The sequence below is a fragment of the Aureimonas mangrovi genome (genome assembly GCF_014058705.1).
GTDB lineage: Bacteria > Pseudomonadota > Alphaproteobacteria > Rhizobiales > Rhizobiaceae > Aureimonas > Aureimonas mangrovi.
Window position 1 is genome coordinate 2510422 of the sequence record NZ_CP059692.1, and the last position, 53066, is coordinate 2563487.

Sequence of the window (53066 nt, forward strand, 5' to 3'; positions counted from 1 at the left end):
CGTCAGGCGCTCGTCATTGGCCTCGCGGAAGCTCTCGAAGGCCTCCATGAACTCGCCGAAGGCGCCGGCGATCTCGCCGCTTTCGCTGCGCGTCTCGGCGCGGATCTCGGGGGCGGACTAGCTCTGTGCGTGCATGGTCACTCCTTTCAGGATCTGATTCAGGTTCGGGCGGTAAGGGTCTGGCCGGAAAGGCGGCGTGCGGCCGCCTTCAGGCTTTGAGTCAGGCTGGCCGCGAGGGCGCGCCCCCGCATTTCGGCAAGCCGCGCGAGGCTCTGCATCGGGAAGGTGACGATCGAGACCTCCCACAGATCCACCTCGTTCACCCGCCGCTCGCCGGTGCGCGGGTCTCGGCTGGCCCTGCGGGTGCGGAAGCCGATCGACAGCCCGTCGACGGCGCCCGCGCGGATCAGTTCGAAGACCTCGCGCCCGCGCTGGGTGGCGAGCGCCAGCCGGCCCTCGACGCGCAGGCCGCGCTCGTCCTCGAAAAGCCGCGTCCACACCCCGATCGGCTCGCGCGGATCGTGCTGCCACAGCATCCGCACGCCGCCCGCCCCACGCTCTGCGAGCGTTCGCGAGAACGCCCCGCGCAGCACGCGCTCGCCGGTCTGGTCGGGCCGGTCGAACAGGCTGGCATAGCCGCTGATGCGGCCCTCCCCGTTCTCCTCGGCAACGAATGGCATCCTCTCTCCCGAACGGGCGCGCCGCACGCTCGGCACGGAGGCCGCCCTCATTGGGCGCCTCCCGCCGGCCGGAACAGGCCGTCCGCGAAGCGCGTGAGAACCCCCAGCGCGCCCCAGGCGCACAGGCTCGCGGATGCCGAGCCGATCAGCGCCAGTTCGCCCGGCGAGAGCTTGGTGCCGATGCCAAAATGCTCGGCCAGCATCAGCCCGGCCGGGCCGCCGAAGACCATGCCGGTCACGGCGCCCGCCAGGAACCGGACGGCCGCCTCGCGGCGCCCGGACGGCAGGAGATAGGCGACCGAGATCGCCGAACCGGCGACGGCACCCGTCAGCTTCACGCCGAATAGCGCGAGCGGTGAAATGGGATCGGCGCTCATGTCGCCCTCCTCTCGACTGTGAAATCTCAGGCGCGCGGGCCGTAGCCGACGGCCTCGCGCTTTTCCTCGTCCGTGAGGAAGCCGGCCGCGCCGATGCGGGCCCAGAGCGCCTCGCGCTCGGCGGCCAGCCCTTCGATGCGGTCGGCGTCGAAGCCGAGCCGAAGCTCGCTCCCTTCGCCCGCATGCGCCGCCAGCCAGTCGCCGAGCGCCATCGTCAGGCGCCGCACTAGCGGCAGCACGGTCAGGCGGAACAGGGCGCGGTTGGCTTCCGCGTAGTTCGCGTAGGTGTTGTCGCCGGGGATGCCGAGCAGCATCGGCGGCACGCCGAAGGCGACCGCGATGTCGCGCGCCGCCTGGTTCTTGGCCTCGATGAAGTCCATGTCCTTGGGCGAAAGCGCCATCGCCTTCCAGTCCAGCCCGCCCTCCAGCAGCATGGGCCGCCCGGCGCGCGCCGCTCCCGAATAGCCGCTCTCCAACTCGGCCTTCAGCCGCTCGAAGCCGTCCTGCGAGAGATTGCCGCCGTCGCCCGGCTGGTAGACCAGCGCGCCGGAGGGCCGCGCCGAGTTCTCCAGAAGCGCCTGGTTCCAGCGCCCCGCCGCGTTGTGCAGGTCGAGCGCGGCTCGTGCCGCCGCCAGCGGCGCGAAGCCGTCCGTCTCGGCCAGAGGATGGAACAGGCGGATGTGCAGCACCGGCCCCGGTCGGCCGTCCTCGCCCTCGGCCGGCAGCCGTCTAACCCGCGTGCCGACGCGGTGCTCGTAGCCGAGCGGCCAGCCGTCCGCATCCTCGATCACGCGCAGCCGGTCGGGCCGCAGCGCATAGAGCGCGGCCGGCCCGCCCTCTCCCGGCGTCGCCTCCAGATAGGCGTTGCCGGAAAGCAGCAGGTGCCCGCACAGCGTCTCGATCAGCGCCGCGCCGTCTTCCATCGCGTTCGGCCGGCGCAGGCGGTCGAGGATCGGATGCGCCTCCACCTCCTGCGCGCCGCGATAGAGGAGCAGCGGCACGGCGGCCGCATTCTCGGCGATCAGCCGCACGGAACGGTAGACGACGGGGTTGGCCATGAAGCCGCTGCGCGCGAGCCCGCCATAGGTGCGCTCGCCGCCCGCCTCTCCCGGCACCTGCCCGGTGAAGACGAGCGTTCCACCCCCATAGCCGGCCGACCGCGTTTCGGCCGGCGCGGGCGCACGCGCGCCGACCAGGGCCTTGAGCCTTGCTCCGAGCCTCATCGTTCTCTCCGATCGATATCTTGTGTGGGATCAGGCCCCTAAAGCCCGCGCACGCGCGGTTCGGCCTGCGGCTGCATCAGCGCCGTCACGGCCCAGACCAGTGCGTCCAGCCGGTCGGGCGAGCGCCCGGCCGAAAGCCCGTCGGGGCCGAAATCGGCCATCTCGTCCTCCAGCGCCGCGAAGGCGCCGGCGTGCCGCACACGGCCCTGCTCGTAAAGCGCAGCCACGGGTTCGGCGCGCACCCACTTGCCCCGGCTGGCCCGCACCGCCCGCACCGGCACGTCCGGGCGCACGGCGCGGATCACGGCCTCCACCATGTCGCCGCCCTGGTTTACCTCGGCGACGATCCGGTCCGCCTCCAGCCGTTCGAAGGCCGCCACCGCCCGCGCCGCCCATTCGGGCGGGCGAGCCCCGCGCACGCTCGCATCCTCCAGCACGTAGACCGTGCCGTCCGCCGCGATCCCCGCCGCGACGATGCCGCAGGCGTCGGAGCGCTCGCCCGACGAGGCCGGCGGGTCGACGGCCACGACGATACGCCTCAGCGCGGGCGCCGCGCGCACCCGCAGCCGGTCGATCGCGGCGCGGTCGAACAGTGCGTCCTCGCGCGCCTCCAGCATTTCGCCGTCGAGTTCCTGCCGGCCGAGCCGCGTGCCCCCGTAGCGGGCCTGCATCGCGTCGAGGAACCCATCCGCGAGGTTTGCCGCGTTCTCGCGCGTCGTCATCCGCGTCACCGCCGTGCCCTCCTCCGCCATCAGGCGTTTGAGCAGCGGCACGGCGCGCGGCGTCGTCGTGAACAGCGCCCTCGGCCGCTCTCCCAGCCGCAGTGCCAGTTGCAGATTGTCGAAGCACGGCTCGGGGTGCTTCCACTTGGCCAGTTCGTCGCCCCAGGCGCAGTCGAACTGGTAGCCGCGCAGCGCCTCCGGGTCCTCGGAGGAGAAGATCTGCGCCACCGCGCCGTTGGAAAAGACCAGCCGGCGCCGCGTCGCCTCGAAGACGGGACGCCTTGCGAAGTCGAGCCCGCGCAAGCCGCTCTCGCCCTCGATCATCACCTCGCGGGCATCGCCCAGCGTTTCCGCCACCAGGGCGATCCGTCCGTGCGGGCGCGCCGCGAAGGGCGCCTCGCCCAGAGCCATCGCCCGCACCCACTCGGCGCCCGCCCGCGTCTTGCCGGAGCCGCGTCCGCCGATCATCAGCCACTGACGCCAGCCGCCCGGCGGCGGAAGCTGCTCGGCCCGCGCCATCACCGGCCAGCCCGGCATCGCCGCGCGCAGGATGGGCGCGGCCGCCGAGGCGATCTCCCGCTCGATCCCGCGCCAGAAGCCCGCCTCGTCCAGAAGCACGCTCAAGCCTCGGCATCCTTCGGTGCAAACAGACCTGCCCCGGCCTCGCGCCTTGCGTCGAGGGCGCGCAGGCGCGCCATCAGTTCGTCGCGCAGGCGGCCCGTCTCCGCTTCGTCCTCTCCTTCCGCCTCCCCCAGCGCCTCGAGGCGCCGCAGTTCCAGGAGCTTCTCCAGCGTCCGGGTGATCTGCGAGACCGCCTCCACCCGCGCCTTCACCTCGGCGGGCCGCGAATGCACGTCCTCGTCCGCATCGGCTCGCTCCACCTTGCGCGCCGCCTCCAGCGCGGTCAGCTCGGCCTTGAGGAGAACCGTCAGCCGATCGGCCAGAAAAACCTTCCTGCGACCCGGCATCGCCCCCTCCAGAAACAAAGAAGCGGCCGCCCTCCGAAGAGGGCCGCCGCCCGCCGGCCGCAGATTTCCGACCGTGCCTGAACCCTACACGGGCACCGTCACGGTGTCAATGACTATTTTCCTATTTTATGCTTTTGGTCTTATTCTTGTCCGTCGGATCCTCGCCGGGCCAGTCGGCCAGGTGGTCCTCGTAGTCCTCAGGCTCCAGCCCCACTTCGCTCACCGTGCGCCCGCGCACCGAAATCCCGGCCTCGTGCACCGTGTCACGGTCGCCCGAAACGAGATAGTGCCACCAGTAGAGGTCGCGTTCCTCGGCCACGAGGCGGTAGGCGCAGGTCTTCGGCAGCCAGGAGATCGCGCGCACCACGTCCGGCGTCAGCCGCACGCAGTCCGGCACGGTGGCCTGCCGGTTCTCGTAGTCCGAGCAGCGGCAGGCCTCGCCGTCGAGAAGCTGGCAGGCCACGTTCGTCCAGGCGATCTCGCCGGTGTCCCAGTCTTCCAGCTTGTTGAGGCAGCAGCGCCCGCAGCCGTCGCACAAGGCCTCCCACTCGCGCTCGTCCAGCTCTTCCAGCTGCTTCTCGCGCCAGAAGGCGCTGTTGCCGAAATCACGCATCGCCGGCCGGTCTCGCGCTCGTCGCGTCGTCAAGGTTGTCGTTCACGGTGAATTTCGCATCTAGTCGGTAAGAAGGGGCGTATATAGGTTTGGTTGCCGGGCGTGGCGCCTGGGAGCCGTCGCGCCTGCCCGTCAGGCGCACGAGAGATGGTGGCGTTGGCGTGGCGAAACTCCTTCCAGCACGAAACGAGCGTCGGCGCAGCCCCTCCCGCCTGATCGAAGTCGACGCGTGGCTGGATTCCACCCTCTGGCGGGCCGTCCACGCCTTCAGCGGCCTCTGGGAATCGATCACCATCTTTTCGCGGCGCTTTCGCGTTCGCGGCTTCAACCGTGCAGTGGTCGAGCTCTCCTGCGAGGCGCTGACGCTCGGCCTCGTCGGCCTTTTCGTGCTCGCGGCCCTCGCCCAGCCGGCCATGCGCTTCACGGCAGGCGGCCTGCCCGAGCAGACGGACTACTCCGTCACCTTCCTCGATCGCCACGGCAACGAGATCGGGCGGCGCGGCGTGCTCCGCTCGGACGCGGTGCCGATCGACGAGTTGCCGGACCAGTTCGTGAAGGCGGTTCTCGCCACCGAGGATCGGCGCTTCTTCGAACATTGGGGCATCGACTTCATCGGCCTCGGCCGCGCGCTCAGCCAGAACGCGCGAGCCGGCGGCGTCGTGCAGGGCGGCTCCACGCTCACCCAGCAGCTTGCCAAGAATCTGTACCTCACCAACGAGCGCTCGCTCGATCGCAAAATCAACGAGGCCTTCATCTCGCTCTGGCTGGAGTCCAACCTCACCAAGCGCCAGATCCTCGGCATGTATCTCGACCGCGCCTATATGGGCGGCGGCACCTTCGGCGCGGCGGCCGCGTCCGAGTTCTATTTCGGCAAGAACATCCGCGAGGTCACGCTGGCTGAATCCGCCATGCTGGCCGGGCTCTTCAAGGCGCCGGCCAACTACGCCCCGCACATCAACCTGCCGGCGGCGCGCGCCCGCGCCAACGTCGTCCTCAACGCGATGGTGGATTCCGGCTTCATGACGGAAGGCCAGGTCGTCGCGGCCCGGAGAAATCCCGCAACCGCGGTGGATCGCACCGGCATCGTCTCGCCGGACTATTTCCTCGACTTCGCCTTCGAAGAGGTGCAGCGCGTCACCGCAGCCATGCACCGGCGCAACTTCATCGCGCAGACGACGATCGACATGGGCCTGCAGCGCCTCGCCGATGAATCGATCGACTATCACCTTCGCCAGTTCGGCCGCACCTACGACGTGGAAGAAAGCGCGATGGTCGTCCTCGACGACGATGGCGGCGTTCGCGCGCTCGTCGGCGGACGGGATTACGGCCTCTCGCAGTTCAACCGCGCCACCCGCGCGCTGCGCCAGCCAGGCTCCTCCTTCAAGCCGTTCATCTACGCCGCCTACATGGAAGAAGGCCACGAGCCGAACGAGGTGGTGGTCGACGGCCCCGTCTCGGTCGCGGGCTGGTCCCCGCAGAACTACGGCCGCTCCTTCGCCGGCCGCGTCACCCTCGCCGACGCCCTCGCCCGCTCTATCAACACGATCCCGGTCAAGCTGTCCCAGGCCATCGGCATGGGCAAGGTCGTCGAGCTCGCGAAGGCGATGGGCGTCGAGACACCGTTGCGCGGTGACAAGACGATGGCGCTCGGCACCGGCGAGGTGACGGTCCTCGATCAAGCGACAGGCTATGCCGTCTTCCCGGCCGGCGGCATGGAATCCAACCGCCACTCCATCCTGACCCTGCAGGATACGGCGGGCGACATCATCTGGACGTCGGCGCGCGACATGCCCGCCCGCAAGCGGGTGCTGACGCAGGAAGCCGCCGATGCCATGAACCAGATGCTCGTGCGCATCCCGGAGGTCGGCACCGCCCGGCGCGCCGCCCTGTCGATGACGCGCGCCGCCGGCAAGACCGGCACCACCCAGAGCTACCGTGACGCCTGGTTCGTCGGCTACACGGGCAATTTCACCGCCGCCGTCTGGTACGGCAACGATTCCTATCGCCCCACCAACAACCTCACCGGTGGATCGCTGCCGGCGATGACGTGGCAGCGCTTCATGGAGGCCGCCCATCAGGGCATCGAGCTGCGCCCCATCCCTGGCATCGAGAACCCGCTGCCCGAACCGGGCTCGGTGCCGGTCGCCGCGGCGGACGGCGAGGACGCTCCGCGCATCACCCGCCCGCTTATCGTCAATGCCGATACGCAGCGCGTCCTGTCCGGCATCTCCGACCTCATGTCCGGCGCGCTCGCGGCCGAGCCCGAGGAGTTTGCCGCCGCGCGCGTTCCGGGCGCCGAACGCGCCGCCGCGCGCTGAGAGCCGTTCTTCGCATGCGTTTCCTGTTTCTCGCCGTCGTCGCGCTGGCCATCGCCATCGGCGGCGGCGCCTGGTCCGCCAGCGTCATGCTGGAGCGTTTCGAGGGGGCCGGCTCGCTGGACGTCGGGCCGTGGCAGGCCGATCGCCTCGCCGGCTCGCCAGCCGCCGATCCCTACTCCAAGGCGCGCCTTGCGCGGGACGGCAATCTGACGCTCGGACTTGCCGAGGGCATGGCTTTCCGCGCCGTAGTCGACAGCGAGCGCCGCGCGCTTCGTCGCGAATGCACCTATCGCATCGCCGGAACTCTGCCGCCCGCCCGCGTCTGGACGCTGTCCGCCTTCGACGGCGCGGGCCGCCCGATCCTCGAGCGTGATCGCCCCTCCTGGCTCACGTCGCAAAACCTCATGCGCGACGATGAGAACGAGGCTCCCGTCCTCGTCAGCGCCCGGCCGCAGCCCGGCAACTGGCTGGCCGTCTCGGGCACCGGTGGCTTCGTCCTCGCCCTCACCCTCTACGATACGCCGGCAAGCACCGCCGGCGGAGCGACGGACGTTTCCATGCCGTCGATCGAGCGCACGGGATGCGCCGTCGATGGGTAGGCTTCTCCTCGCACTCCTCGTCGGCCTCGTCGGCGCGCTGATCGTCCATATCGGCGTGATCTTCGCCATGCCTCAGGTCACGGAGAACAACGCCTGGGCGCGGCTTTCGCAGGCCATGCCGCCCTTCCGAGCGACCGTCGTTTACGCTGGCGGGCTGTCGGAAGCGCCCCTGACGCCGGGCGGCGAACGCTTTGCCTTCATGGACCCCGCTTTCATCGCCGCCGCCTGCCGCTTCACCATCGCGGACGGTCCGGTGCGGCTGAATGCCGAGGCACCGCGCACCTTCTGGTCCGCCTCGATTTACAGCCGGGCCGGCGACAATCTCTACAGCATCAACGAACGCGTCGCGCTCGACGGTGCCTTCGACCTAGTCGTCGGCACGCAGGCGCAGTTCGAGCAGGCCCGCATCGAAGGCGAGAGCGGCTACGAGGATGCGATCCCCGTCGTCGTCACCTCGAACGAACTCTATCTGACGCTGCGCACGCTGGTGGAGAGCGAGAGCCGAAGACCCTTCGCCGAAGCCTTCGCGCGCTCAGTCAGATGCGCGCCGCTCGATGCGTCGGCGGCCGGCAACCCCGCACGCGGCTGACGCCTCGCGCCCGTCTTCAAGGCCGAGGCGCCTCGCTGATCGGCTCGCGGCGGATGCAGGGCAGAATGTAGATTTCTGCGGTGCTCAGCGGAGCGCCGGTCTGGACGGGCGGGCGCCGAACGCCCTGTCGAGGCCAGTCGGCCAGTTTTTTCACCACTGCCATGGTCTTCCCCCTCATGTGCCGACGACGGGCGAAGCGCCCGTTTCTCGAATGCTTAACGAGGATGAAACAGCGACAAGGTTAACAGCTCGCTAACGATTTCGCTCTAATTTGGACGCGATGTCCTTTCGCCACGCGCGTGCCTGAAGTCGGAGCCCATGAAGGAAGCCGCACCGCGGATCTTTCGATCCCTCGAGACCCCGCAGGGCCAGGCCGGCTTCGACACGATCGTCGCCGCCGCCGTTTCGGCCTACGGGTCGCTTCGCTCGCCCACCGAGAGCCAGGCGCGCGATTTCGGCCGCCTCGTCGCGCCGCTCTGGCCTCGAATCTCGCCGGCCGCGCAGCGCTCGCTCTGCGCCTCCCTCTCCCACAGCCCCCATGTCCCGCGCGATCTCCTCGACCAGATCGTCGAGGCCGCCGTCGAGGTGACGGCGCCCTTCCTCGTTTCCAGCCCCGCGCTCGCGGCCCACGACGTCGCGCGCCTGGCCGCCCGCAAGGACGAGCGCATCGAGCGCATCCTCGCGCGCCGCCGCGAGCGCGCCGATCCGAGCGATGCGGACTGGGCCTCCTCCCTGCCCTTCGTGGATGCCCCCCCGCTCGCCCCCGACCTCTCTTCGCCCGAGCCCACGAGCCCGGCCGTCGAGGGCGAAGCGGCCGAACTCGTGCGCGCCACTCTGCGCCGCCTTGCCCGTGTCGGCACGCCGGTTCCCCGCCAGAGCGCGCCGCGCGACCCGGCCGATCTCGTGCGCGTCGCGCGCGAGGGTAACCTTGCTGCCTTCTACGATGCCCTGGGGGCCTGCCTCGGGCTTCTGCCTGAACGGATCGCGCCCATCGAAGTCGAGGACGACGGCCGGGCGCTCGCCCGCGCGCTGAAGGCTCTGCGCCTTCCGACGTCCGACGCGCTCGCGATCCTGATGCTGGTGAAGCCGTCCGTCGGCCTCGACGTGCCGGCCTTCGAGGCGATGACCGTCTATTACCGCTCGCTCGACGCGCAGCGCGCCTTGACGGAGATTGCGCATTCAGGGCCCGGTCCCGCGCCGGTCGCCTATCCGCGCCGCTCGCCGGAAGCTCCCGCCGATCAGTCGGATGGCGCCTCGCGCGAGACGTTCGGCCGTCGCTCCGGCGAAACTGGCCAGCCCGGCCGGCTGCGCGGGCCCTCGGCCTGATCTCAGTCCTCTTCGGCGAGGTCGAGATAGGCGGCGGGGTCCTCGACCTCCAGTTCCACCACCCAGAAGTCCGGGTCGAAGCGCGCCTCGCGCTCGAAGCGTGTGCGCATCGCCTCCTCGTCGCTCGCCGCCTCGAGCATGAAGCGGCGGCCGTCCTCGCCGGCCAGCGTCTGCACGGCCGGGCCGTAGAGGCGCAGCGAGCCGTCGCGCCCGCGCTGGACGACGAAGATCGCGCCCGCCGCCTCCGCGCCGCGCCGTTCCACGGCCGCAAAGCCGCCCTCGGCGAAGACGCGGCGCACGAGGCTCGAGACGAAGAACTCGCTGGTGACGCGCACCGCCGGGCCTACGGACGTTCGGTGATTTCGTTGAGGCGGCTGAGGAGCTGGGGCGTCGGCTCGCCGTTCACCTCCATGCCCTCCAGCTCCTGAAAGGTGCGGATCGCGGCGCGGGTGCGCTCGCCGAGGATGCCGTCCGCCTGGAGAGAGGCGACGGAAGCGGCCGAAAGCCCCGCCTGGATGCGCCGCACCAGCTCGCGCTCGGCGCCGCCGTCCGAGACCGAGCCGGTCGGCAGATCGTTCATCAGCTCGTCGAGGCTGGCATATTGCGTGCCTTCGGCCGGTGCCTCCTGCGCAGCGATCGCCGCGCGGATCTGCGTCAGGAGCAGCGTCGTCGCCATCCCGTCGACGGCCACGCCCCGCTCGGCCTGGAACGTGCGGATCGCGCGGTCCGTCGCCTGCCCCGGCCGCCCGTCGATCTCCGCCTGGTAGTGCCCGGTCTGGGCGAGAAGCGTCTGCACGTCGCGAACCAGCGGCACGGTCATGATGCGCGGATCGTTCGTCGGCTGCCAGGGCTGTGCCTGCGGTGTCGGGACGGGAGCCTGCACCACCCGCGCGGCCGCCCGGTCGATCGCACGCGTCGCGAGCATCGGCTGCGGGTGCCCGCCGGTCTGCGCGAACAAGGCGTTGCCGCCGACCGTCCCGCACAGCGCAAGGAACGCGGCCGAGCCGGCGAAGAAGAGCGGGCGCGCGGCGACCACCCGGCCGAGCGCGGCCAGCCCTGCACCCGCTCCGCGGGCGATCGCAGCCGGCACCGGGCTACGCCGAGCGGCGGCCGGTTTGGGCTTGCGGGAGGGGGACGGTTTTCTTGCGGGCATCTGTCAGACTTACGATCTTTTCCTTGAGATTGTGTTCGCCGATCGCGGCGTCGCAGTCGAGCGGAATGGTGACGCCCACGGTGGTGCCGACACCTGGCCGGCTCTCCACCCGCAGCGCGCCGCGATGAAGCTCGCAAAGCCCCTTCACCAGCGAGAGACCGAGGCCGGTGCCTGGCCGCTGGCTGGGCGCCACGCGCACGAAGGGTTGCGCGATGCGCGTCACGTCAGCGGCCGCGATGCCGATCCCGGTGTCCTCGATCTCGACGATCTGCGCGCCGCCCTCGCAGCGCGCCGAAAGCCGCACCGTTCCTTCGTCGGTGAACTTCACCGCATTGGACAGGAGGTTCAGGAGGATCTGGTGGAACGCGCGCCGGTCGGCGTGGAACTCGGCGTCCGTGCCGGGCTCCTGCACGATGAGGACGAGGCCCTTTCGCTCGGCTTCGGGGCGGACCATCGCGGCCGCCGCCTCCATCGCCTCGTGCAGCGCGAATCGCTCGGGCGTGATCTCGTAGCGGCCCGCCTCGATCTTGGAGATGTCGAGGAGGCCGTTGACGACGTCGAGGAGGTGCTGGCCCGAGCGCCCGATCAGCCCGACATATTCCTTCTGGCGCGCGCTCTCGAAGCCGCCGAAATATTCGTGTTCCAGAATGTCGGTGAAGCCGATGATGGCGTTCAGCGGCGTGCGCAGCTCGTGGCTGATCGACGCCAGGAAGCGGCTCTTGGCCTGCGAGGCCTCCTCGGCGCGCGTCAGCGTCACGGCAAGGCGCCGTGCCTGCGCGCGCTCCTCGCTGACGTCGCGCGCCACGCCGTAGACGCAGACCGGCTCGCCGTTCGCGTCGTGCGTGGCGGCAAGGCGCAGGAGAACCTGGCGTTCGCCGCCCTCTTCCTCGCCCTTCATCAGCCGGATCTCGGCTTCGGCGCTCGCCGCGCCACGCCGCAGGTCCGCGAAGGCGCCGAGATAGGCGACGCGGTCGAGAAGGTGGATGCGCTCGACGAGCGCCTTGTCCTGGACGGCGCCGAACAGCGGCGCGGCCTCGGCCGGCACCTCCGCCAGACGTCCGTCGAGATCGAATCGCAGGAGGGGGCCGTCGAGGAGCCGCGCGAGCGAGGCGCCAAGGCCCGCATCGCCGACCGACGCCGGCGCGGAGGGGCGCCGCCCCTTCAGTGCGCGCAGCGCGAGCGCGCCCGCCCCCAGAGCCGCCGCACCCAGCGCGCCGGCGCCGAGCCAGGCTGCCTGCCCGCCCTCCATCATCCCGAAGCCGCCCGCTGCGCCGAGCGCTGCGAGCGCGACGGAACTCACGAGCCGCAGCCGGCCCGTGGCGCAGACCGCGACCGCCGCCGCAAGGCTCAGCGCTGCCGCGGCCGAGGGAACGAGAACGGTGGAGATGTGCGCGCCGGAAACGCCCATCACGGCGGATGCCGCCATGAAGGAGAGGCCCGCGCCCGTCAGCGCCAGGATGGCGCGCGCGTGGCGCCGGCGCTCGTCCGGCCGGTCGATGTCGAGCGAGACGAAGCCTTCGAACAGGCCCACCAGCGGTTCGAGGCCGCCGATGGCTTCGCCTTTCCCGCTTCGTGTGCCTGATTCATGCATTCGAGAACGTCCGTCAGCCTGTCGCACGGCGCGGGATTCATTCCCTCGCCCGCCTTGTCCCGGATCGTGCCCTTAACCTTTTAAGGAAGGCATAAGTGGCCGTTAACCAGGGGATAAGGCCCGTGGCCCGGGTGTGGCGTCGCCCCGGTTTCCGGCGCTTTTGCTCAGGCCGGCATCGCGGCGTCCGGCGGCAATCGAATCTATGTTTAATGAAATCGTTCGCGTCTAGCCGACCCCTGCGCCACGGGCCATCCGCGCATCCTTCGTGCTCCGACGGCCGCCGATCGGCGCAATTTGAATCAATCTCGCGGGCTGCGCGATACGTCTTTTTTCGAGCCGTGCGCCAGATTGATTGTCAGCAACGAACATCCGTGCGGGCCGAACCCCGCCGCGAGAGGCCCGCAATGCGCTTCCTCATCAAGACCGCCTTCTGGCTGGCGCTGATCGCCTTCTTTCTTCCCTCCCCGCAATCGGGCGAGGGAGAGGCCGCGAGCGTCAATTATTTCGGCGCCTTCCTCGGCGCGCAGGAAGCGATCTCCGACATGACCGGCTTCTGCGAACGCTCGCCGGCCGCCTGCGCCGCCGGCCGGGACGTCGGCGCCTATGTCGCCTCGCGCGTCGGCGACGGCCTCGTCTATGCCTACTCGCTGGCTCGCGCCTCGGGTGTCGAGGTGGCGGAACCGGGGACGACCGAGGCTCCCGCGCTCGCGGTCCCGGCGCGCGATCCGATGGAGACCGCAGCCGTCGCCGCCGAGCGCGTGCGACAGGCCACCACCGGCCTCACCGTCGGCCAGACGATGCCCGCCCTGCCGCAGACGCCGGCCCCGGCGGCCGCCGGGACGGCCGCGACCGTCCCGTCCGTCACCATTGTGCCGACGCCCGCGCCGCGGGCCTGACGGGCCTCCCGCTCCGTCGCCCGCCGAGGGATTCGCGGTGCATGCCCGGTACTCAGAGGGTCTGACAGGCGCGGCGAAAGTCTCTATCTAGAGGGCGACGCCCGAACGAGACACCGAGCCGCACCCACATGCCGAACTTCCAGGACATAGCCGACAATTTCGAATTCCTTCCCGAGGAAAACGACAAGCTCGAATACATCATCGAACTCGGCAAGCTGCACGCTGCCCTCCCCGAGGAGCAGCGCACCGAGGCGAACGAGGTCCACGGTTGCCAGAGCCGGGTCTGGATCGCGAGCCGTCCCGATCCTTCGGACCCGAGCCGGCTCCTGTTCAGCGGCACGTCCGACTCCTTCATCGTGAGGGGTCTCGTCGCCCTTGCCATCCTGCTGTTCTCGGAGCGCACGGCGTCCGAAATCAAAGCTCTCGACGCCGAGACGATCTTCACCGACCTCGGTCTGCAAGCCTACCTGACCTCCAAGCGGTCGAACGGTCTGCGTTCGGTCATCGCGCGCATGAAGGGCGACGCCGAACAGGTCCTAGCCGCCGGATAGGCTCGGCGCGCATCAGCCGCCGACCTTCGGCTTGTAGTCCGGGGCGCCCCAGCGCCGGATGCGTCCGGCGGCCAACGAGCCGGCCTCGCGATCGAAGCCGTAGTGCCGCGCGAGCCCGGCGAGCCCCACCTTCAGGAGCAGCTTGGCCGAGCGCGCCGGCCAGCGTCGCTCCCTCTCCACCGCCTCCAATCCCTTCAGAAAGCAGCAGACGTCGAGGAGGAGGCCCGAAAGCTCCGGCCCCGCCGCCGTCATGGCTGCGTCCAGTCGCTTTCGCGCGTCGGCGGCCATGTCGGACATGTCGCCCGCCCCGCCGCCCCTGCCGCCGGCGCGCGGCGAAAGATCCCAGCTCTGCGTGATGCGCGGGGTCAGCCCCGCACGGGTGAAGTCCCCCCGCAGGCGCTCGCCCGCCCTCGCCTCGGACGGCGACAGGAACGGCTCGCCGCCACGCGCAGGGCGCGTCGCAAGCCGGTGGAGCGGGGATTCGGCATCGTCGAACTCGGGGCCGCTCATCGCTCGCATCCCGCGCGATAGACCGAAGCGATCCTCTCCAGCTTCTCCACGCGCGCATCGAAGTCCGGCTCGTCGCGCCGGTCCTCCACGCGCCGCACCGCATGGCCGATGCTCGTGCGGTCGCGCCCGAAGACATCGGCGACCTTCTGCAACGACACCTGAAAGACCACGTTGGCGAGGTAGATCGCGACATGCCGGGCGGCCACAACATCGGCGGTACGGCGCGTTCTAGCGCTCATCTCCTCGGGCGGCACGTCGAAGGCGGCCGCCGCAATGGCGCTTGCCACCCGGCACAATCTTGCGGCCTCGACCCCTCGAAGGTCGGGCCGCACGGCCTGCGGCGGGCGGAATGCCGGCATGGCCGGAAAGAGGGGGACGACATTCGGGGTCACGATGATCCTCCATCGGGTGAACCACCCCTGCCTAGCACGCCCCTTACGGATATAGGATTATTTTCTTATCTTACTGCTCTCACGAGAACGGCATTGGCTGCGATAGACGACGAGTGTCAGCCATTCGACTCACTCGATCAAGGATTTTAATCCCCGCCCCTTTTCCCCCGAGGCAAGCTCGGCGATCCCCTGCAGGAGCCGCCGTCCCATGTCCGAACTGTCTCTCGAGCGCCTCGAGGCGCGCCTTGCCCGCGCAGCAGCGTCCTATCTGAAGGATCTGCGCGCCGCGCAGGAGAACGGAGATCGCACGCGTGAGCTTCGCGCGACGCTCTCGCGCCTCGGCTTCCGCATGGCGGACATCGAAACGCTGGTCTCGCCGGGCGGCTGCCTGCCTTCGGCCCTTCGCGCCGAAATGGGCGAGGCACTGCGGCGCGAAAGCGCCTATCAGCTTCGCTGCGCACGCGGCCACCGAACGGGCTACGACCTCAACCGCCACATGGTCGTCGCCCGCGCCCTGCGCGAGTTCGACCGGCACGCGGCTACTCCTTCTGCGCCAGCCGCCCCACGAGAGCGCCGAGGTCGTCGTCGATCGCCGCGTCGCTGAGGCTCTGCATCCGCCGGTATCGCTCCACCACCTCTGCGCCGAGCGGCGTCAGCGTCGCGCCGCCGTGGGCGCTGCCGCCCCGCGTCAGGGCGACGAGCGGCGCGTCGAAGGTGCGGTTGAGTTCGTCCACCAGGCCCCAGGCGCGCTTGTAGCTCATCTTCATCGCCCGGCCCGCCGCCGCGAGCGAGCCGTGCTCTGCCACGAGTTCCAGGAGTTCCACCCGTCCGGGACCGACGATCGCGGCGGGGCCGAAGACGAGCCGAAGCCGCGCAATGGGCTTGGCCTCGGGTGCCTTCCGGGGAGCGCGATTCGCGGTTGGATCGGAGGTCTTCGTCATCGCCGATGACGATAGGCGCTCGGCCTCGCGCGCACCACTGCCGCAGGGCCCCCGCCATGAAAAAGCCGGGCGGCGGAATCACTTCCGCCGCCCGGCTCCCGATCTGATTCCGCGCCTTCGCGCGATGATTCAGCTCACTCCGCCGCTTCCAGGAAGCCATCGTCCGGCAGTCCGGCGAGGATCTTGTCCAGCGTCATCGGATAGTCCCGCACGCGCACGCCGCAGGCGTTGTAGATCGCGTTGGTGATCGCCGCGCCGGCGCCCGAGATGGCGAGTTCGCCGATACCCTTGCCACCGAGCGGGCTCGCGACCGGGTCGTTTTCCGGCAGGAGCACGACCTCGAGCTGGGGCACGTCTGCGTTCACCGGCACGTGGTACTCGGCGAGGTCGTGATTGACCATCAGGCCCGAGCGCGGATCGACCACGAGTTCCTCGGTCAGCGCCGTGCCGATGCCGAAGATCTGGCCGCCGTAGCATTGCGAGATCGCCGTCTTCTCGTTGAGGATGCGGCCGGCCGCCACCACGGTCAGGAGACGGCGCACACGCGTCTCGCCCGTCACGGAGTTGACCGCCACCTCGCAGAAATGGGCGCCGTAGCCCGACTGATGGCTTTCCTTGAAGGCCTTGCCGGGCTCGAACTTGCCGAGAATGCTGATCGGCTCGCCCGCCAGAAGCTCGCTGAGCGCGACCTTGCGGTTGCCGCCGATGGCGCTGCCGTCCTTCAGGGTCATGTCGCCCGGCGCCACGCCGAGCTTTTCGGCCAGCGCCTCCACGATGCCCTCGCAGGCGACGTAGACCGACGAGCCCGAGGAGTTCGCGCCCCACGAGCCGCCGGAGCCCGGCGCCTGCGGCAGCGTCGAATCGCCGAGCTTCACGTCCACCTTCTCCTGCTCGAGCCCCAGCATCTCGGCGGCGATCTGCGCGAGGATCGTGTAGGTGCCGGTGCCGATGTCGGTCATGTTCGTCTCGACGACAGCCGTCCCGTCGGGCTGGAGCGTCACCCGCGCCGAAGCCTTCATCAGAAGGTTCTTGCGCGAGGCGGCCGCCATGCCGTAGCCGATCAGCCATTCGCCCTCGCGGCGGGTGCCCGGCCTTTCGGGGCGCTTGTTCCAGCCGAAGCGTCGCGCACCCTCCTCCATGCACTCCACCAGCTTGCGGCTGGAGAACGGCAGGCCCTCCTGCGGATCGACCTTCGGCTCGTTGCGGATGCGCAGATCGACCGGGTCGAGCCCCAGCTTCTCGGCCAGCTCGTCCATCGCCGTCTCGAGCGCGAGCATGCCCACGGCCTCGCCCGGCGCGCGCATGGCGGCCGACAGCAGCAGATCGACGTCGGACTTGCGGTGCGTGATCAGCCGGTTCTCGGCATCGTAGAGGAAGACCGTCGAGATGCCCGCAGGCTCGATGAAATCGTCGCCCGGAGAGTTGGAGCCGATCGTGTCGTGCGCGAGCGCCGTCAGCTTGCCGTCCCTGGTGGCGCCGAGGCGGATGCGCTGCACGGTATCGGAGCGCCGGTTGGTCGCCTGGTAGACCTGCTGGCGGGTCAGCGCCACCTTCACAGGCCGCCCCACTTCCTTCGCCGCGATCGCGGCGTAGACAGCCTCCGGCCCGATGCCGAGCTTGCCGCCGAAGCCACCGCCGATATAGGGCGCGAGAATCTTCACCTTCTCCTGCGGCACGCCGAGCGCCTCGGCGAGCTGCTGGACGTTGTCCGTGACGAGCTGGTAGCAGCCGTTCAGCGTCAGCTCGTCACCGTTCCATTCGGCCACGCACGCATGCGGCTCCATCGCCGAATGGCTCTGGCTCGGTGTCGTGAAGGTCGCGTCCACCCTCACCTCGGCTTCGCCGAACGCCTTCTCGAAGTCGCCTTTCGTCACATGGCCCATCTCGTCGCCGGGATCGTAGGCCTTTTCGACGACATCCTTCAGCACGTACCGCCCTTCGCGCGGCTCGTAGGCGATCTTCACGAGCTTGGCAGCGTCTCGCGCGGCCTCGAAGGTCTCGGCCACGACGAGGCAGATCGCCTGCCCGTAATGCGTGACCTGTCCGTCCACCTTCACCGGCGGGTTCGGGCCGGGGTCGCCCGACGCGCGCACCGCCCGTTCGTCGATCACGACGGTGAGGACGCCCGGGGCCGCCTTCGCCGCCTCACCGTCGATCAAGGCGATGCGGCCGGCGCCGATGGTGGAGGTGACGAGGAAGCCGTAGGCGGCCTTGTTGCCCGGCATCGTCTCGTAGGCGTAGGCGGCACGGCCCGTCACCTTCAGCGGCCCTTCGAGCCGGTCGACGCCCCTGCCGATGACGCCCTGCACTCCACGCTCCAGGCGCGTGTCGTTCAGCGGCGCGTCGTGGCGATAGCTCTTCTCGCTCATCGGGTCTCTCCTCGCACCGCCTCGTGGAGCACCGCCGCCAGCGTGCGGCGCGCCAACGGTATCTTGAAGTCGTTCTCTCCGTGGCCCTTCGCCTCGGCCAGAAGCACGTCGGCCGCCCTGGCGAAAAGCTCGGCGGAGGGCATCTGCCCTTCCAGAACCTCCTCCACCGCCCGGTCGCGCCAGGGCATCGTGCCGAGCCCGCCGAAGGCGAGACGCACGGTGTTCATTCGCCCCGCATCCATCGTCACGACGGCGGCCACGGAGACCAGCGCGAAGGCGTAGGAAGCCCGGTCGCGCACCTTGCGGTAGACCTGCGTTCCTCCGAGCGGCGCCGGCAGGCGCAGCGCCGTGATGAGCTCACCCGGCTCCAGTGCCGTCTCGATCTGCGGCGTGTCGCCCGGCAGGCGGTAGAGCGCGTCAAGCGTCAGTTCGCGCGTCGACCCGTCGGCCTTCATCGTCTCCACCACGGCGTCGAGCGCGCGCATCGCAACGGCCATGTCGGAGGGGTGCGTCGCGATGCACTTGTCGCTGGTGCCGAGGACGGCGAGGATGCGGTTGAAGCCGCCCATCGCGTCGCAGCCCGAGCCCGGCTCGCGTTTGTTGCAGGCCGTGGACGTATCGTAGAAATAGCCGCAGCGTGTGCGCTGCAGGAGGTTGCCGCCCGTCGTCGCCTTGTTGCGCAGCTGGCCGGAGGCACCGGCGAGGAGCGCGCGCGACAGGACAGGATAGTCGCGCCGAACGCGCTCGTCGGCCGCCAGATCGGAATTCGTCACCAGCGCGCCGATGCGCAGACCGCCCTCGTCGGTTTCCTCGATGGCGCGCAGCGGCAGCCGCGAGATATCCACCACGGTGCGCGGCGTCTCGATCTGGAGCTTCATCAGGTCGAGAAGGTTGGTGCCGCCGGCGATGAAGCGCGCCGCGCTTGCCGCTGCCGCGGCGGCGCTCGCACCCTTCGCATCCTCGGCGCGCGTGTAGTCGAAGGCCCTCATGCCGCGTTCCTTTCGGTACCGCGCGTCTCCTCGGCGTCCGCGACCTCGCGGATGGCGTCGACGATGTTCGGATAGGCCGAACAGCGGCACAGATTGCCGCTCATCCGCTCCGACACCTCGTCCGCGCTGGCGCTCGCACCGCCCTCCAGCGAAGCCGAGACGTGGCTCGGCCAGCCCTTTGCGATCTCGTCGAGCATGCCCACGGCCGAGACGATCTGTCCCGGCGTGCAGTAGCCGCACTGGAAGCCGTCATGGTGCAGGAAGCTCTCCTGCATCGGATGCAGCCGCCCGGGCTCGCCGAGCCCCTCGATCGTCGTGATCTCGTCGCCCTCGTGCATGACGGCGAGCGTCAGGCAGGAATTGATCCGTCGCCCGTTCACCAGGATCGTGCAGGCGCCGCACTGCCCGTGGTCGCAACCCTTCTTGGTGCCGGTGAGAGAAAGATGCTCGCGCAGGACGTCGAGCAGTGAGGTGCGCACGTCTGCTTCAAGCTCGTGCTCACGCCCGTTGATGGTCAGCCTCATGGAGATGCCGTCCTCTTTGTAAGTCTTCCAAACTTGGAAGGGCATCAAGGGCGGATCGCGCATCCGGCAATGGCCGGATGCAAACGAATTTTCGACCTGCGGCCTTTCGTCAGTCCGGCCGCGCGAGCCGGCCGCCAGCCGTCGGCGCATCGACCCCGGTGGTGCCGGGGAAGGAGAGCGGCAGGCCGCGCAGGGTCCGCACCGCCAGAAGCGCGAAGCATTCCGCCTCCACCGCGTCTCCGCGAAGGCCGAGCGCATCGGCGTCGATCACTTCGGCTCCGGTGCGCCGGGCGAGCTCGGCCATCAGCACCGGATTTCTCCGCCCACCGCCACACACGACGAGGCGCGTGGGCCGCGCGGGGAGCCTGTCGAGCGCGCGATCCACCGCGCCGGCCGTGAAGGCGGTGAGCGTCGCCGCCCCGTTCTCCAGCGAAAGGCCGTCGGCCATCGCCGCGGTGAAATCGTTGCGGTCGAGGGATTTGGGATAGGGCGCCGCGAGATAGGGGTGTTCGAGAAGGCCGGCGAGACGCGCCTCGTCGACGGTGCCGCGCGCGGCGGTCTCGCCGTCGCGGTCCATCTGCGCACCCGTGTGACGGGCCATCCAGTCGTTCAGCGGCGCGTTGGCCGGGCCCGTGTCGAATGCGTGCATCCCGCCCCCCGCATCGACGAAGGTGACGTTGGCGACGCCGCCGAGATTGAGGATCGCGCTTTCGGCCCCCGCCCCGATCCGCTGGAGCAGCGCGCGGTGGTAGATCGGCGCGAGCGGGGCACCCTGGCCGCCGGCCATGATGTCCGCGGTGCGGAAGTCATAGGCGACATCGATGCCGAGCCTGCGCGCCATCGCCCCGCCGTCGCCGAGCTGGCGCGTCGCTCCCTTGCGCGCACGCGTCGTGCCGCGATGCAGGACGGTCTGGCCGTGGAAGCCGACGATGCGCAACGTGCCGGGCGCGATGCCTTCCTCATTGAGGAAGGCCGCCACCGCTTCGCTCTGGCCTTTCGTCAGTGCCGCCTCGGCGCGCGCGAAAATCTCGGGCTCCGGACCTTCGAAGTTCCAAGCCGCGGCCGCCTGCAGCGCCTCCACGAGCAATGGGCGCACCCCCTCGCCATAGGGTACGAGCCGCGCGGGCCCGAACTCGGCAATCGCCTCGCCGTCCGTGCGGATCATGGCGATGTCGACATTGCCGTCGAGCACCGTGCCCGTCATCAGCCCGATCGCCCAATGCGTTCTCGCCGTTTCCATACTTGCCCTCCTCGCCGAATCGTCCTCCCTCTTAGCGCCGGACTGCGTCCCGTTCACGCCGCTTTACAAAGGCGGGGCACGCGAATACGCCTCGGCGGCAACGGCAGCGCCTGCCCTTCGCGCGGCAGCCTGCCCGGTTTCGAGGCAGTAATGGACGCACTCTCCGCCCGGACCGACGCGACGAAGGGCGCGGCACCCTGGCGCGCGCATCTGCGCGCGACGCTGATGCTCGGCTTGCCGCTGGCGGGGGCGCAACTCGCGCAGATGGCGATCCACGTCACCGATACAATCCTGGTCGGCCGTCTCGGGACGGCCGAGCTGGCTGCAGCCGTCCTCGCAACGCAGTTCTTCCATCTCGTCTGGATGCTTGGCTCGGGCTTTGCCATCGCCGTCATGCCGATGGTGGCCAGCGCCATCGGCGAGGGCGACACGCGCACCGCGCGCCGGTCGGTGCGCATGGGCCTTTGGGTCTGCGCGCTCTTCAGCGCGGCGATGATGCCGTTCATGTGGCAGACCGAGGCGATCATGCTCTGGCTCGGCCAGGAGCCCGACGTCGCAGCACTCGCGGGCATCTACATGCGTGTCCTGCAATGGGCGCTGTTCCCGGCGCTCGCCGTCATGGTGCTGCGCTCCTTTCTCTCCGCGATCGAGCGGCCGAACGTCGTTCTCCTCGTCACGCTCATGGGCGTCGCGTTCAACGCGCTTGTCGCCTACGCGCTCATCTACGGTGAGCTCGGCGCGCCGCAGCTCGGCGTTGCCGGCGCCGGTCTCGCCGGGCTCCTCACCATGCTCTTCATGGCGGGCCTCCTCGCGCTGTATTGCCTGCGCAAGGCCGATCTCGCGCATTACGAGCTTTTCGTGCGCTTCTGGCGGCCGGACTGGCAGGGCTTCAAGGATGTCGTGCGTCTCGGTCTGCCGATCGGCGCGACGATCGTCGCCGAAGCCGGCCTCTTCGCCGCTTCCTCGGTGATGGTCGGCTGGATCGGCAGGGTGGAGCTCGCCGCTCACGGCATCGCGCTCCAGCTCGCCTCGATCGCCTTCATGATTCCGCTGGGCCTTGCCAGCGCGGCGACCGTGCGCGTCGGCCTCGCCTACGGCCGCAAGGACGCACCGAACATCGCGCGCGCGGCGCGTGCCGCGGTCTTCGTCGGCCTATCCATTGCTACCTGCTCGGCGCTCCTGTTCTGGATCGCGCCGCGTCAGCTCATCGGCCTGTATCTCGACCGCTCGGCGAGCGACGCGGCGGCGGTCCTGGCCTACGCGGTTCCGCTGCTTGCCGTCGCCGCAGCCTTCCAGATCTTCGACAGCCTGCAGGTGCTGGCCGCCGGCATCCTGCGTGGGCTGAAGGACACGCGCGTGCCGATGATCTTCGCGATCGTCAGCTACTGGCTCGTCGGAATGCCGGTGGCCTATCTCCTCGCCTTCGTCGCCGGGCTAGGCGGCGTCGGCGTGTGGGCGGGGCTCGGCATTGGCCTCCTCACCGCAGGGTTGTCCATGAGCGTCCGCTTCCTGAGACGCGAGAAGGCCGGACAGCTCCTTTACGGCGCCTAGGAACGACAACAAGACACACGTCTTGCGCGAGGATTCAAGCTGTGCTCTTATCTTCGCTTCCCTTATCATGCGGCGCATGAACATCTTCTCTACAAGACATCTCACATCTTATGATCAATCATAGGTTGTGATTTTGTTGCAACTGTGCGGCAGAATGGCCATGCCTAATGCAAATGGAGGTTGCATCCGTCGCGCCCTGAAGTAACGGTGCGATGGAGCGGAAGGGCAGTGACACGCCGCAAGCGTGCCGCACCGCCGCCGACCAGGGGGAATGCCGCCGCACGCTTCGCCGGACGCCAAGTCCGCTTCAGCGAGGGCGACGATAAGGGGAAGATCGATGCGTCTCTTGAAGCTCGCGACAGCCGTCGCGGCAGCGCTGTCTTGCGCCTGGACCGCGGCATCCGCACAGAGCACCGTCAGCCCGTCGTCGGACTGGAACGGCAATTACGGCTTCTCGTCCACCGCCGACCGCAATCTCAGGCTGCTCCAGTCCGACCTTATCAAGAAAGCCGAGGAAGGGTACTACGAAAGCCTGGGGCGGCAGACCTACAACGTCACGACCAACAACAACGTGACGAACAACAGCTCCTCGACGACGGAGATCGGGCAGCAGACGACCACCATCGGAGCGATGAACAACACGACGAACACCATCGACGTGCGCGACAGCACCAACATCGACATCTCGACCGACAGCAACGCCACCTCCACCGGCTGCCAGAACGGCGCCATCACCATCGACAGCCCCTCGCCCATCGCGGGCGGCACGACCTGCAACTGACGGACGCCGCCATGACCGTGCGCAAGACCATCGCCACGCTCCTGACGTTGTCGCTTCTGGCGGGCTGCGCCGGCGCGCCGGGCGTGGCGGGATCGACCAGCAACGCCAAGCTCGTGCAGGGGCCGCCGATCACCGACATCGTCACCCCCTTCGACAAGGCACTCTCCTGCCTCAAGGGCGAAATCCAGCCCTCGATCGTCTTCTCCGTCGGCGCAGTGATCGACCAGACCGGCAAGGAGAGCTTCACCGACGGCGGGGTCGGCAAGTTCGTCACGCAAGGCGCAGGCGACATGATCCAGTCGGCCCTGTTCAAGGCCGGCACGACCGTCGTCAACCGCCGCGATCCGCGCGTCATGACCACCGAGGTCGAGTGGCAGATCCGCGATCCGCGCCGCATCGTGCCGTCGAACTTCTACATCACCGGGTCGATCAACTCGCTGGACTTCATTCCCGGGTCCGGCGCGGAAGTGGACATTGCGGGGATCGCCGGGCGCTACCGCCAGAACCGGATGCTCGTCGGGCTGGACCTGGCGATGACGGACGCCAACACCGGGCGTATCGTCGCCAACGTGCCGCTGCACAAGCAGATCTTCGCTTCCGAAGCCGGACTCGGCACGGGCCGCTTCTTCGGAGACACGCTGGTGCTGGCCGATATTGGCGGGCGCGAGCGCGAGGCGATCCACTTCGCGCTGCGGCAGATGCTGTATCTGGCGACCTTCGAGCTTCTGACGCAGGTGATGTCGCCGACGAACTACGCCGAGTGCCGCGGCCATATCGACCGGGCCCACGGCTATGTGGACAACACCACGACGGCCGCCGCGGTGGCCGCGGTGAAGCTGCCGCCGCCCCCACAGCGAACGGCGAGCGCGGTTTCCGGTCCGCAGCCGGCCGGTCGGCAGGCAAGCGCGTCCGGCATGGCGCGCGCGGCGCAGACCGCAGCCGCCAGCCCTGCCTCGCGGCAGCAGAACGGCAATTTCGCGGCTTCCAGCGGAACCTTCGCGCCATCGAACGGCGGCGACGAGGACACCAGCGCCCAGGCAAGGGCACAGGCGATCCTGACCGCGCAGTAGCGTTTTCGAGATTTCGGCGGAGCGGGGGCAACCGCTCCGCCGAAGCAAGACAGGGCCCCTGGAAAGATCCTGTCCAACCTTCACCCACGCCGCCTATCAGGGAGCGGGCGGCTCCATATAGACTGGAGTATATGGCATGAAAAAGGTTCTTCTCGGCGGCGCTTCGGCGCTCGCCTTCCTCGCTCTCGGCTCGGCCGCGCAGGCACAGTCCCTCTCCGACACGATCGGCGCGGGCCTCATCGACCTGCAGGGTGAGTTCGCCACCGGCAACTACATCAACGAGTCGATCAACATTGCCGCCATCGACGGCAGCGTGAACCTCATCGGGACCGGCCTCACGGCAGCCACCAACATCGACCTCGGCACGCTCAACGTCGACGCCGACCTTCTGATCGAGGCCGCCGTCGGTGCGGGTCTCGATCTCGAGGTCATCCTCGAGCTCATCGAGGGAGGCGACATCTCCGGTCTTCTGGCCCTGGCGGTCGCGGCCGGCATCGATCTCGACCTCGGGCTCGGCCTCGATCTCGGCAGCATCGTCGCCGACACGCAGGTCGGCGGCACGATCTCGTCCGCGGCCGAGATCGCGACCCTCGCCGTCGGCGCGGTCAACACGGGCGACATCGCCACGGGCGTCTCGACCGTGACGGCCGCAACCTCGAGCGACACGTTCACCGCGGTGACGGGCGCGATCGAGTTCTCGTCCGACGAGGTCAGCTCGGCCGCCAACACGTCGACGACGGCCGCCTCGGCCGCCGCGTCCCAGGTCAGCTTCTCGGCTGGTCCGGCCACGGTCGCGGCGATCAGCACGGCGGCGGACTTCTCGTCCTCCGGCCCGCTGGCGGGCGTCTACGCCACGAACCGCGCCTTCAACATCGCCGACATCAACGGCTCGGTCACGGCCGCGGCGAACCAGATCGACCTGACCGGCGTCAGCACCCTCGCGGTGGGCGCAGTCAACACCGGCTCGATCGCCCTCGGCCTCGAGGGCGGCCTGGCCGACCTCGCCGACCTGAACTAGCAACCATCGGGGGCGGGTCCGCCCGCCCCCACCCTTCGCATCGTGAAGCCAGACGACGACGCGGCACCGGCCGCGCCGAACGATCCGTCGCGCCCGATCACGTCTGAGCCCGACCGTTTTTACACCTGATCCGGGCCGACCCAGCGCCCGGCAACGGAAGAGCCGACACCCGGCAACGGGAGACAAGGAGCCGCCATGCCGCCTTCCCTCGCGATCCGTCCGCTGTTGAGCGGTGCCGCTCTCTTCGCCGGGCTCCTCGCCGCGAGCGGCGCCTCCGCCGAATGGACCTACAGCGAGGTGGCGCGCGGCGCCGGAGAGCCGGCGACCCATATCGCCGTGACCTCGCGCGAGTATCACGGCGTCGGCCTGCGCTGCGACGGCTCGGCCGTCTCCGTGCAGTACCTCACCAACGACCCGATGGATGGCGAACAGCTCGAACGTTTCAACGCCTCGGGGCCCAGCCTGAACCTCAAGGCCGGCGCGCAGGCGCGGCGCCTGACCGGCGAGATGCAGCGCGTGCCGCAGGGGCTCGTCTTCGTCGCCGCCGCAGAACCCGAGTTGCTCGAAACGCTCTCAGGCGCGTCCGGCGAGCTAGAGGTGTCCATCGATTTCTCGGGCCGCCAGACCCATCAGCGCACCTTCGCGATGGAGGGTTCGGGCCCGGCCCTCAAGACGCTGCGCGAGAACTGCGCGCCGTGATGCCCGGCCGACGAGGCCAAGGACGACGTCGAGGCCGCGACTGCGGTCTCGGCCCCAAAGCAAAGCGGCCGGCGCGGGGGGACCATTGCCGGGCGTGCCGAACAAGAGCCCAGACTGGAGATCATGATCATGAAGAAACTCGCCGCCCTCCTCTCTCTGACGACCGCGCCGGCGTTTGCCGCCGACATCGTCGTCTACGAGCCGCCGGCACCGCCCCCGGTCTTCGTCGCCGCGCCGAGCTGGACGGGCCTCTATATCGGCGGCCAGGCCGGCTACGCGTTCCACGGCAGCGGCTCGAGCGGCCTGAACAACGCCTTTATCCGCATTCCGGGAACGCCTGGACAGCCTGAGGTTCCGGCCGAGCCCGGCACGCCCGGAACGCCTGGCACTCCCGGCACGCCGGGGACCCCGGGAACGCCGGGCACCCCGCCCATCGTCATCCCGGCCGGCACGCTGGAATACTCCTATGCCTGCGCCGGCATCGCCGCGGACGCCACCTGCGCCGTCGCCGTCAGCGGCGCCGTCACCGACACCTACGAGCTGACACGTGCCGAGCTTTCGGCCGCCGCCGTGCTTCTGGGCGGTTCAGCCGGAGACGTCGCGGGGATCGCCGGCGCGGGCGAATTCACGCTCGGCGAGGCCGTCATCATCGATCCAGGTACACCGGGCACCCCCGGCACACCGCCGACGCCGCCCACGCCGGAAGTGCCAGGCACGCCGGGCACACCGGGCAGCCCTGCCGTCCCCGGCACGCCGGAGGAGATCATCAATCTCTCCGATCTCGCAGGCGTCTCGCGTTTCGAGGACGAGTCGGACGGCTTCATCGGCGGTATCCACATCGGCTACGACAGGCAGCTCGGCTATTCGGTGGGCTCGGGCGCCTTCGTGATCGGCGCTCTGGCGGACCTCTCCTATGTCGACGTGGAGCGCTACGGCGGCATCCGCGGCTTCAGCGAGGAAATCTCCGTGCGCGAAGAGCTGGATTATCTGGCGACCCTGCGCCTGCGCGCCGGCGTCGGCTTCGAGCGCGCTCTCGTCTACGCCACGGGCGGCCTCGCCTTCGGCAATGTGGACACGACCTTCGTCAACACCGTCTTCGACGACTACGGCTCCGACAGCGACACGCGCGTCGGCTATGCGGTGGGCGGCGGCGTGGACTTCCTCGTCTCGCCGAACTTCTCGATCGGTATCGAGTATCTCTACACCGATCTCGGCGACGGCGACGGCGTTTCGCGCTCCTACGATCTCGGCGGGGGCACGACGCTCAACGTCGCGGCCGACGAGGATTTCGACTTCCACACCGTCTGGGCCAAGGCTTCCTTCCGCTTCAACTGAGCGCAGACGCAGCCAAACGGAAGGGCGGGCGCCACGCGGCGCCCGCCCTTTTCGCATTTCACCGGATCAGAACGGCGAGTCGGGGAAGTAGAAGCTCTCGGCGTTGTCCTGCGTGATGAGCTGCGCGCCGATCACGAACTCGCCCGCGATCGGGGCCGGAGAGGTAAAGCGCAGCGCCGTCAGCTCGATGGCGGTGGCGATCATCGCGGGCGGGTAGGTCACGTCCACCGGTACCATCGTGTCGCCATCGCGAACGCGCGCGACCATCTCCTTCATGCCGGCGCCGCCGACCACGAACTGGATGTCCTCGCGGTTCGCTTGCGAGATGGCTTCCAGGACGCCGACGGCGATGTCGTCGTCCTGCGCCCAGACCGCGTCGATCTCCGGGAAGCGCGACAGGAAGTCCTGCATCACGTCGAAGCCGTCATCGCGGTTCCAGTTGGCGTTCTGGCTGTCGAGGATCTCGATGCCCGAACCGTCGATGGCCTCCACGAAAGCGTCGTAGCGCTCGTTGTCGATGGTCGTGGGGATGCCGCGCAGAACGACGATCTGCGCCCCGTCCGGGAAGCGCTCACGGAAATATTCGCCGGCAACGCGCCCGAGGCCCGGATTGTCGCCCGCGACGTAGAGGTCCTCGATGCCGTCCTCGGTCAACCCGCGATCGACCACCGTGACATAGGCACCGCCCTCCTTCACCGAGGCGATGGGCGCCGTCAGCGGTTCGCTCTCGAAGGGCAGCACGACGAGCGCGTCCACCTGGTTGACCGCGACCATGTCCTCGATCTGGTTGATCTGCTCGGAGGCGCCGTTGGCCGTCGACAGGACGAAGTCGAGCTGCGGATACTGCTCCTCGAGGCGCTCGATGGCGGCATTGGCATGGTAGTTCATGCCGCCCGCCCAGCCGTGGGTCGCGGCGGGGATCGAGACGCCGATCGTGGTCGTCTCGCCGTCCTGCGCGAAGGCGGGCGCTGCGACGAGCATCGTGCCCAGCGCGGCGGTGGATAGAAGCGTCTTCAGCATGGATATGGGCCTCCCTGGTCCCGTTCGGTCCTGTCGCGCCCCATTCGGCGCCCTCCCCGGCCTTGCCGGATTTCGTTCAGCTCTTTCGCGAGCGCTGGAGAAGCACTGCCGCCACGATGATGACGCCCTGGATCGCGCCATTCAGATAGTTCGAGACGAGCGAGGTGATGTTGAGGATGTTGCCGATGAAGCCGAGGATGAGCACGCCCACCACCGTGCCCCAGACCCGGCCGTAGCCACCCTTCAGGAGCGTGCCGCCGATGATGACGGCGGCGATCGCCTCCAGCTCCCACAGGACGCCGGTGGAGGGCGAGGCCGAGCCAAGGCGCGGCACGTAGAGGAGCGTCGCCACCGCCACGCAGATCCCTTGCAGGACGTAGGCGAAGGTCTTCACCCGGTCGACGCGGATCGCCGAATAGCGCGCGACGTCCTCGTTGGAGCCGATCGCCGAGACGTGGCGGCCGAAGCTCGTCATCGACATTACGATCTGCCCGGCGATCGCCACCAGGGCGAAGGCGATGATCGGCCAGGGCACGCCGAGGATACCGTCGAAATAGACCGGCCGGTAGATGGTGCGGATGCCCGAATCGAGCGACAGCGTGCCGCCGTCGGCGAGCCAGGTGACGAGCGAGCGGTAGATGCCCATCGTGCCGAGGGTGACGATGAACGGCTCGATCCCGGCCTTGGTGATCAGCCCGCCATTGACGGAGCCTGCCACCACGCCGATGGCGAGCGCGGCGAGCATGCCGACGGCCAGCGTCGAGGCGCCCGCTCCCATCGTCGGCACCAGCGCGTTCATGATGAGGATCATCGAGCCCGCCACGAATGCGGCCATCGAGCCGACCGAAAGGTCGATGCCGCCGCTCGCGATGACGAAAGTGGCGCCCACCGCGATGATGCCGATGAAGGCGGAGCGCGAGAGGACGTTCGTCATGTTGGCCCAGGACAGGAACCCGTCAGAGATGCTGGCGCCGATCACGAGAAGCAGGATCAGCGCCAGCACCGGGCCGATCGCCTTCAGGTCCACGCCCGAGCGCCTCGTCGGCACGGCCCGTTCAAGCGGCGCGGTCGACATCACTCTCTCCCATGGTCTTCACGCCGGTGGCGTATTTCACGATCTCGTCCTCGTTGATGTCCGCCCCGCTCACCTCGCCGACCATCCGTCCGGACCGCATGACGATGACGCGGTGGCACAGGCCGACGATTTCCGGCAGCTCCGACGAGACGACGATGACGGCCTTGCCTTCGGCAGCCAGCGCCGCGACGAAGCGGTAGATCTCCTGCTTGGTGCCCACATCGATGCCGCGGGTCGGCTCGTCGAAGATCACGACCTCCGGTTCGGACAGCATCGTCTTGGCCAGAAGCAGCTTCTGCTGGTTGCCGCCCGAAAGCTGGCCCGCCTGCACCGTGCGGTCCCGCACGCGGATGTCGAATCGCGTGATCGCCTCGTCCAGCGCCTTCTCCTCGGCGCCACGGTCCACGAAGCCGCGCGAGAAGCGATCCAGCGCCAGGAGGGTGAGGTTTTCGCGCAGGCCCTTGCGCAGCAGGAGGCCCCGGCCTTTCCGGTCCTCCGTGACATAGGCGATCTTCAAGGCGACTGCGTCCTCGAACCGGCGGATGCGCACCTCGCGCCCCTCGCGCTCGATCGTCCCGCCGGTGCGGTGGCGCAGCCCGCAGACCGCTTCCAGAAGCTCGGTGCGGCCGGCGCCGACAAGGCCGGCGAAGCCGAGCACCTCGCCCGCCCGCAACTCGAAGCCCCCGTTCGTCACCCGGCCGGGGACGTCGACGCCTCGCGCCGAGAGCATCACCGGCGCCCCGGCTCGCGGCGGGACTTTGGGCGGAAACAGGTCCGACAGTTCGCGGCCGACCATCAGCCCCGCCATCTGATGCTCGTCGAGTGTGCCGCCGGGGCGCGTCGCCACGTGCCTGCCGTCGCGCAGAACGGTGATGCGGTCGGAGAGCGCGCGCACCTCATCGAGCTTGTGGGAGGTGAAGAGGATGGCGACCCCCGCCGCCTTCAGCTTGGCGACGATGCGGAAGAGCGCCTGCGCCTCGCGCGGGGTCAGGACGGCCGTCGGCTCGTCGAGGATCAGGACGCGCAGGTTGCGCGAGACGGCCTTGGCGATCTCCACCCGCTGCTTGTCGGAAACGGACAGGTCCGCGACGCGCGTGCGTGGGTCGAGCGCGGTGTCGAGCTCTTCCAACGCCTGACGCGAAGCCTCGTGCATGGTGCGCCGGTCGAGGAACAGGCCGCGCCGGATTTCCCGGCCGAGAAAGATGTTGGCGGCGACGGAGAGTTGCTCGGCGAGCGCGAACTCCTGATGGACGAGCACGATGCCCGCCGCTTCCGCCGCGAGATTGGAGGCGAAGGAGACGGGCGTCCCGTCGAGTTCCACCGCGCCGCGCGTCGCCCGCTCGTAGCCGGACAGGATCTTCATCAGCGTCGACTTGCCGGCGCCGTTCTCGCCGATCAGCGCGTGAAGCTCGCCGGGCACGAGATCGATGTCGATCCCCTCCAGCACGGTGACGGGTCCGAAATCCTTTCCCACACCGCGAAGCGCCAGCACCGGCCGCTTCGCGGCCGCCTTTCCACGCGCGTCGGCCTTACCGGCGGGCGCATCCGCGCTCCGCGGTTCTGTCCTGTTCGTCAAGCCTTCCTCCCGGACCGCACCGGGACCGCCTCCGCGATCCCACAGCCGTCCCATCCCGGTATGCAGCCCCTCCTCCAAGGGTCTTTGCGCCGCATCCACCTCGATGCCAAGATTGTGCAGAGATGGCCGGGCCGCACAAGAGCGCGCAGGGCAAATATTCGCCATGCCGACGAGCCTTGGCGTGCCGCCGGCATGCGCTGTCTTCGGTTTTCGTAAAGTCTGATGTGCAGACTCAGTAGATCGGAACGACCTTCGCGCGTCCCCATACGGGCGGTGCTCTCGAGGCGCGGGCGGTTCCGATCGCGCGGTCCATGCTGTAGCCTCGCCGTGACAAGCATGGAGATTCCCCGCCGATGACGGGCATTGAAACGGCAGGACCAGGCGCACGGCATCGACGGCGACATGCGGGCAAGACCGCGCCGCTCGCCGCCGGTCTCCTCGCCCTCCTGTCCGCCGCCGCGCCCGCCTTCGCGGCACCCGCCGTTCCCGTGCGCTTCGGCGGCGATCCGGTGGCTGCGGCCTGCGCGACCCGCGCCGTCCTCGGCGAGAGCGAAGCGCGCGAGGGGCTGGTCGACATCCGCTCCGGCCCCACCGGCACCTTCCGCGTGCTCGAGCGCCTGCCGGCCGGAACGGAAGTCTACCGCTGCGACGAGAACGGCACTTTCGTCGGCATCGTCTATGGCGAAGGCGATTGCGGCGTGGAAGAACCGCTCGACCGGCGCGCCGCCTATCGCGGCCCGTGCGCGTCCGGCTGGGTTCACAACCGGGCGCTCGAACCCTCGCCCGGCGGCCCCGCCTGAGGCGCAGCGCCGCAGCCCGCAATATTTTGAAGGATGTCGTCACGTTGCGGCATTTGCAGTGCCGCATTTCGCGTCTATCTGAGCGCCATCGAAATGCAGGACGTGCCCCGAGAATGCGCCGCAAGGCCCGCACCGACCCGGACTTCAAGTCCTTCCTCCTCGACTATGCGAGTTCCACGGTCTTCCGCCCCGGCTCGGCGGAGGCGCGGCTGGTGCGCATCGTCGCCCAGCGCGGGCTTTCGGCCTTGAACTTCAACCAGATGGAACTGTGGTACGAGCGCGTTCTGCCGACGCTCTCAAAGCCGCTCGGCGAACAGGTGGCGATCAGCCGGATCATGCAGAACGGCGGCTACGTGCCGCCGCGCATCGACCCCGCGCGACCGGCGCGCGCGACGGCACACCCCTACGGCGTGGACGGCTACGGGCTCGAAATCGAGGCGACGGACGATCTCGCCTCCATTGCGCGGGCTCTTCGCGAAGGCGTCTGAGTGCACCGCGCCCGTCTTCGAAAGACATAGGCGTCTTTCTTCCTCAGGCCGCGAGGCTGTAGGCTGTCGCAAAACGCCGGAGGTCCTCGTGCGTATCCTCGCCCTTGCCGCCGCCGCGCTCCTGCTTTCGGCATGCACCGCCGAGGAAGGCCCTGCCCCCATGCCGGGCGCAGATGCGGACGCGCACGGTTGCCGCGGCTCGGCCGGCTATTCCTGGTGCCCGCGCTCGAACGCCTGCGAACGCCCCTGGGAACTGGCGGAACGGGAGAGGATCGCGAACACGCCCGAGGGCTTCATCGCCTTCTGCCGAGGGTGACGAACGCATGTTCGCACCGGTCTGCTCGGAGTGAGCACGCACATCGTTTCCGGGGCCAGACCAGATTGCCGAGAGCGGGCCTGCTGTCCGGCGCAGCTGATGTCGTCGGTGCTGCTATCGATCACTTTCGACCCGCCTTCGCTGCCGAGCGGCACCGATCAGCAATACCGAATCGATGCCTGTTCCGAGAAGGGACGGAAGGGGTCGTTCGAGAGGAATGAGCAGGATAGCCCGAGACGATGTACATCGGCTCCCTGGAGCCGAGCATCCTGCAGACCGAGGTACGAAGGAGAGGTGGCCAATCCTGGGGTCGCCGATGCCACGAGCGCTGAGCGCCTGTAATGGTGCAGAAATCGGATGGAGGCCTCGGCCGGACCGAAGCAGTCTAGCATTTTCAACGCGGTAGGCGATCGCGCACGAGGCTGGATGGCGTATCAACAGGTTGCATATAGCTTTGCCACACCGGAGACGACACCATGCCCGCCAAGACCCTCTACATCGTCCAGCAGTTCGAGCGGCGGGGCAAGAAGCTCGTCGCCCGTCGGCCGCGCGTCGTTCCGCGGCAAGCCTGTGTCGCTCATGCTCGTCTCAGATGGAGTTCCCCATCCGCCCAGGCCGCCGTCGCGCGCGCCGAGCGCGACGCCGAGCGAATCGCCGGCGTCGTCGCCATCACACAGACAGTGGACACGGACACGGGCGAAGTGTTGGAGGAGTCGGCGGCGCTGGCGCGGCACGGCGAGCTGCCGGCGGGGGTGTTCGGGGAGGAGTGAGGGCTGGCGGTCGCTTTCGACCCGAATGAGACGCGGCAACTCGTTCTCAGCTTCCGGCAAAGCGGACGCTCGAAGCTGACAGGCTCTAACAGTTCACCGTCCAGTCGCCACGATGAAGATAACCAAGGTGAGCAGCCAGAGGAGAACACCGATCCAACCGCCCATCGACGCTGTGAACACGAGGCGGCGATCTCCATCCCTGTACCAGCCGAACCAACCGCCCGGCTTTCTCGAACTCCAGTCGTCGACTCTTACCCAGCCTAAACTGATCAGCGGTAGAAGCACCTTTGCAGTGTAATACCCGACGACATCGACGAGCACGTCTACAACGAACACCTTGACCTGCTCCCTTGTCGTCGAAACTGCCGGAGCCACGATTTGCCTGGAAGCCGACTGTCGGAAATGCGCCCTACTCCGCCGCGAGCGCCTCCCTTGCCTGCTACGGCCGCCGGACCTAGCCCTGCAAAGCTAGCGAACTGCATCACCGTCAGCTCGCACGCCCTTCAGATCGCTGACGTGGCACCAGAGCATGATTAATCCGGCGCCGGTCCTCGCTCAATGAATGTCGATAGCGCGATGTAGCTCCGTACCGAACGCACGCCGTTCAAGTTCTGAATCTCCATCAAGAAGTTTTCCAACGATTCAGTGTCGTTCGCGCGGACTTTTACAAACACGCAGCCGTCGCCGGCCACCGTGTGGAGCTCTTCAACCTCAGGCCTATCGCCGAACGTCAGTAATTCGCGCGTCGCGATGTAGCTGCTGGTGTCGATGACGAGGAAGGTCAGGAGCGACCGACCCAGCTTGCAGCCATCGAGGACCGCGACCGTTGCCTTGATGACCCCGTCCCTCTTAAGCCGCTTTACCCGATCGTGGACGGCAGGAGCCGAAAGATTCACGATCCGGCTCAGCTCGGCGTAGCTCCGAGACGCATCCACGGCGAGCGCGCCTAATATCTTTCGGTCGATGTCGTCCAGATCGGCGGGGCGATGTCGTATTTGCCGAACGCCGTCTGTTTCTCTAATCGTAGCGGACATTCTTACTTTATCACCGAACCCTGTTCCTCATATTGGGAAGATAGCTGAACCGGGTTCGGCATCAAACTGCTTTTGGAGACACCTATGCCAGTCGCGCTTTTCGCGTTGGCAATTGGCGCGTTCGGCATTGGACTGACCGAATTCGTCGTTGCCGGCATCCTTCCCCAGATCGCGACAGGCTTCGGCGTCGACATTCCGACCGCGGGCCTGATGGCGACGACTTACGCGCTCGGCGTCTTCGTCGGCGCGCCGATCCTGACCGTGCTCGGCGCACGCGTGCCTCGCAAGACGATGCTGATGGTCCTGGCAGGAATTTTCACGACGGGCAGCGTCCTGACGGCACTCGCTCCGACCTTCGAGATCGCGCTCGCCGGTCGGATCATCACGGCCTTCAACCACGGTACGTTCTTCGGCATCGGTTCGATCATCGCGGCGTCGCTGGTCGCCAGAGAGCGACAGGCCAGCGCGATTGCCTTCATGTTTTCCGGGCTGACGCTCGCCAACCTTTTCGGTGTTCCGTTCGGGACCTGGCTGGCGCAGGCTTACGACTGGCGTCTGGTGTTCTGGCTGATCGCGGCCATCGGTCTAGTGACCGTCGGCAGCGTGGCGCTTCTCGTTCCCCGGATCGGAGCCGGCAAGGCGATCGCGTTTAAGGAAGAACTGCGCGCTTTCGTGGATCCGCAGGTTCTCCTCGCCATGGGGATCACGGTGTTCGGTCCTGCGGCCTTCTTCACCTCGATCACTTACATCGCGCCGATGATGCTGGAGAAAGCGCAGTTCACGGACGCCGGCATCGCTTGGCTGATGGTTCTGTTCGGTCTCGGCCTCGCAGTCGGAAACTGGCTCGGGGGCCGCTTCGCCGACCGCTCGCTGTTCGGGACACTGTTCGTCACTCTCGCTGCGCAGGCCATCGTTCTGTTTGTCTTCTGGATCGGCGTCGGCAGCCCGATCGTCGCCTACGCGTCCGTATTCCTGATGGCCGCCTTCGGTTTCGCCACAGTGTCCCCGATTCAGAAACTGGTGATGGACCGGGCCCGAAGCGCTGGAGCTCCGACCATGGCTGCGTCGGTGAACATCGGCATGTTCAATCTCGGCAACGCGATCGGCGCGTGGGCCGGCGGCGCAACGATCGCAGCCGGCTTCGGTCTGGCATCGCCGAACTGGGCGGGCGCGCTTCTATCGCTCGTCGCTCTGGCTCTCGCGGTAATGGCTTGGGCCAGCGCAGGCAAGGAAACGCAGATCGCTCCCGCCCGGTAGGGGCGACGATCGGATACGACTCGCGTGCGGCATTGTACGGCAGTGCATCGGCGGGATAATCGTGGGCTGCTCGAGTACTTGAACTGGGGAACGATGGCTCGAGGCCATCTACCTCCCCCTCACCTTCTCCGCCGCCGCCGATCGGTCGCCCGCTACCCCGCCGCCTCCTGCAGCGCCACGCCCATGGGTACGCGGGGCCGTTCATTAGTAAAGCCTGTGCTTGTGCAAGCCGCGAGGCTAGCCGATAGAGGCTTATGAGCGGAGAGTTCGCCAGCAAGCGTGCGTCATGGGCATCGGCAGCCAGGTGGGTCGCCGTCGTTTGCTGCGTGGCATTCGCCGTCGTATTTGCCAGCCAGGCCTCTCATCGCATCGCGTTCGCCGGATCGATCACCGGCGAAAGCCTGACCGTCGCGGACTTGACGAGTGTTGCGGCACCTAGCCGCCTCGTCCTTCAGCGGCTGTCGCCTCATGAAGTGTCCGCGGTGTCGCCGAGCATAGACGGCACAAGACCGTCACCTTCCGCCGATAGAGTTGACCCTTCGGTGTGGGTGCCGGCCACGTATGTGTATCGCTTTGAAGGTGCCCGACCCTCGCTCGCTCGCCGATGGAACCCGGCTCGCGCTCCTCCTCGCTGAACCGTCATCGCAAGTATCTCGGCCCGTCCGGCCTTACCCGATGCGCTCGACCCTTCAGGCTCAGCCTGAAGTGGCGAGCTTCCGCGAGTACCTGTCATGTCCGCAACGAAACTATCCCGCTCGGAAGCGATCAGTCGCGCGCGCGCGCACGCTCACGAAGTTGCCCCTGTTCCAGTCGAAGAACCTTTGATGCCAGCATTGAGCTGCATCTTCATCCTGCCGATCGCCCCCATCCTGATCGATATCATCGCCGATGAACTGCGCTGGACCTTCAGCCCCTACGTTTGGGGTGCGATCATCCTCGTCGCTCTCATCATCTTCATCCCACTGGAGATGAAGCGCCGGACCAATGAGCGGATCTACGAGATAGAACTGAAGCGACTCCTCAAAGAGTAGCACTTGGTGCAGGTCCGACCCCTGCACCACACGAGTACCCTTGCGTCACTATGCGGCATAGGAGAATGCCTCCGGCCGACGTCATCTCCATCCACCACGCGATGGAGATGCCTGCGATGACGGACGAGAAGACGCCTGCTCCAAGGCTCAGACAGCCGTTTGGTCTGAGGAAGCTCTTGGTCAGCTTCGCTTCGGGCGCCGTCATCCTTGTCGGCATCTACTTCGTAGCCACGGTTCTTGTTTGATGCGCACGCTTTGCCGTGCTTCGTCGGAGACGCACCCCGGCGACCCGTCTACGTCGTTTGACGCATAACACTCACCGAGCCCCCGATGTTAGTTCCAGGACCATGGAAGACGACACGCCTCCGCATCGCGATCCCGGCCTGTTCCTCATCCTCGGTTTGCGCTCTTTATCATTGCGGCTCACATGGCCGGAGTGACCCTGTAGGCGGCCAGGTCTCCAACCAGTGATCTCGGCAAAGCGGCGCATGATCGGGGCGGCCTCGGTGGTGCGGCAGGTCCGACGCTCCGGCAGAGCCGAAGCCGCCCTATCCCAGCATAATGGCATCACGCCTCGTTGTAGGTTGATGGCAACTTAAAAACGGCATCGAAGAGCCATGTGAAGACGAACGTGTAGACGAGAAAGAATACGAGTATGGCCGCTTCCATCTTCGTAGCTTCCCATACTCCGACCCCGTACCAGAGCATGTACAAAGGCACGATGAGAAGGAACAGTCCCGCCTCGAACCCAACCGCGTGGGTGAGGCGAAGCGAAACCGTTCGCTCGGTCAGGCCCCTGCGATTCTCCCACTTTTCCCACATTGAATTAAACACGTAGTTCCACAGGATCGCGATCACAGATACGGCTGCGGCTGCAGGAAGAGAGTTTATCACCGGCCCTCCCGCCAATGCCATGAGAAGGAGGGTGGATAAGATGATGGCGAAGAATTCGAAGGTTACGACATAAACGACACGACGTGATCGCGGCTGCAAAAACAACACGTACTCGACTCCGCGAGCCATTGCGGCTCTTCCTGAAAGAGCCGGTCCGTCCCGGTCATCTGAATCTGGTTGGCGACGGAACGCCCGGTGCGGCTACGGTTTCTGCGGCACGAGCCCAGAAATACGGACTCTTCACCGCGGGTCAAGGAGCACGCGCTTCCATGGCCAATGCCGGGCAAGGCTCATGGGCACCTGTGCGAGTAGCTTACCGCCCCACGCCGATCCTACGGATACACCACCGACCGCGAGTACCAGGGTAGGCCGCAGTCGGAGAAGATTCCCGCGTGCATCTGGGTCTGCACATCCTCGGGGCTCGCTGCAATAAGGTACGGCGACGTGATGCCCGGACCCAACGCGCGACCTCGCGAGATGACTTGGGCAGGCACGGCCTCCACCTGTCGGGACACTGCGCCGAACTCCCCGATGTATCACGGCCAGCCCCGCGCGTCGCAGTCGCGGTTCTTGGTGAAGCGGAAGCTGACAAGTGAACCCTCTCCGCTCGGGGCGATGCTCTCGATGGTGAACCGGGAATAGACCGGGAAGAACTGGGTCTCGGCCGCCGGGCCGATGAGATAGGCGAGCATGGCGACCGTGACGGCGGCGATGATCGCAAGCGGAATCTTAGCCACCAAGAGGCCCTCCCCTCGGCATATGAGCCGGTCCCGCTTTCTCCGCGCCATCAAGCGCCAAGACTTCTATCGGCCGATGCTGCGCGCCCTCGATCGGGCCGGCGTTACCGAGTTCCAGATTCTGCCGCCGACGGGCCTTGGACATCCCATCCTCACCTTCTACAACGGCCTAACGAGGGTCCACATCTCCCTGCCCGGCACGCCGAACGGGCGGCGCCAGCATCTACGTGCCGCGTGCCATCCGCCAGTCTATGCGGAAGGCGAAGGCGGCAATCGCCGAAAGGAGCGCGCGTTGATCAATCCTCGCACCCTCCAGCCGGCCGGTGACGTCTTCCCGCCTCGCGATGAGTGGGACATTGCCGCCTACGACGCCGACGAGGTGGTCGCCGGCTTCCGCGAAAGCACGCCGGACGACCCGCTTCCGAGTCCGAACCGCTCACCCGCCTATCGCTGGGGCTCGATCAACCGCGCTCGCGATAGGCAGGTGCCGGACGATGGCTTCGACGCGATCCGGCAAGCCTTCATCCGTATGCGAAAGAACGCGCACTGATGGCGGCCCTCCGCCCTTTCCAGCCGATCGACTTCCGCGGCCTGACGCCCCCGTGCGCCCTCGCCCGGCCTCCTGATCGTCGAGTATGTCGACCTAAGCAGCCTGTAGGTCGATCCTGCCTACCAGCGCGGACTCTCGGCTCGGTCCATGCGGATGCTCCGCCGGATCGTCGAGAGCTTCGACTGGCGGCCGAGCAGTACGGCGTGACGATCGTTCGCCATCCGCCCGCGCAGGGCGCCTACAAGCCAGGCCAGACGATCGCGGTCTCAGCGATCAAAGCGCTCCTCCGGCGCATTGGCTTCGACGAGGCCGTGCGCGTGCTGGCGATCCTGTCGGCCGCCAGGCTTGGACCGATCAAGGCCGACCATATCCGCGCTACCGAGCGACTTCTGTTCGAAGAGGAGTTCGCCTCACCCGATCCTGACGCGCTGGCCTCGTCGATCATCGGTCATCCCGGCTTCGAGAAGGACGCGAAGACGTTCGCCGCCACTCACGGCCTGCCGCTCTAGAAGGCGCTCGCGGCGGTGTGGTTTGAGAAGGCGAAGAAGCGGAAGGGTGGCGCCGAGGCGAAAGGTATGGCCATGACGACCGCGCCTTCGGCCTTATCGAAAGGTGTTGCCGTGATGCAATCCCTGACGACCTCGCCCGAGATCCGCGCCCGGCTCGCGGCGCCGGCAGCCGGGCAACCAGATCGGCCGCTGCCCGAAGTGCGACAAGCGCTATCGCGGCGGCCCGCAGGCCAGAGAGTGCGCCGACTGCGCCTATGGAGAGTTCGATGGGGAGCGCGTAGATCGTCAACGTCCCGCGGCGCGGTCTCAACCGCATGGAGGCCGCCGCATCGATCGTCGTGACCCCGAACATCGTCGATCCGATGGTGAGGGACGGCCTTCTGCCGCCGCCTCGGCGCTGGCACGCGCGATCGGCCCGCAGCACCGGCGGCGAGACGAGTTCCATCTACGCCTTCTCAAGAACTGAAACCGCGCCACCGACGGATATTGTCGTTCCCATCCATCCGACGCTGGAGACCGTCCTATCGTGGCACCCTGTGGCCGGGCTCCGGTACATGCTAACCGGGCAAGGCCAACCTTATTCGCTCAAGCGGCTCGGCAACCGTGTCTCCGAACGGTTCGACCAGGCCGGCCTACCGCGCTGCTCTGCCCATTCCGTTCGGAAGGGGCTTGCGACCAGTTAGGCCAAGAACGACGCCACCGACCGGATGCTGGACGCCGTGTTCGGCTGGAAGGACGGAAAGACCTCTAGGATCTACACCGCGCGTGCCGACCGGGCGAAGCCGACGAGACAGGCCGTTCTCAGGATCAAGTGGGATGATGCCGGAGCTGTTCTGGAGGGCCCAGAAGTGCGCTCGGCGGAGGCGGTCGGGAGAACAATCCGGGACTGAACTGCCACACCTCGCGGTCGGCCGTCACACGGTTCAGTCCCGAGACGCCTGAAGTTCAGCGATTGTAAGGGTTCCGGTGTGGCAGTGGAGGCCTCGGCCGGAATCGAACCGGCGTGCAAGGATTTGCAGTCCTCTGCGTAACCACTCCGCCACGAGGCCCCGAAGGCGCCTTCCTACTGACGCCCCTCGGCTTCCGCAAGGGGCTGGGCGGCGATCCCGGAGCGAAAGTGCGTTCTTCCCGGGCTTTTCCTCGTCCGATCGGCGCCGGCCGCGAGGGAGGATCAGAAAAATGTTACAGGCGTAAGACATTTGCATTTCATCTCCGATGCCGCGATATGCGGCACGAGAGGAATGCTCATGAATCACTTCATCTTCGGCGGCCGGCACGTGCTCTGGCTGCTCACGGCGGCCTTTGCGGTCGCCGCGCTCACGCTTGTCTCTTCACTCGCTTTGGGGCTCGAGACGACGTCCATCGAAGCGGGGCCGCTCGAGACCTCACAGGAAGCGCTGCTGCTCGCGACGATGGCGCTCTACGGCTGGGCCGCATTCGACCAGCGGGCGGCCGCGCGCATGGCGTCCGTCGGCGCGCTGACGATGGCGGGGATCTTCTTCTTCCGCGAGCTGGAAGTCCCGCCGACCGGAGCGTTGACGACATACCTCAACTCCAACGCCTTCCGGTGGCACGAGACGTTCGTCGTCCTGGGGATCGCGATTCCCTATATCGTCCTGCGCTGGCGCCTGATGCCGACATTCATCGCATATCTGCGCGGCTTTCACACCTGGCCCTATGTCCTTGTCGGCCTTCTGCTTCTAACGGGCGACTGGCTCGACGGGATGGAAATGGCGACCCCGCATCTTGCGACGGTCATCGAGGAAGCTGCCGAGACCCTTGCTTACGCCGTTTTCGCCCTGACGGGCCTTCATGTGCTGATGGCCGCGCGAGCAGAGCGCCCAGTCGCTGCGCGCTTCGGCGAGAGTGGCGACCGGCACGGTCCCGCATCGCCCTACGCCTGACACGCGAGCGGCGCCGCCACACCGGATCATGCGGATGCTCCGGACGCGATGTCACGTCATGCGTGATGGATGAGGCGCGCCGCTCAGTCCCGGCCGCGCGTCCCGCCGAGAGGGCCGAGATGGGTGGCCGGGAAACCCTCGGGATATTTGAGCCCGTATCCGAGCGCCCGGTCGAAGCCGATATGCGCGGCCCAGACAAGGCCAACTGACAGCACCTGCGGCGCGGGCCCGTAGATCCCGAGCGCGACGAGGACGGCGGGCGCGAGATAGGCATGGCCGGCATTGTAGACCGCCGCGCCCGCCCGCGCGCCGAACACATATCCGAGAATGGACAGGTCGGGGGCGAGGAACAGGACGGCGAACATCCACCAGCCGGCGTCCGTTCCGGCATAGGCGATCGTCGCGGCAGCGAGCACGGCCAGCCCCTCGAGCCGCAGGAGAAGCCGGGGCGTGCCGGAAACACCGCCCTTCACGACGGCCGATCCCGCAGAGACGAAAGATGTCCGATGACGTTCATGCGGGCTTCGAAGCCTCCTCCTAGGTAATGGAGCGCGCGGCACGGGCGGCGCCGCGTGTCAGAAGACTACCCCAACCGCTCGAAGACAATCGAGTGGCGCGTTCAGTCCGGGTGCTCGACGCTTTCGCACATCCGATCGCCCCTCGACGCGGGCTTCCGCCAAAGATGCCCTCCTCGTCCACCATGCAGGTTCCGAAGAAGCCGATGCGGCGGAGCCGTCGCCCTCGATCTCGGCTGACGCCATCCGCTAGCAACGTGAGCCGAGCGATTATCGAAGCTTCGAGCATTCTGCCTATTCCTCCAGACCCTGGAGCGGCAGGCTCGCGACCATGCGTGCAATGCGCTGGCTTTCTGCTGCGACGCAGGATTTACGCGGAACCGTCCTCGCGATTCGCGGGTTGGCCGCTTCATGGACGACGAGACGACCCCCGCCCACCGCGATCCCGGCCTCCTGATCATCGTGATCGTCGGCCTTGCCGTCGCCTTTGCCAATGTCGTAGCGCGCCCGGCCGATCCGCCCGAAAAGGTGGCCGAGAAATCCTCCGAACTTGCAAAGGCCCGCGACGGTGTCGTGCTGGCGGCGGCAAACCGTGCGCTCTCTCCCGGCCAGATGGAGAGCAACGGGCAGCGCGCCCGCAAGAGCGGCTGACACCGCAAGCGCGCCACACCGCCGGACGATCCGACCGGGCCTTTTCACGGCGACCGGCGATCCTGTAGCCTGAGAGTTCTGGTCCGGGAGGGGCCACGGGAGGAAACCGCATGCTCATGTTCCAAGACAGCCGGGCGCTCGCCGCGGCCGCGATCCTATCTGTGTTTGGTGCCGGCAGCGCCGGGGCGCAGGACTGGCCGAGCCGCACGATCACGATGATCGTACCGTTCCCGGCGGGCGGCGCGACCGACATCGTGGCGCGCAAGATGGCGCAGGAACTCGGCACCACGGTTGGTCAGACCGTGATCGTGGAAAACCGCCCCGGTGCGGGCGCGACGATCGGCACCACGGTCGCCGCTCAGGCGGAGCCGGACGGGCACACGCTCCTCATCGGTACCGTCGGCACGCACGGCATCAACCCGTCCCTCTACGCCGAACTCGCCTATGATGCGGTCGCCGATTTCGAGCCGGTCATCCTCCTGCAGACGACGCCGAACGTCGTTCTCGTCAACAACGAGCTGCCCGTGGAGACAATGGAGGAGCTCGTGGAATATGCGCGGGCCAATCCGGGCATCCTCAATTATGCATCGTCCGGCATCGGCACCTCGATCCACCTCGCGGGGGAGATGTTCGCCGACGCGGCCGGGCTCGACATGACGCATGTGCCATACCCGGGCTCGGCGCAGGTCCTGCCCGCGGTGATGGCGGGCGAATCCCAGCTCGTCTTCGACAACATGCCCCCGGCCTATCCGTTCATCCAGAACGGCAGCCTGCGCGCCATCGCCGTCACCTCGCCGGAGCGCTCGCGCGCCTTGCCAGACCTGCCCACGGTGGCGGAATCAACGTCGATCCCGGAGCTGTCGGATTTCGACGCAACGTCATGGTTCGCCATGTTCGTGCCCGCAGGAACACCGCCGGAGATCATCGAGCGCCTCAACACCCTGTCCAACGAAATCCTGTCGGATCCGGAAACCGCCGAGTTCCTGTCCATCGGCGGCGCTTCGCCTGGCGGCGGTACACCACAGGAGCTTGCCGAGCGCGTCTCCTCCGAGATCGACCGCTGGGCGCGCGTGATCGAGGACGCGGGCATCCCGAAGCAATAGTCCCACTACAGAAGTACCGGGGCGGTCGGCGAAACCGCCTTAGAGCGGACGCAGGCGCGGCGGCTGGCGCAAAATCCAAAGGCTCGCGTCCGCCTCGCCGACCGGCCGATCACTCTGCCCGGAAATGCCGCGCCCGTACATGGAGCACGCCAGAAGCTCGTTCCAGCTCTCGTTCGGTTGGCGAACATGGTCCGACTTCGGTGGGTTCAGTTTGCGCGACGAAAACAAAGCCATGATTCACCTCCCGATTGTCCGTCAGAAGCGCATGGAGAGGCGATGGGTTCCTGTCGCTTGGGCGTTTCAAGCCGATTTCACGTAGCGGATGTGTTTTGGTCCTGTCGGCGACGCGCCTGGGGTCAAGCCTGCGGCCCGCACAACCACCAGCAACGGAGACCATCCATGAAGATCAGCGCACGCAACGTCCTGAAGGGCCGCGTACTCGACATCCGCAAAGGCGCGACGACCGCGCATGTGAAGCTCGATGTCGGCGGAACGCAGATGACGGCATCAGTGACCAACGAGGCGGTCGACGATCTCGGCCTCGTGGTGGGGCAGGACGCCTACGCCGTCGTCAAGGCGTCCGATGTCATGCTCGCCGTCGACTGACTGGCGAGAGCAGCCTCGCCGGCCTCATCCGGCGAGGCGATAGGCCATCGGTGCCGTGCGCTCCTCGACCAGCGCCTGCAGCGCGTCGGCCGCATCGTTGGCAAGGGCCGCACCGAGGCAGAGAGGGTAGCCCCCGTCATCGCGGTCGAGCGCCTCGCGCTGATTCTCGATGGCCGCGAGGCGCAGTTCGCGGATCAGGAAAGTGAGGTGCTCTTGCGAAAGTGCGGGGACCATCTCTTCGCCTCGATATTTGGATTGGACGTAAGATACGAACACACCTTCACGCCGGATGCGTGCGAATCCGAAAATATCTCGCCTTGAAGGACGAAGCGCCTGTTCCGACGCGATTCTTTTCTGTGAAAAAGCAGGACGACGTTTGGTCGACGTAAGCGTGAGGCCGGATCGACGTCGTGGACCGTGAGAAGAGAAGGTGGCTCCCCGGGCCGGATTCGAACCAGCGACCGATCGATTAACAGTCGAGTGCTCTACCACTGAGCTACCGGGGATCAGCCCGCCGCATCCGCGTCGCAGGCGGGGCGGCTATAGCAAAGGCATCCGGCCTTGCCAAGCGCTGCCGGACGGAAAAACACGGACCGATGACGATGCAGGGCTCGTTTATGACACGATGGCCGCCCTATATGGAGGCCACCGTCGAACGACGAAGGCGGCACCGTGAGCCCGCCGCAAGGAGCGCGCCGCAATTCGGCGCCGAGAGTTTCATGACCGATCAGCCCCGCGAACGGCGAAACTACATCCGCCTGCGCGGCAATGCCGTCGAAGTGTTCGGGCGTACCATCCGCCTGCCCGCTTCGCGCGTCGCGCGCGTCGGGTTGGGCGTCGCCTTCGTGATCGGTGGCATCTTCTCCTTCCTGCCGGTGCTCGGCATCTGGATGCTGCCCGTCGGCCTGCTGATCCTGTCGATCGACTTCGTGATCGTGCGGCGCTGGCGGCGGCGCCTCTCCGTGCGCTGGGGCCGGCGCTCCCATCCCAAGGCCGAGCGCCATCTGAAGGCGGCGCGTCAGGCCGCCCAGAACGCACCCGCCCCCGACCGCGCCCACCCGACGGCTCGCTGATCCTTCTCGCGAGAAGGATCTCGCCCGCGCCGGAGGCCAAGCTTTCTTGCCTCCCGCGAGCACCGGCCATAGGGTTTCGCCACCACAGCGAATCTCGGTCGAAGGCTCCATGTCCAGGTACAATTCCGTCATCGATGCGATCGGCAACACGCCGCTCATCCGGCTGAACCGTGCGTCCGAGGAGACGGGCTGCGAAATCTACGGCAAGGCCGAGTTCATGAATCCCGGCCAGTCCGTGAAAGACCGCGCCGGTCTCTTCATTATCCAGGACGCCGAGAAGAAGGGCCTCATCGAGCCCGGCGGCATCATTGTCGAAGGCACGGCCGGCAACACCGGCATCGGCCTCGCCCTCGTCGCCAACACGCTCGGCTACAAGACGGTGATCGTCATTCCCGAGACGCAGGCGCAGGAGAAGAAGGACGCGCTGCGCCTGATGGGCGCCGAGCTTGTCGAGGTTCCCGCCGTCCCCTACCGCAACCCGAACAACTACGTGAAGCTCTCCGGGCGCCTTGCCGAGCAGATCGGCGCCAGCCATCCCGCCGGGGCGATCTGGGCGAACCAGTTCGACAACGTCGCCAACCGCGAAGGCCATGTCGTCACCACGGCCGAGGAGATCTGGTCGCAGACCGGCGGCGAGATCGACGGTTTCATCTGCGCGGTGGGCACGGGCGGCACGCTCGCGGGCACCGCGATGGGGCTCAAGCGCCGCTCCGGGCACATCAAGATCGGTCTCGCAGACCCGATGGGCGCCGCGCTCTACTCGTTCTACACCACAGGCGAGTTCGCCTCCTCGGGCGATTCCATCACCGAAGGCATCGGCCAGGGCCGCGTCACCGGCAATCTGGAGGGCTTCGAGCCCGATTTCGCCTACCAGATCCCCGACGCGGAGGCGCTGCCGATCCTCTTCGACCTCGTCGGCCAGGAGGGGCTGTGCCTCGGCGGCTCGTCGGGCATCAACATCGCCGGCGCGATCCGCATGGCAAAGGAGATGGGGCCGGGTCACACGATCGTGACGATCCTCTGCGACTACGGCAACCGCTACCAGTCCAAGCTCTTCAACCCCGAGTTCCTGCGTGGCAAAGGCTTGCCGGTGCCGGACTGGATCGGCCGCGAGCCGCAGTTCGACATTCCCTACGAGGCGGGCTGATGGGCGGCACGCGCGACGTCTTTCGCGAGGACGCATACCTCTCGACGATGGAAGCGCGCCTCCTGCGCCTCGAAGGCGAGCGCGGCCTCGTCTTCGACGCCTCGAACTTCTACCCGGCCGGCGGCGGCCAGCCCGGCGACCGCGGCTTCGTGGAATGGGCCGATGGTCAGGAGACGCCGGTCGAGGACACTGTCTACGGCACTGAGCGCAGCGAGATCGTGCTGATGGCGCGCGAGGGCGAGGACCTGCCGCCGGTCGGCGAGATGGCAGTCCTGCATCTCGACTGGGCGCGCCGCTACAAGCTCATGCGCATGCACACCGCGCTGCACCTCCTCACCGTCGTCTGTCCCTTTCCCGTCACCGGCGCTGCCGTCGGCGAGGAGGAGAGCCGGCTCGACTTCGATACCGGCGAGGCCGAGATCGACAAGGCCGCCGTGACGGCCGCGCTGATGGCGCTGGTGGATGCCAACCATCCGGTCTTCACGCAGTGGATCACCGAAGACGAGCTCGACGCCAATCCGGGCCTGGTGAAATCGGCCAACGTCAAGCCACCGCGCGGCACGGGCCGCATCCGGCTGGTGGCGATCGGCGAGAATGCCGGCATCGATTCGCAGCCCTGCGGGGGCACGCACGTCCTGGAGACGCAGGAGATCGGCGCCGTGCATGTCGGCAAGATCGAGAAGAAGGGCAAGGCCAACCGCCGCATCCGCCTGCGCTTCGGCGCGATTCCGGGCTGAGGTTGCCGGCTGGCGCACTTCGGCATATCGGCTTGCCCGCGATCGTCGTACACGAGCTCTTCTACGGCGCATTTCGCAGTGAAAGGCAGGCAGACAATCTGAGACGGGTGGAGGCTCTGCAGTTCGAAGTCCTCGATCTGGACCGGGAGGATGCCTTCCGCGCCGGGCAGATTCGCGCACGCCTTGCCGACCTCGGCACGCAGATCGGCCCTTACGACATTCTGATCGCCGGACAGGCGCTGGCGCGCGATTTCGTGCTCGTCACCCGCAACACGCGCGAGTTCGAGCGCGTCGAGGGACTGCGCATAGAAGATTGGGAGAGCTGAGAGCGCTCTTGCTCACCGCCTTCCGTTCGCCGCGAGGGGTCTTTATCCTGCGGCTCGAATCGAACGAGGTCCTTCGCGTTGAGCGCCAATCCCTTCCTGATCAGCCCGGCGGATCTCGACGCCTCTCTCGGCCGTCCCGGCCTGTCTGTCGTCGATGCCTCGTGGTATCTGCCGGCGCAGAAGCGCTTCGCCAAGGCCGAGTTCGAGGCCGCGCACATTCCCGGCGCCGTCTTCTTCGACCACGACGCCGTGGTGGACCCGGCCTCGCCTTTGCCCCACACACTGCCATCGGCGACGATCTTCGGCGCAGCCGCCGGCCAGCTCGGCGTCGCCGACACCGACACGATCGTCGTCTATGACGGGCTCGGCCTCTTCTCCGCCGCGCGCGCCTGGTGGCTGTTCCGCGCCTATGGCGCCAAGGACGTGCGCGTCCTCGACGGCGGCTTTCCCGCCTGGCAGGCGGCCGGCCTTGCGACCGAGAGCGGCGAGGCCCGCCCCGAACCCGCGCGCTTCGAAGCGGCTTTCGACCAAGGCGCAGCCGTTTCCTTCGCCGAGATGCGCGCGCTGGTGGACGCGGGCGACACCCAGATCGCCGATGCGCGCTCGGCCGAGCGCTTCTCCGGTGAAGCACCCGAGCCGCGCGAGGGCGTGCGTTCGGGGCACATGCCGGGCGCGACCTCCCTGCCCTTCACCGATCTCGTCGAGGACGGACGGCTGAAATCGCCGGAGAAGCTCGCGCAGGTCTTCGAGGTGGCAGGTCTCGACACGTCGAAGCCCGTGGTCACGAGCTGCGGTTCGGGCGTTACCGCGGCGGTGATCAATCTTGCCCTCGCCGCCACCGGTCGAGGCCAGTCCCGGCTCTATGACGGCTCCTGGGCAGAATGGGGCTCGGCGCCCGACACGCCGGTCGAGACGGGCAAGGCGGCACGCCGATGAGCCCTTCGCCCACGCTGCGCACCGAGGTCACGCAACTCGTCCTGCACTCGCTGCCGAAGGAGCCGACGCCGCGGCCCGACACGCCGAAGACGCTCGACATCCTGAAGGTGCGCAACATACCGCTCGCCTTCTACCGCTATCTCTACACGGTCGGCCGCCCGCATCACTGGACCTCGCGCAACCTCTCCGACGACGCGCTGGCGCGCGAGATCCACGCCCCGAACGTGCGCATCCAGGTGCTTTACTGCGACGGCGCGCCGGCCGGCTGGTTCGAGCTCGATGCCGGGCGCGCGCCGAAGGAGACGCGGCTCGTCCACTTCGCGACCATGCCGCAGTTCCGCGGGCTCGGCCTCGCGCGCTATCTCCTTGCCCATGCCATCGTGGCGGGTTTCGACGAGCAGCCCAGCGCACTGACGGTCGAGACCAACACGCTCGATCATCCGGCCGCCCTGCCGCTTTATCGCAAGATGGGCTTCCGTCCCGTCTCGCGGCGCGAGGTGATGACCATCGGCTACCCGAACGAGGATTGACCGGGTGCATCGGTCCGACCATCGCCTTTCCTTGCGCAGCGCCTAGCTAAGCCGTGACGGCGCGGCTGCGCGCCCGATCTCGCGCGAACGGTCATCGGAACTCCGCCACATGAAGCTGCGCCTCGGCCTGGCGGTCCTTCTCATCCTGGTCGTCGCAGCCTGCCTCATCTGGTCGTTCGGCCCGCGCGAGCCGGTGGACGCCACCATCCGCTTCGACCCGGCCGTGATCGGCCCGGACCCCTCCGCCTACATCGCGGCCGAGGAAGCGCAGGTGCCCGGTCTCGAGCCGGGCGCGGCGAAGGAGATCGTCTGGGCCTACCCGGCCTCGCGCGCCAGAACACCGCTCGCCATCGTTTATATCCACGGCTTCTCGGGCGATCGGCGCGAGATGGCACCCGTGCCGCAGGAGGTGGCGCGGCGGCTCGGCGCGAACCTCTTCCTGACGCGCCTTTCAGGGCACGGCCGGGGTCTTGCTGCCCTCGCCGAGCCGAGCGCCAACGACTGGCTGAACGATCTGGCCGAGGCGCTGGCGATCGGCGGGCGCATCGGCGAGCGCATCATCGTGCTTGCCACCTCCAACGGCGGGGCGCTGGCGACATGGGGCGCCAGCGTTGCGCATCTCTTCGACGAGGCGGACGGGCTCGTCCTCTTCTCGCCGAACTATCGCCTGCGGGACTGGCGCGCGCCGCTCCTGACCATGCCTTATGCGCGGCAGGTCACCGAGCTCCTGACCGGCGGATCGTTCGTGATGCCCCTCGCCGACCCGCTGCCGGGCGGACCCGACACGGTCACGCTTCCGTCCGCCGCGCTCCTGCCGATGGCCGCGCTCAGCGCAAAGGTGCGCGGGCTCGACTTCGAGGCGATCAACCTGCCCGCTCTCTTCGCCTATTCGCCGAACGACCGGATCGTCGATCCACTGGAGACCGAGCGCGTGATCGCGCGCTGGGGCGGGCCGGCAGAGATCCTGCTCGTGCCGCAGACGAGCGACCCGACCGGGCACATGCTGGCCGGCGACATGTTCTCGCCCGGCACCACGCAGATGGTGGTGGACACCGTGACAAGCTGGATCGAGCGCGTCGAGGGGTTTTAAGAAGCGCACACCGACGAGAGCGACGCGCATCTCCTCAGATTAGAAGATCGGCGATCACCTGGTTGTCCGTGATGTCCTGATAGCGGATGCCCTCGGCATCGAAGCGCCTCAGAAGCGTGTCGAAATTGGCCGCCTCCTTCGTCTCGATGCCGAGGAGGATCGACCCGAAGTCGCGCGCGGTCTTCTTCAGATACTCGAAGCGCGCGACGTCGTCTTCCGGGCCGAGGAGCTGGAGGAAGTCCTTCAGCGCGCCGGGGCGCTGGGCAAGCCGCAGGATGAAGTACTTCTTCTTGCCGGCAAAGCGCAAAGCGCGCTCCTTCACGTCCGGCAGGCGCTCGAAGTCGAAATTGCCGCCCGATACGACGAGGACGAGCGTCTTGCCGGCGATCTCGGGACCCATGCGGCTCAGCGAATCGATGGCGAGCGCGCCGGCGGGCTCCACGACGATGCCCTCGACGTTGAGCATCTCGAGCATTGTGCCGCAGATAGAGCCCTCCGGCGAAAGCGACACGTCCGAGGGCGCGAAGCGCGACAGCGTCTCGAAGGGCAGCTTGCCGATCTCGGCCACGGCCGCGCCGTCGACGAAGCCGTCGAGCTGCGGCAGCTTCACGAGGCGCCCTTCCTCCAGCGAGGTGCGAAGGCTCGGCGCGCCTTGCGGCTCCACGAAGCGGAAGGCGGGCGCGCCCTCCCCCTCGAAATAGCGAACGAGGCCCGAGGCGAGGCCGCCGCCGCCGACCGGCAGGACGAGCATGTCCGGGCGCTCTCCGCCGAGCTGGCGCAGGAGTTCGGTGCCGACGCTCGCCTGACCCTCGACGATGTCCTCGTGGTCGAAGGGCGGCACCATCTCCGCCCCGCTCGCGGCGGCGTACTGGCGCGCGGCGGCGTAGCAGTCGTCGAAGAAGTCACCGACGAGCTCGATGTCGATCGCGCCGTTGCCGAAGACGCGCGTCTTGTCGATCTTCTGCTGCGGCGTCGTCACCGGCATGAAGACGCGGCCCTTCACCCCGTAGTGCCGGCAGGCGAAGGCGAAGCCCTGCGCGTGATTGCCCGCCGAGGCGCAGGTGAAGTGCGCATCCGTTTCCCCGCCCTCCACGCGCTTGCGCATGAAGTTGAAAGCGCCACGGATCTTGTAGGAGCGGACGGGCGTCAGATCCTCCCGCTTGAGGAAAATCCGCGCGCCGGTGCGCTGCGAAAGATGCTCGTTCAGCTGGAGCGGCGTTTCGGGAAAGAGGGCGCGAAGGGCGCTCTCCGCGCCGTCTGCACGGGCGCGGAATTCAATCGAGGTCGTGGTCATTCGGTCTTCCGGGAGGTCTGGGCACACGGTGCGTTGCGTGTGGCCGTTCTGTCTGTCAGGGCATGGCGGGTTCGCGGCGGCCCCTCGGGGGCGGCTCGCGGCCGGACGCGCTCTTTGCCGGAAGCTGGCTGGCAGCCCGGCCCTAGAGGGCGCCGGCGCCAATAATGATGAGGGCCAAGCCTGCGCTCATGATGCGGGCGGCCGTGCGCCGCCTCCCCTTCAACCGAACCGATGGTTACGGCTATCGGGCATCGCGCAGCGTTTGTAAAGGTCCACCTACGAGACGAACAGGTCCACGACTTCAAAGCGGTCGACGTCGACGATGCCCTTGTCCGAGATGCGAAGGCTCGGGATGACGACGAGCGCCAGGAGCGAGTGCTGCATATAGGCGTTGTTGAGCGTGCAGCCTGCCTCGCGCATCGCCTCGATCAGCCGGTCGGCCTTATCGGCAACCACCTCGCAGCGCTCGGCGCTCATCAGCCCGGCGATCGGCATCTCGATCAGCGCTTTCTCCTCTCCGCCCGCGAAGAACACGACGCCCCCGCCCACCTCGCCGAGACGGTTCGCGGCGCGCGCCATCTCCTCGCGATCCGTCCCGACGACGATCATGTGATGGCTGTCATGCGCGACCGTCGAGGCCATTGCCATCGGTCCGCGATAGCCGAAGCCCGAGACGAAGCCGTTGACCACGCCACCGGTGCCGCGATGGCGCTCGACGAGCGCGATCTGTGCGACACCCTGCGCCTCGTCCGGCTCGACCAGCCCGTCCGAGACTGCGAGCTCGGCGGTCAGCGCCTTCGTCGGCGCCTGGTTCTCGACGACACCGATGACCCGCACCGTCGCAGCGTTCACCCCGGCCGGCGCCGCGATCTCGAAATCGGAGGCGGCGAGCGTCTTGCCGAGCTTCACGGTGTTCTTCGCGCTGTCCGGATAGTCGTAGGCCGGGAGGTCGGCGACGAGACGGCCGGCCTCGGCCAGCAACTGCCCGCCCGCGTAGACCGCATCGATCGTCAAGGCGGCGAGGTCGGAGACGAGGAGGAAATCGGCCCGCCGGCCGGGCGTCACCGAGCCGATCTCGCGGGCGAGCCCGAAATGCTCGGCGGTGTTGAGGCTCGCCATCTGGATCGCGGTGATCGGCTTCAGGCCCTGGCCGATCGCGTGGCGCACGACGCGGTCCATATGCCCCTCGCGCACGAGCGTGCCGGAGTGGCAGTCGTCCGTGCACAGGACGAAGTTGCGCGAATCCAGCCCGAGTTCGGTGATCGCGCGCACCTGCGTCGCGACGTCGTACCAGGCCGAGCCGAGACGCAGCATCGCCTTCATGCCCTGGCGCACGCGCGCGACCGCGTCCTCCATGCGCGTGCCCTCGTGGTCGTCCTGCGGCCCGCCCGCGACATAGCCGTGAAAGGCGCGGCCGAGATCGGGCGAGGCGTAGTGCCCGCCCACCGTCTTGCCGGCCTTTCGGGTGGCGGCGATCGCGCCGACCATCGTCGCATCGTTCGCGGCGACGCCCGGAAAGTTCATCACCTCGCCGAGCCCGACGATGTTCGGCCAGGTCATCGCCTCCGCTACATCGTCAGGCGTGATTGCCGCGCCCGCCTCCTCCAGCCCCGGCGCGGAAGGCACGCAGGACGGCATCTGGACGAAGACGTTGACGGGCTGGGCCATCGCTTCGTCGTGCATCAGCCGCACGCCGGGCAGGCCGAGGACGTTGGCGATCTCGTGCGGGTCGATGAACATGGAGGTCGTGCCGTGCGGGATCACGGCTCTGGCGAACTCCGTCACCGTCACCATGCCGCTCTCGACATGCATGTGCGCATCACAAAGTCCCGGCACCACGTAGCGGCCATCCGCCTCGACGACGCTCGTGTCCTCGCCGATCGCGTGGCTCGCATCCGGGCCGCAATAGGCGAAGCGCCCGGCCTTCACCGCGATGTCGGTGCCCGGCACGATCTCGCCGGAATGGACGTTCACCCAGCGCGCGCCACGGATCACGAGGTCGGCGGGCGTGCGACCCATCGCCACGTCGACGAGTGCGGGTGCGACGTCCTCGAACGGCTGGACGCGGGTTG

The 53066-nt window shown here is 67.9% G+C and carries 62 protein-coding genes and 2 tRNA genes (2 of these 64 only partly in view); 33 read left to right on the forward strand and 31 right to left on the reverse strand.

Annotation, left to right across the window (positions count from 1 at the left end):
* The 7 genes from H1343_RS12020 to H1343_RS12050 all read right to left on the reverse strand — a co-directional run.
* A protein-coding gene (locus H1343_RS12020) for a phage major capsid protein (RefSeq protein WP_246333604.1) crosses the window boundary here: on the reverse strand, positions 1–105 show its beginning. 1131 nt of this gene lie to the left of the window's left edge; the window shows 105 of its 1236 coding nt (coding positions 1–105); the start codon lies at positions 103–105; its stop codon lies off the left edge, out of view.
* A gap of 53 nt (positions 106–158) precedes the next feature.
* On the reverse strand, positions 159–680 hold the full coding sequence (locus tag H1343_RS12025; RefSeq protein WP_185983131.1) for an HK97 family phage prohead protease: 522 nt from the start codon (positions 678–680) through the stop codon (positions 159–161).
* A gap of 47 nt (positions 681–727) precedes the next feature.
* Entirely contained in the window at positions 728–1057 is a 330-nt protein-coding gene (locus H1343_RS12030) for a DUF6107 family protein (RefSeq protein WP_185983132.1), read from the reverse strand.
* A gap of 26 nt (positions 1058–1083) precedes the next feature.
* Complete coding sequence (locus tag H1343_RS12035; RefSeq protein WP_185983133.1) at positions 1084–2280, reverse strand: phage portal protein; 1197 nt, start codon at positions 2278–2280, stop codon at positions 1084–1086.
* Positions 2281–2318: 38 nt separating this feature from the next.
* Complete coding sequence (locus tag H1343_RS12040) at positions 2319–3539, reverse strand: DNA-packaging protein (protein ID WP_185985632.1); 1221 nt, start codon at positions 3537–3539, stop codon at positions 2319–2321.
* Between the two features lie 83 nt (positions 3540–3622).
* Complete coding sequence (locus tag H1343_RS12045) at positions 3623–3970, reverse strand: hypothetical protein (protein ID WP_185983134.1); 348 nt, start codon at positions 3968–3970, stop codon at positions 3623–3625.
* Positions 3971–4091: 121 nt separating this feature from the next.
* Positions 4092–4583, reverse strand: a complete 492-nt coding sequence (locus tag H1343_RS12050; RefSeq protein WP_185985633.1) for a YcgN family cysteine cluster protein — start codon at positions 4581–4583, stop codon at positions 4092–4094.
* A 161-nt stretch (positions 4584–4744) separates the two neighbouring features.
* Between H1343_RS12050 and H1343_RS12055 the strand changes: the two genes are divergently transcribed.
* From H1343_RS12055 to H1343_RS12070, 4 genes are all read left to right on the forward strand, one after another.
* The gene (locus H1343_RS12055) at positions 4745–6901 is read left to right on the forward strand and encodes a transglycosylase domain-containing protein (RefSeq protein ID WP_185983135.1); all 2157 of its coding nucleotides are present in this window, start codon (positions 4745–4747) and stop codon (positions 6899–6901) included.
* A gap of 14 nt (positions 6902–6915) precedes the next feature.
* Positions 6916–7500, forward strand: a complete 585-nt coding sequence (locus H1343_RS12060; protein ID WP_185983136.1) for a DUF1214 domain-containing protein — start codon at positions 6916–6918, stop codon at positions 7498–7500.
* Positions 7493–8089, forward strand: coding sequence for a DUF1254 domain-containing protein (locus tag H1343_RS12065; protein WP_185983137.1), 597 nt, complete (start codon positions 7493–7495; stop codon positions 8087–8089). Before H1343_RS12060 ends, H1343_RS12065 begins: the two co-directional genes overlap by 8 nt.
* A 318-nt stretch (positions 8090–8407) precedes the next feature.
* Positions 8408–9415 carry a hypothetical protein gene (locus tag H1343_RS12070; protein WP_185983138.1) on the forward strand — a complete coding sequence of 336 codons (1008 nt, stop codon included), beginning with the start codon at positions 8408–8410 and terminating at the stop codon, positions 9413–9415.
* Between the two features lie 2 nt (positions 9416–9417).
* On the opposite strand, the gene H1343_RS12075 is transcribed toward H1343_RS12070, so the two are convergent.
* The 3 genes from H1343_RS12075 to H1343_RS12085 are packed head-to-tail and all read right to left on the reverse strand — an operon-like array spanning position 9418 to position 12159.
* On the reverse strand, positions 9418–9750 hold the full coding sequence (locus H1343_RS12075; protein ID WP_185983139.1) for a DUF1491 family protein: 333 nt from the start codon (positions 9748–9750) through the stop codon (positions 9418–9420).
* Between the two features lie 8 nt (positions 9751–9758).
* Positions 9759–10505: a peptidoglycan-binding domain-containing protein gene (locus H1343_RS12080; protein WP_185983140.1), complete on the reverse strand. Its 747-nt coding sequence runs from the start codon at positions 10503–10505 to the stop codon at positions 9759–9761.
* A gap of 4 nt (positions 10506–10509) precedes the next feature.
* The gene (locus H1343_RS12085) at positions 10510–12159 is read right to left on the reverse strand and encodes a sensor histidine kinase (RefSeq protein ID WP_185983141.1); all 1650 of its coding nucleotides are present in this window, start codon (positions 12157–12159) and stop codon (positions 10510–10512) included.
* A gap of 371 nt (positions 12160–12530) precedes the next feature.
* Between H1343_RS12085 and H1343_RS12090 the strand changes: the two genes are divergently transcribed.
* Positions 12531–13055 (forward strand): DUF5330 domain-containing protein, encoded by a 525-nt coding sequence (locus tag H1343_RS12090; protein ID WP_185983142.1) that lies wholly within the window; start codon positions 12531–12533, stop codon positions 13053–13055.
* A gap of 128 nt (positions 13056–13183) precedes the next feature.
* Complete coding sequence (locus H1343_RS12095) at positions 13184–13606, forward strand: SufE family protein (RefSeq protein WP_185983143.1); 423 nt, start codon at positions 13184–13186, stop codon at positions 13604–13606.
* Between the two features lie 12 nt (positions 13607–13618).
* Here the strand turns inward: H1343_RS12095 and H1343_RS12100 are convergent, their stop codons facing one another.
* Positions 13619–14116: a DUF6456 domain-containing protein gene (locus H1343_RS12100; RefSeq protein ID WP_185983144.1), complete on the reverse strand. Its 498-nt coding sequence runs from the start codon at positions 14114–14116 to the stop codon at positions 13619–13621.
* The gene (locus H1343_RS12105; protein WP_185983145.1) at positions 14113–14508 is read right to left on the reverse strand and encodes a helix-turn-helix domain-containing protein; all 396 of its coding nucleotides are present in this window, start codon (positions 14506–14508) and stop codon (positions 14113–14115) included. The genes H1343_RS12100 and H1343_RS12105 overlap by 4 nt, the downstream gene beginning before the upstream one ends.
* Positions 14509–14716: 208 nt before the next feature.
* Between H1343_RS12105 and H1343_RS12110 the strand changes: the two genes are divergently transcribed.
* Positions 14717–15112: a hypothetical protein gene (locus tag H1343_RS12110; protein ID WP_185983146.1), complete on the forward strand. Its 396-nt coding sequence runs from the start codon at positions 14717–14719 to the stop codon at positions 15110–15112.
* On the opposite strand, the gene H1343_RS12115 is transcribed toward H1343_RS12110, so the two are convergent.
* The 5 genes from H1343_RS12115 to H1343_RS12135 form a co-directional block, all read right to left on the reverse strand.
* A complete protein-coding gene (locus H1343_RS12115) occupies positions 15048–15449 on the reverse strand; it encodes a winged helix-turn-helix domain-containing protein (protein ID WP_185983147.1) in 402 nt (133 codons plus the stop codon). The two genes, H1343_RS12110 and H1343_RS12115, sit on opposite strands and share 65 nt — an antisense overlap.
* Positions 15450–15583: 134 nt before the next feature.
* Positions 15584–17818 carry a xanthine dehydrogenase family protein molybdopterin-binding subunit gene (locus H1343_RS12120; protein ID WP_185983148.1) on the reverse strand — a complete coding sequence of 745 codons (2235 nt, stop codon included), beginning with the start codon at positions 17816–17818 and terminating at the stop codon, positions 15584–15586.
* Positions 17815–18807, reverse strand: coding sequence for an FAD binding domain-containing protein (locus H1343_RS12125; protein WP_185983149.1), 993 nt, complete (start codon positions 18805–18807; stop codon positions 17815–17817). Before H1343_RS12125 ends, H1343_RS12120 begins: the two co-directional genes overlap by 4 nt.
* Positions 18804–19331: a 2Fe-2S iron-sulfur cluster-binding protein gene (locus tag H1343_RS12130; protein WP_185983150.1), complete on the reverse strand. Its 528-nt coding sequence runs from the start codon at positions 19329–19331 to the stop codon at positions 18804–18806. Before H1343_RS12130 ends, H1343_RS12125 begins: the two co-directional genes overlap by 4 nt.
* Before the next feature lie 109 nt (positions 19332–19440).
* Positions 19441–20571, reverse strand: coding sequence for an anhydro-N-acetylmuramic acid kinase (locus tag H1343_RS12135; protein ID WP_185983151.1), 1131 nt, complete (start codon positions 20569–20571; stop codon positions 19441–19443).
* 150 nt (positions 20572–20721) lie between these two features.
* On the opposite strand from H1343_RS12135, the gene H1343_RS12140 reads away from it, so the two are divergent.
* The 6 genes from H1343_RS12140 to H1343_RS12165 all read left to right on the forward strand — a co-directional run bounded on the left by H1343_RS12140 (position 20722) and on the right by H1343_RS12165 (position 27025).
* On the forward strand, positions 20722–22122 hold the full coding sequence (locus tag H1343_RS12140) for an MATE family efflux transporter (protein WP_185983152.1): 1401 nt from the start codon (positions 20722–20724) through the stop codon (positions 22120–22122).
* Positions 22123–22459: 337 nt separating this feature from the next.
* A complete protein-coding gene (locus H1343_RS12145; RefSeq protein ID WP_185983153.1) occupies positions 22460–22903 on the forward strand; it encodes a hypothetical protein in 444 nt (147 codons plus the stop codon).
* Positions 22904–22914: 11 nt separating this feature from the next.
* Entirely contained in the window at positions 22915–23973 is a 1059-nt protein-coding gene (locus H1343_RS12150) for a CsgG/HfaB family protein (protein ID WP_185983154.1), read from the forward strand.
* Positions 23974–24109: 136 nt separating this feature from the next.
* On the forward strand, positions 24110–24991 hold the full coding sequence (locus H1343_RS12155; RefSeq protein WP_185983155.1) for a hypothetical protein: 882 nt from the start codon (positions 24110–24112) through the stop codon (positions 24989–24991).
* A 195-nt stretch (positions 24992–25186) separates the two neighbouring features.
* Positions 25187–25690, forward strand: coding sequence for a hypothetical protein (locus tag H1343_RS12160; protein ID WP_185983156.1), 504 nt, complete (start codon positions 25187–25189; stop codon positions 25688–25690).
* A 129-nt stretch (positions 25691–25819) separates the two neighbouring features.
* Complete coding sequence (locus H1343_RS12165) at positions 25820–27025, forward strand: outer membrane protein (RefSeq protein WP_185983157.1); 1206 nt, start codon at positions 25820–25822, stop codon at positions 27023–27025.
* A 66-nt stretch (positions 27026–27091) separates the two neighbouring features.
* On the opposite strand, the gene H1343_RS12170 is transcribed toward H1343_RS12165, so the two are convergent.
* The 3 genes from H1343_RS12170 to H1343_RS12180 form a co-directional block, all read right to left on the reverse strand.
* The gene (locus tag H1343_RS12170) at positions 27092–28045 is read right to left on the reverse strand and encodes an ABC transporter substrate-binding protein (protein WP_185983158.1); all 954 of its coding nucleotides are present in this window, start codon (positions 28043–28045) and stop codon (positions 27092–27094) included.
* A gap of 76 nt (positions 28046–28121) precedes the next feature.
* Positions 28122–29120, reverse strand: a complete 999-nt coding sequence (locus H1343_RS12175; protein WP_185983159.1) for an ABC transporter permease — start codon at positions 29118–29120, stop codon at positions 28122–28124.
* Positions 29101–30612, reverse strand: coding sequence for a sugar ABC transporter ATP-binding protein (locus H1343_RS12180; RefSeq protein ID WP_246333613.1), 1512 nt, complete (start codon positions 30610–30612; stop codon positions 29101–29103). Before H1343_RS12180 ends, H1343_RS12175 begins: the two co-directional genes overlap by 20 nt.
* Before the next feature lie 437 nt (positions 30613–31049).
* On the opposite strand from H1343_RS12180, the gene H1343_RS12185 reads away from it, so the two are divergent.
* From H1343_RS12185 to H1343_RS12200, 4 genes are all read left to right on the forward strand, one after another.
* Entirely contained in the window at positions 31050–31496 is a 447-nt protein-coding gene (locus H1343_RS12185; RefSeq protein WP_185983160.1) for an SH3 domain-containing protein, read from the forward strand.
* A gap of 113 nt (positions 31497–31609) precedes the next feature.
* The gene (locus H1343_RS12190; RefSeq protein ID WP_185983161.1) at positions 31610–31984 is read left to right on the forward strand and encodes a hypothetical protein; all 375 of its coding nucleotides are present in this window, start codon (positions 31610–31612) and stop codon (positions 31982–31984) included.
* An 88-nt stretch (positions 31985–32072) separates the two neighbouring features.
* The gene (locus H1343_RS12195) at positions 32073–32300 is read left to right on the forward strand and encodes a hypothetical protein (RefSeq protein WP_185983162.1); all 228 of its coding nucleotides are present in this window, start codon (positions 32073–32075) and stop codon (positions 32298–32300) included.
* Positions 32301–32776: 476 nt separating this feature from the next.
* The gene (locus H1343_RS12200) at positions 32777–33070 is read left to right on the forward strand and encodes a hypothetical protein (protein WP_185983163.1); all 294 of its coding nucleotides are present in this window, start codon (positions 32777–32779) and stop codon (positions 33068–33070) included.
* Between the two features lie 93 nt (positions 33071–33163).
* Here the strand turns inward: H1343_RS12200 and H1343_RS12205 are convergent, their stop codons facing one another.
* Positions 33164–33445, reverse strand: a complete 282-nt coding sequence (locus H1343_RS12205; protein WP_185983164.1) for a hypothetical protein — start codon at positions 33443–33445, stop codon at positions 33164–33166.
* A gap of 158 nt (positions 33446–33603) precedes the next feature.
* Entirely contained in the window at positions 33604–34104 is a 501-nt protein-coding gene (locus H1343_RS12210; protein ID WP_185983165.1) for an Lrp/AsnC family transcriptional regulator, read from the reverse strand.
* An 84-nt stretch (positions 34105–34188) separates the two neighbouring features.
* Here H1343_RS12210 and H1343_RS12215 point away from each other — a divergent pair, with 84 nt between their 5' ends.
* Entirely contained in the window at positions 34189–35361 is a 1173-nt protein-coding gene (locus H1343_RS12215) for an MFS transporter (RefSeq protein WP_185983166.1), read from the forward strand.
* Positions 35362–36092: 731 nt separating this feature from the next.
* A complete protein-coding gene (locus H1343_RS12220; protein ID WP_185983167.1) occupies positions 36093–36392 on the forward strand; it encodes a hypothetical protein in 300 nt (99 codons plus the stop codon).
* Between the two features lie 567 nt (positions 36393–36959).
* Here H1343_RS12220 and H1343_RS12225 read toward each other — a convergent pair.
* Entirely contained in the window at positions 36960–37415 is a 456-nt protein-coding gene (locus H1343_RS12225) for a PACE efflux transporter (RefSeq protein WP_185983168.1), read from the reverse strand.
* A gap of 407 nt (positions 37416–37822) precedes the next feature.
* Positions 37823–38023 carry a hypothetical protein gene (locus tag H1343_RS12230; protein WP_185983169.1) on the reverse strand — a complete coding sequence of 67 codons (201 nt, stop codon included), beginning with the start codon at positions 38021–38023 and terminating at the stop codon, positions 37823–37825.
* A 22-nt stretch (positions 38024–38045) separates the two neighbouring features.
* Here H1343_RS12230 and H1343_RS12235 point away from each other — a divergent pair, with 22 nt between their 5' ends.
* From H1343_RS12235 to H1343_RS12245, 3 genes are all read left to right on the forward strand, one after another.
* Positions 38046–38573 (forward strand): hypothetical protein, encoded by a 528-nt coding sequence (locus tag H1343_RS12235; protein WP_210270033.1) that lies wholly within the window; start codon positions 38046–38048, stop codon positions 38571–38573.
* Between the two features lie 203 nt (positions 38574–38776).
* Positions 38777–39082: a hypothetical protein gene (locus H1343_RS12240; RefSeq protein ID WP_185983171.1), complete on the forward strand. Its 306-nt coding sequence runs from the start codon at positions 38777–38779 to the stop codon at positions 39080–39082.
* Between the two features lie 707 nt (positions 39083–39789).
* On the forward strand, positions 39790–39972 hold the full coding sequence (locus tag H1343_RS12245) for a hypothetical protein (protein ID WP_185983172.1): 183 nt from the start codon (positions 39790–39792) through the stop codon (positions 39970–39972).
* 85 nt (positions 39973–40057) lie between these two features.
* Here H1343_RS12245 and H1343_RS12250 read toward each other — a convergent pair.
* Positions 40058–40131, reverse strand: a tRNA-Cys gene (locus H1343_RS12250).
* 198 nt (positions 40132–40329) lie between these two features.
* On the opposite strand from H1343_RS12250, the gene H1343_RS12255 reads away from it, so the two are divergent.
* Positions 40330–40986 carry a hypothetical protein gene (locus tag H1343_RS12255; protein WP_185983173.1) on the forward strand — a complete coding sequence of 219 codons (657 nt, stop codon included), beginning with the start codon at positions 40330–40332 and terminating at the stop codon, positions 40984–40986.
* A gap of 83 nt (positions 40987–41069) precedes the next feature.
* Here the strand turns inward: H1343_RS12255 and H1343_RS12260 are convergent, their stop codons facing one another.
* Complete coding sequence (locus H1343_RS12260) at positions 41070–41459, reverse strand: DUF4260 domain-containing protein (RefSeq protein WP_185983174.1); 390 nt, start codon at positions 41457–41459, stop codon at positions 41070–41072.
* Between the two features lie 453 nt (positions 41460–41912).
* On the opposite strand from H1343_RS12260, the gene H1343_RS12265 reads away from it, so the two are divergent.
* Both H1343_RS12265 and H1343_RS12270 read left to right on the forward strand, forming a co-directional pair.
* Positions 41913–42152: a hypothetical protein gene (locus tag H1343_RS12265; protein WP_185983175.1), complete on the forward strand. Its 240-nt coding sequence runs from the start codon at positions 41913–41915 to the stop codon at positions 42150–42152.
* 110 nt (positions 42153–42262) lie between these two features.
* On the forward strand, positions 42263–43255 hold the full coding sequence (locus H1343_RS12270; RefSeq protein ID WP_246333009.1) for a Bug family tripartite tricarboxylate transporter substrate binding protein: 993 nt from the start codon (positions 42263–42265) through the stop codon (positions 43253–43255).
* 39 nt (positions 43256–43294) lie between these two features.
* Here the strand turns inward: H1343_RS12270 and H1343_RS12275 are convergent, their stop codons facing one another.
* A complete protein-coding gene (locus H1343_RS12275) occupies positions 43295–43489 on the reverse strand; it encodes a hypothetical protein (protein ID WP_185983176.1) in 195 nt (64 codons plus the stop codon).
* 165 nt (positions 43490–43654) lie between these two features.
* On the opposite strand from H1343_RS12275, the gene H1343_RS12280 reads away from it, so the two are divergent.
* Entirely contained in the window at positions 43655–43861 is a 207-nt protein-coding gene (locus H1343_RS12280) for a TOBE domain-containing protein (RefSeq protein WP_185983177.1), read from the forward strand.
* A gap of 24 nt (positions 43862–43885) precedes the next feature.
* On the opposite strand, the gene H1343_RS12285 is transcribed toward H1343_RS12280, so the two are convergent.
* Positions 43886–44095, reverse strand: coding sequence for a hypothetical protein (locus H1343_RS12285; protein WP_185983178.1), 210 nt, complete (start codon positions 44093–44095; stop codon positions 43886–43888).
* A gap of 197 nt (positions 44096–44292) precedes the next feature.
* Positions 44293–44367: transfer RNA gene (locus tag H1343_RS12290), tRNA-Asn, on the reverse strand.
* Between the two features lie 213 nt (positions 44368–44580).
* Here H1343_RS12290 and H1343_RS12295 point away from each other — a divergent pair.
* From H1343_RS12295 to H1343_RS12325, 7 genes are all read left to right on the forward strand, one after another.
* On the forward strand, positions 44581–44934 hold the full coding sequence (locus H1343_RS12295) for a hypothetical protein (RefSeq protein ID WP_246333017.1): 354 nt from the start codon (positions 44581–44583) through the stop codon (positions 44932–44934).
* Between the two features lie 109 nt (positions 44935–45043).
* Positions 45044–46081, forward strand: coding sequence for a cysteine synthase A (locus H1343_RS12300; protein ID WP_185983179.1), 1038 nt, complete (start codon positions 45044–45046; stop codon positions 46079–46081).
* Positions 46081–46818, forward strand: coding sequence for an alanyl-tRNA editing protein (locus H1343_RS12305; protein ID WP_185983180.1), 738 nt, complete (start codon positions 46081–46083; stop codon positions 46816–46818). The genes H1343_RS12300 and H1343_RS12305 overlap by 1 nt, the downstream gene beginning before the upstream one ends.
* A gap of 32 nt (positions 46819–46850) precedes the next feature.
* Entirely contained in the window at positions 46851–47144 is a 294-nt protein-coding gene (locus H1343_RS12310) for a PIN domain-containing protein (protein ID WP_246333019.1), read from the forward strand.
* A 78-nt stretch (positions 47145–47222) separates the two neighbouring features.
* Positions 47223–48080, forward strand: coding sequence for a 3-mercaptopyruvate sulfurtransferase (sseA, locus tag H1343_RS12315; protein WP_185983181.1), 858 nt, complete (start codon positions 47223–47225; stop codon positions 48078–48080).
* A complete protein-coding gene (locus H1343_RS12320; protein WP_185983182.1) occupies positions 48077–48610 on the forward strand; it encodes a GNAT family N-acetyltransferase in 534 nt (177 codons plus the stop codon). The genes sseA and H1343_RS12320 overlap by 4 nt, the downstream gene beginning before the upstream one ends.
* A 109-nt stretch (positions 48611–48719) precedes the next feature.
* Positions 48720–49700, forward strand: a complete 981-nt coding sequence (locus tag H1343_RS12325) for an alpha/beta hydrolase (RefSeq protein WP_185983183.1) — start codon at positions 48720–48722, stop codon at positions 49698–49700.
* Positions 49701–49734: 34 nt separating this feature from the next.
* Here H1343_RS12325 and ilvA read toward each other — a convergent pair whose 3' ends face one another.
* Together ilvA and ade are read right to left on the reverse strand one after the other, a co-directional pair.
* Entirely contained in the window at positions 49735–50994 is a 1260-nt protein-coding gene (gene ilvA, locus H1343_RS12330; RefSeq protein WP_185983184.1) for a threonine ammonia-lyase IlvA, read from the reverse strand.
* 276 nt (positions 50995–51270) lie between these two features.
* Positions 51271–53066 carry the 3' portion of an adenine deaminase gene (ade, locus tag H1343_RS12335; RefSeq protein ID WP_185983185.1) on the reverse strand. 7 nt of this gene lie beyond the right edge of the window, so the window shows 1796 of its 1803 coding nt (coding positions 8–1803); the start codon falls outside the window, past its right edge — the gene reads right to left on this strand; its stop codon occupies positions 51271–51273.

Excerpts from the sequence above, each read along its gene's own strand:
- H1343_RS12035 (WP_185983133.1), bottom strand. The coding sequence starts at position 2,280 with ATGAGGCTCGGAGCAAGGCTCAAGGCCCTGGTCGGCGCGCGTGCGCCC.
- H1343_RS12100 (WP_185983144.1), bottom strand. The coding sequence starts at position 14,116 with ATGAGCGGCCCCGAGTTCGACGATGCCGAATCCCCGCTCCACCGGCTT.
- H1343_RS12030 (WP_185983132.1), bottom strand. The coding sequence starts at position 1,057 with ATGAGCGCCGATCCCATTTCACCGCTCGCGCTATTCGGCGTGAAGCTG.
- H1343_RS12220 (WP_185983167.1), top strand. The coding sequence starts at position 36,093 with ATGTCCGCAACGAAACTATCCCGCTCGGAAGCGATCAGTCGCGCGCGC.
- H1343_RS12070 (WP_185983138.1), top strand. The coding sequence starts at position 8,408 with ATGAAGGAAGCCGCACCGCGGATCTTTCGATCCCTCGAGACCCCGCAG.
- H1343_RS12135 (WP_185983151.1), bottom strand. The coding sequence starts at position 20,571 with ATGGAAACGGCGAGAACGCATTGGGCGATCGGGCTGATGACGGGCACG.
- H1343_RS12025 (WP_185983131.1), bottom strand. The coding sequence starts at position 680 with ATGCCATTCGTTGCCGAGGAGAACGGGGAGGGCCGCATCAGCGGCTAT.
- H1343_RS12050 (WP_185985633.1), bottom strand. The coding sequence starts at position 4,583 with ATGCGTGATTTCGGCAACAGCGCCTTCTGGCGCGAGAAGCAGCTGGAA.
- H1343_RS12045 (WP_185983134.1), bottom strand. The coding sequence starts at position 3,970 with ATGCCGGGTCGCAGGAAGGTTTTTCTGGCCGATCGGCTGACGGTTCTC.
- H1343_RS12295 (WP_246333017.1), top strand. The coding sequence starts at position 44,581 with ATGACCGATCAGCCCCGCGAACGGCGAAACTACATCCGCCTGCGCGGC.
- H1343_RS12160 (WP_185983156.1), top strand. The coding sequence starts at position 25,187 with ATGCCGCCTTCCCTCGCGATCCGTCCGCTGTTGAGCGGTGCCGCTCTC.
- H1343_RS12145 (WP_185983153.1), top strand. The coding sequence starts at position 22,460 with ATGCGTCTCTTGAAGCTCGCGACAGCCGTCGCGGCAGCGCTGTCTTGC.
- ilvA (WP_185983184.1), bottom strand. The coding sequence starts at position 50,994 with ATGACCACGACCTCGATTGAATTCCGCGCCCGTGCAGACGGCGCGGAG.
- H1343_RS12140 (WP_185983152.1), top strand. The coding sequence starts at position 20,722 with ATGGACGCACTCTCCGCCCGGACCGACGCGACGAAGGGCGCGGCACCC.
- H1343_RS12155 (WP_185983155.1), top strand. The coding sequence starts at position 24,110 with ATGAAAAAGGTTCTTCTCGGCGGCGCTTCGGCGCTCGCCTTCCTCGCT.
- H1343_RS12150 (WP_185983154.1), top strand. The coding sequence starts at position 22,915 with ATGACCGTGCGCAAGACCATCGCCACGCTCCTGACGTTGTCGCTTCTG.
- H1343_RS12320 (WP_185983182.1), top strand. The coding sequence starts at position 48,077 with ATGAGCCCTTCGCCCACGCTGCGCACCGAGGTCACGCAACTCGTCCTG.
- H1343_RS12305 (WP_185983180.1), top strand. The coding sequence starts at position 46,081 with ATGGGCGGCACGCGCGACGTCTTTCGCGAGGACGCATACCTCTCGACG.
- H1343_RS12235 (WP_210270033.1), top strand. The coding sequence starts at position 38,046 with ATGAGCCGGTCCCGCTTTCTCCGCGCCATCAAGCGCCAAGACTTCTAT.
- H1343_RS12255 (WP_185983173.1), top strand. The coding sequence starts at position 40,330 with ATGAATCACTTCATCTTCGGCGGCCGGCACGTGCTCTGGCTGCTCACG.
- H1343_RS12225 (WP_185983168.1), bottom strand. The coding sequence starts at position 37,415 with ATGGCTCGCGGAGTCGAGTACGTGTTGTTTTTGCAGCCGCGATCACGT.
- H1343_RS12300 (WP_185983179.1), top strand. The coding sequence starts at position 45,044 with ATGTCCAGGTACAATTCCGTCATCGATGCGATCGGCAACACGCCGCTC.
- H1343_RS12285 (WP_185983178.1), bottom strand. The coding sequence starts at position 44,095 with ATGGTCCCCGCACTTTCGCAAGAGCACCTCACTTTCCTGATCCGCGAA.
- H1343_RS12125 (WP_185983149.1), bottom strand. The coding sequence starts at position 18,807 with ATGAGGGCCTTCGACTACACGCGCGCCGAGGATGCGAAGGGTGCGAGC.
- H1343_RS12215 (WP_185983166.1), top strand. The coding sequence starts at position 34,189 with ATGCCAGTCGCGCTTTTCGCGTTGGCAATTGGCGCGTTCGGCATTGGA.
- H1343_RS12040 (WP_185985632.1), bottom strand. The coding sequence starts at position 3,539 with ATGCCGGGCTGGCCGGTGATGGCGCGGGCCGAGCAGCTTCCGCCGCCG.
- H1343_RS12200 (WP_185983163.1), top strand. The coding sequence starts at position 32,777 with ATGCCCGCCAAGACCCTCTACATCGTCCAGCAGTTCGAGCGGCGGGGC.
- H1343_RS12060 (WP_185983136.1), top strand. The coding sequence starts at position 6,916 with ATGCGTTTCCTGTTTCTCGCCGTCGTCGCGCTGGCCATCGCCATCGGC.
- H1343_RS12120 (WP_185983148.1), bottom strand. The coding sequence starts at position 17,818 with ATGAGCGAGAAGAGCTATCGCCACGACGCGCCGCTGAACGACACGCGC.
- H1343_RS12325 (WP_185983183.1), top strand. The coding sequence starts at position 48,720 with ATGAAGCTGCGCCTCGGCCTGGCGGTCCTTCTCATCCTGGTCGTCGCA.
- H1343_RS12095 (WP_185983143.1), top strand. The coding sequence starts at position 13,184 with ATGCCGAACTTCCAGGACATAGCCGACAATTTCGAATTCCTTCCCGAG.
- H1343_RS12110 (WP_185983146.1), top strand. The coding sequence starts at position 14,717 with ATGTCCGAACTGTCTCTCGAGCGCCTCGAGGCGCGCCTTGCCCGCGCA.
- H1343_RS12085 (WP_185983141.1), bottom strand. The coding sequence starts at position 12,159 with ATGCATGAATCAGGCACACGAAGCGGGAAAGGCGAAGCCATCGGCGGC.
- H1343_RS12165 (WP_185983157.1), top strand. The coding sequence starts at position 25,820 with ATGAAGAAACTCGCCGCCCTCCTCTCTCTGACGACCGCGCCGGCGTTT.
- H1343_RS12245 (WP_185983172.1), top strand. The coding sequence starts at position 39,790 with ATGCTGGACGCCGTGTTCGGCTGGAAGGACGGAAAGACCTCTAGGATC.
- H1343_RS12280 (WP_185983177.1), top strand. The coding sequence starts at position 43,655 with ATGAAGATCAGCGCACGCAACGTCCTGAAGGGCCGCGTACTCGACATC.
- H1343_RS12265 (WP_185983175.1), top strand. The coding sequence starts at position 41,913 with ATGGACGACGAGACGACCCCCGCCCACCGCGATCCCGGCCTCCTGATC.
- H1343_RS12185 (WP_185983160.1), top strand. The coding sequence starts at position 31,050 with ATGACGGGCATTGAAACGGCAGGACCAGGCGCACGGCATCGACGGCGA.
- H1343_RS12065 (WP_185983137.1), top strand. The coding sequence starts at position 7,493 with ATGGGTAGGCTTCTCCTCGCACTCCTCGTCGGCCTCGTCGGCGCGCTG.
- H1343_RS12170 (WP_185983158.1), bottom strand. The coding sequence starts at position 28,045 with ATGCTGAAGACGCTTCTATCCACCGCCGCGCTGGGCACGATGCTCGTC.
- H1343_RS12190 (WP_185983161.1), top strand. The coding sequence starts at position 31,610 with ATGCGCCGCAAGGCCCGCACCGACCCGGACTTCAAGTCCTTCCTCCTC.
- H1343_RS12275 (WP_185983176.1), bottom strand. The coding sequence starts at position 43,489 with ATGGCTTTGTTTTCGTCGCGCAAACTGAACCCACCGAAGTCGGACCAT.
- H1343_RS12115 (WP_185983147.1), bottom strand. The coding sequence starts at position 15,449 with ATGACGAAGACCTCCGATCCAACCGCGAATCGCGCTCCCCGGAAGGCA.
- H1343_RS12175 (WP_185983159.1), bottom strand. The coding sequence starts at position 29,120 with ATGTCGACCGCGCCGCTTGAACGGGCCGTGCCGACGAGGCGCTCGGGC.
- H1343_RS12210 (WP_185983165.1), bottom strand. The coding sequence starts at position 34,104 with ATGTCCGCTACGATTAGAGAAACAGACGGCGTTCGGCAAATACGACAT.
- H1343_RS12270 (WP_246333009.1), top strand. The coding sequence starts at position 42,263 with ATGCTCATGTTCCAAGACAGCCGGGCGCTCGCCGCGGCCGCGATCCTA.
- H1343_RS12130 (WP_185983150.1), bottom strand. The coding sequence starts at position 19,331 with ATGAGGCTGACCATCAACGGGCGTGAGCACGAGCTTGAAGCAGACGTG.